Here is a 54,642-nt window from a genome sequence, read left to right as displayed (position 1 = left end):
TTCGGGAAATGCCAAATCTTTCGGGAAATGCCAAATCTTTCGGGAAATGCCAAATCTTTCGGGAAATGCCAAATCTTTCGGGAAATGCCAAATCTTCGGGAAATGCCAAATTTGACAAAAATCAATAGTTCTCTGATAAAATGCTTCCACAGCAAACTTTGATATCACAGCACAATGTCTTCAGAAACAAACTCAGCGGCTCAATCTACAACTGGTGCAGATGCGATCGATGTGGCGATCGCCTCAGGAATCGACTTTGACGGCACTCCGATTCCGAAAGCAAAATTAGACCTGTACGAGAAAGTAATGGGATTAGAAGCCGGGAGACAGCGCAGCGGGGTGTCAAACACCATGCGATCGCGCATTGTCCGCATCGGTGTCAAACATCTGTCTCAAGCAGAACTCGATCCAATGTTAATTGCTGCTGACTTCGCACCGCTAAAAGACAAAGAAGTTGCGTTTTATTACGGCGGCAAGTAAAAATCATTTACCCTTTTAGACAGATGAACAGCCCTCCCCGGATCGGTCAAACTTGGGACAAATCATAGCGGAGGGTAAGTTTATGAGCACTAATGGCAGCACAGTCATCAGCAACCTTGAATACGATTTGCTAACAGTTTTGCAAAACAAGTCGGAAGCTTTGAAAGCCTACGAAAGTTACATGAAAGACGCTCAGGAAACAGGTTCTCAACCTTGTATGGAACTGTTTCAAAAATTGCAGCAAGCTGACATGGAACACGCCCAGGAAATTCGGCAGCACCTGCAAGAGGTAATGCAGAAAGGCAAGATGTAAACCTGTTTATCGTGTCCGGTAAATTAGCCGAAATATTCGTAGGGACGGGTTTCACCAACAATCTGTAATTCAAATCCAGAAGATTGAGCAACCCGCCCCGAGCGACTTTTCGCTCTCAGCAATTCAACGGACATGATATAATTGACAACTCGCAAGTCGCGATGCCAATTCTTAAAATTTGAGGTACGGGTAGGGACTGAAACAAAGTCCTTATTCTTCAACCCGCAGGCGAGTGGGTTTCGTTTGACAAGAAGCAGTTTCAACCGCCGAATCTAATAATTTTAAATCTCCGGTTTCAAAGCACGTTCCATCAGCGATAAAACGGCTTGTTCGGAAGTAATTTCACCGTTCAGCAAGCGGTAAACTTGACGGGAAACGGGGACTTCAATGTCGCGCCGCTCCGCTAAATCAATCAATACATTAGCAGTATTAACTCCCTCAGCAGTGCTCTGCAATTCCTGCACCACTTGTTCCAAAGATTTACCTTGGGCCAATCCAAAACCAACCCGATAATTGCGCGACAAAGGACTGTTGCAAGTAGCGAGTAAATCTCCCAAACCCGACAAACCGTAAAAAGTTTCGGCGCGGGCTCCCAACCGAACTCCCACCCGAATCATTTCCGGCAAAGCGCGAGTCAGCAAAGCAGATTTAGCATTAGTTCCTAATTGTAAACCGTCGCAAACACCAGCGGCGATCGCAAAAACATTTTTTAAAGTTCCGCCTAACTCAGTCCCCAGCGGATCTTGATTGACATAAACCCGAAAAATATCGGAACTGTAAATATTTTGCACTTGCTTCGCCGCCGCTAAATCCAAACTCGCCGCTACCGTCGCAGCCGGCAATCCTTGCTGAATTTCTTCCGAAAGATTGGGGCCCGAAAGTACGACAATTGAATTGTCAGGAAAGGCATTTTGCCAAATTTGAGACGGAGTGCGCGTCGTGGCGGGGTCTAAACCTTTGGTGACAGTAACTATAATTGTACTGGGATTTGGATTTAAGGCAAGCAGGCGATCGACTGTTTCTCCCACTCCTTTCATCGAAACTGCCGAAACCACAACATCCACGTTAGTTATAACCGATTCTAGACTAAAAGAACTGCGGCGCGACCACAAATTAATGCGATCGCCTTTTTTAGCTGCAAGATTTGCCAGGGCCGAACCCCATGCACCTCCGCCTAATATTGTCAAGCTTGCCATAAAATTTAATTGTTATGAATGAAACCGCAGATGCACGCAAATCAACGCAGATAAATCATAGCAATTCATCCGCGTTAATCCGCGTGCATCTGCGGTTAAAAACTCTTCTGCTACAAACGCGGCCGCAATCCGTAATGACGGTAGCGCCAATAATCGCGTAAAATGCTCTCGTGATCGAAACACAATTGATCGGGAATCTGCCAAGATTCAAAAACTTGTAAATTTTTAGCATCATCCGCAGCTTGAGGTTCGCCCGTTGCCGCAGCCAAGAATACTATACTGATTGTATGTTGTCGCGCGTCGCGATTTGGATCGGAATAAACGTAAAATTGCTCGATTAATTCTACATTCAAACTCGTTTCTTCTAAAGCTTCGCGTTTGGCGGCCGTTTCTACCGATTCCCCGTAATCGACAAAGCCACCGGGAATCGCCCAGCCGTAGGGAATATGGAGACGTTCTATAAGTACGATCGGGCGCTGCGGGCGATCGACCAATTCAATGATAATATCAACTGTAGGTGCAGGATTTCTATAAGTCACGGATTTGGTAATTGGTAATTGGGCATGGGGCATTGGGCATGGGGCATCGGGAATGGGGAATTGGTCATTGGGCATTAAGGATTTTATATGTAACAAATAACCCTTCGACTACGCTCAGGGCCCGCAAATAATAAATAACACATAACAGTCAACAGTCAACCCTCAACAGTCAACAGTCAACAGTCAACAGTCAACAGTCAACAGTCAACTAACAAACATTATGCCTAAATGGCTCTTAAAAGTTTTAGGTATCGGTGCGGGTACAATCCTCCTGCTAGGTGCGACAGGATACTGGTACGTCTTTATTGCCGGAGCACCCCAATTAGACCCTCCGAAAATCATAGCCGATGCCGACTTAAAATTTGAACTCAAAACATATAAAAGTGCAGCTATGAATTCAGAGCGCACCTACGGCTTAATCTTACCTCCCGGGTACGCAAAAAATCCCAAACAGCGCTATCCAGTGATTTTTTTGCTGCACGGCGGGCACGGAGACGCGCGCGCTTATCAAGACAAAGCTGCTGTTACTTCTGTGCTCCACGATTTATATAAAAGCAAAAGATTGCCGCCGTCAATTGTAGTTACTCCTGACGGAAATGACAAGCGGGGGACGAGCCCTTTGTGGGACCCGCAGTATTTTGACGGGCCGAACGGTAAGGTGGGAAGTGCGATCGGCTCCGAGTTGGTTCAAATCGTAAAATCGCGCTACAGAACGCTGGAAGACCCCAAATTTTGGGCAATGGGAGGACAATCTTCGGGGGGGTGGGGAGCTTTTAATATCGGTTTGCGATATTTAAATAATTTTAATATTCTGTTCAGCCACAGCGGTTATTTTACCGATCGAAGCGGCAAAGCTAACAGTCCTAAATATTTAGTGCCGAAACTTTCTGCAAAAGACAGACAGCGCCTGCGGGCTTATTTGGATGCTGGGGAAGGAGACAAGGATTTTCTGACTTCTACGCAACAGTTTCACGAACAATTAAACAGTTTGGGTATTGCCAACGAGTTTAACAAATTTCCGGGAGGACACGGGATTGTGGGCCCGGATGTCGGCTGGAATTATTGGCACAAGCATTTAGCCGATTCTTTGAGTTATGTTGGAAAACAGTTTAAGATATCACTGGCCGCACAGAAAAATTAGAAAGGTGAACTGTGTTACCCCAAGAAACTAGGATTGGACTCTGGACTGCATCATTTTTAACTGGATTGGTTGGAGTTATTAACCTGCTGTCTGCTGTAACTCCCAGTTTACCCGATCGCCGAAATTGGTTGGAACCGTTTTTTCCTTTTACCGTGCGGGCGGGCGGGCATTTTTTTGCAGCAGTTATCGGATTTATGCTGCTAACTCTGGCAACTAATTTGTTGCGGCGCAAGCGGATTGCTTGGTTGCTGACGGTGGGATTGTTAATTGCTTCTATTGTAGTTCATTTAGTCAAGGGATTGGATGTTGAAGAAAGTTTGCTTTCTGGGGTGCTGCTGTCTCAATTGTTGGTGATGCGGAAAAGTTTTACCGCTAAATCCGATCGCCCTTCAACAGCTCAAGGAATCCGAGTTTTGCTGGGCGCTTTGCTGTTTACCCTCGCTTACGGGACGGCGGGTTTTTATATTTTAGACGGGCGCTTTGAAGTTAACGAACGAGCGGTTAATTTCGATTGGGACGATGCTTTGTTCCAGACTTTTGCCATGTTTTTTACGGCGGATGACGCGGGTTTGGTGCCAAAAACTCGGTTTGCTAACTTTTTCGCGAATTCGATTTATGCTGTGGGTACAGTAACGATTGGTTATGCACTTTTTATGCTGCTGCGGCCGGTGCTGCTGCGAGATTCGGCAAGTATTTCGGAACGGAATAAAGCTCAAGAAATTGTCGCAAAATACGGGCGGACAATGCTAGCGAGATTGGCGCTGCTTGAGGATAAATCTTATTATTTTAGTCCTTCGGGTAAAAGTACGATCGCCTACGTGCCCAAAGGTAGAGGCGCGATCGCCCTGGGAGACCCCATCGGGCCGGCGGTCGACCGCAAAGAGGCTATTCTGGGGTTTCAAGAGTTTTGCGATCGCAACGATTGGTATCCAGCATTTTATCAAACTTTGCCCGACGATCTAGAAATGTATTCTAATCTCGGTTTTCGAGTGGTGCAAATTGGCGAAGAAGCTATTGTTGACCTCAAAAGTTTTAGTCTCAAAGGCAAGGCCAATCAAAACTTGAGAACTGCTATCAACCGACTGACAAAAGCCGGCCATCAAGTCAAATTTTACGAACCTCCTTTAAGTTTGGAATTGATGCGGAAAATGAAATTCGTCAGCGACGAGTGGCTGCAAATGGTTCAGGGTGCAGAAAAACAGTTTTCTGTGGGTTGGTTTGACGAGGCATATTTGCAGAAAACTCGCGCCGCAGCCATCCACACTCCCGACGGTAAAATTAGTGCTTTTGCTAATATGATATCTGTGGGCGATAAAGCGGTTGGAGTTGATTTAATGCGGCGCCGCACTGAGGTGGAAAATGGCACGATGGAGTGTTTGTTTGCTTCGATGTTGCAGCACTGTCAAGAGTTGGGATATGCAGAATTTGATTTGGGTTTGTCGGCTTTGGCGGGAGTTGGAGAAGCTGAAAAATCCGGGCGGTTGGAAAAGGTTTTGATTTATCTTTCGGAACACTTGAGCAAGTTTTATAATTTTAAGGGATTGCACAGTTTTAAAGATAAGTTTGGGCCGCAGTGGGAACCGCGTTATTTGGTTTATCCGAGTTTGGGAAGTTTGCCGGATGTTGTGGTTGCTTTGATTCGGGCTGATTCGGGCGATCGGCTTTTGGATTATTTGCGCCCGGGAGGATAGGCGATTTTAGATTGAAGGTTTTAACGCAGCAATTACCAACAAATAGGAGCAATTTATGAATTTGACGCTGAATCTATCACCTCAATTGGAGCAGTACCTCTTACAGTCTGCTGAGCGGCGCGGTCTTTCTGTGGAGGAAGTGACCTTGCAAATACTGATGGGATGTATGCAGAGTCAGGAACAGGATTTGATCGCATCTGGTGCGGTGTGTGAAGTTTGGTCTCCCTATGATGCGTTTGATGCTGCACAGACGATGCTGGAAGTTTTAAAGCAATCGAAAGCTCAAGAGGATGAGTAATGTGGAACGATTTTCTTTTGTATCTGTTAATAATGCTTTAGGGGAAATTGGATTTCGTCCTATTTTGCCAATTACTTTAGTTTATCAGAATGCTTCTGTGGTAGCTTCTGGGCTACTGGATACGGGGGCGAGCGTGAATGTCTTACCCTATAACGCAGGTGTCCAACTTGGTTATGAATGGGAGCGGCAGACTACTGTTCTTAGTTTGACGGGAAATTTGGCACAGTATGAGGCGCGCGTTGTGGTTATGCAGGGACAGGTTGGGCAGTTTGAACCCGTGCAGCTTGTGTTTGCTTGGACTCGGGCCCAAAATGTACCGTTGATTTTGGGTCAGGTGAATTTCTTTATGGAGTTCGATGTTTGTTTTTATCGATCGCAGTTGGCGTTTGATGTTAGTCCTCGTTAACTGGTTCCGAGGCGAGCACGAAAGGAACCCATATCCTCTTGCTCTGCCTCGGCTGAATAATGGAGGCTCTTCCTCCGGATCTGTGTTACCAGGCTCTGCCTGGTAACGAGTAAAAACCTTCCTACTGACATCCGTTAATCCGTTACATCCGCTACTTGCATCCGCTGCCGAACTTCCGCTATGCCAAGCCCCGAAGCGGTACGCGCTGCTTCTGCAAAACCTCTGAGTACAGCTTTTCCAACTCAGTAATATTCTGACTGAGAGTGTACCGCTCGATCGCCCGCTGGCGCGCTTTTTGGCCCAGCAGCATTCCAAACTCAGGATGATCGCAAAACAGCGGCAGCAAAGTTTGCAACTGACTGCGCACCCGCTGAGTGTTCAAAACTATCCCCGCGCCTTCCTCCAAGGCCTCGCCGTCAGCACCCGCATCCGTTGCCAAACAAGCTAAACCGCAGGCCATCGCTTCCAGCAGCGACAGCGAAAGTCCCTCCACCAAAGAAGGCAAAATAAATACATCTGCACCGCGCAGAATTTCGATCCGGCGTTCTTCCTCGGCGACAAATCCGAGCCACACAATGCCGTCCTCGGCGCCGTAGGACAGTTGCAGCGACGCGGCGAGGGGCCCGTCGCCCACGATCGCCAACACGTTGCCAGGGCCAAAATTGCATTGTTTCCAGGCCTTGAGCAAAGCCTCGACATTTTTCTCCGGGGCAATGCGGCCTTGGTAGACAAAAAGTCGATCGGCCTTTAACTCTGATTTCAACCCCGAAGGCCCGGGCGAATACTTCTGGGCGTCTACGCCGTTGGGAATCACAGCCACCCGTTCTTCCGGCACTCCTAACTTCACCAAAATATCCCGCTGAATGTAAGAAAATACGATCGTCGAGTCGTAGTTAGCCAAAAACGGAGCGTACAGTTGATACATCAGGTGTTGGGTTCCCGATGTCAAATTCCGCAATTTGCGATCGAACGGCGGGTGAAAAGTCGCCACCAGAGGCAAATTCAATTCTTGACAAATTTCCGGCAACAAAAAATCTAGAGGCGAAAGCGTCAGGGAAGCGTGAACAACATCGGGTTTCAGCCGCCGCAGAGACTTCATCAACACTGTGCGGGATTTGAGAGTTGGAATCGTATAAATTTGCGATTTGTAGTGACAGGGTAAAGAAACTTCGTTGCAACTTGCGGGCGAAAGCGAATTGGTATACGAAGTTGGAGTAATTCCTTTTCCCCATGAACCATTTGCCATGCTCCACGCCGCATTGTTCCTGTCGAGTTGGCCCGCTTCTTGCGCAAAGTGCAGGAAACTGACCTGGTATTCCCGGTCTAACAGTGCGTTAGTGACTTCTCTGGAGTAAGTTACGTTACCGCAAAAAGGTGATTTTTTTCCTAGCCAAGCGATGTGCATTCGAGTAAATCAGAGTTTGTTATGTTTTAGATTCGATCGACTTTGCTATTAGTGCTACGGGAAATATACCAGGTTAAGACACCTCCTGCGATCGCCAATCCTGCCAAAGCCAAAAATACGGTTGGCAAACCCAGAAATGTTTCGGCTACTCCAGCCAAAGCCAAGGGTAAACTCAAAGCGATATTAGTGGCATTGTTTTGCAGCCCGAAGACTTTTCCCCGCATTTCTTCTGGGGTTTCTGCTTGAATTGTCGTCTGCATCGGCACTCCCACCAACGAGGCAAATAAACCCAACATGGTAATGAACAGCACCGAGATCCACAAATGCTGTGTAAATGCAGAAAGGCTCATCAGAGCAAGTGCCATGCCAACAGATCCGATTAAACTCAGTTGGGAGTGAGAAAATTTGTGGCCGAGATAGCCGACTGTCGTCGCCCCTGCAGCCATCCCGACGCCCACCGCTGCCAGCAAAAAGCCAAATTGTGACGCTTTCATACCGGGCAGGATTTCTGCCAGCCGCACCGCTAGAACTGCCAAGGCTGCAAAAATGGAAAATAGAATAATTAGTTGAATTAAAGCATTGCGGACTTTCGGCTGATCGTTGATGTAACGCAGGCCGTCTTTTAAATCCGCTAAGGGGTGCGGCGGTTCGTGTTCGGCATCGTTTTTTTCGCCTGTTTTCATCGACAGCAACAGCACTCCGGCGAAGGCGTAACTTCCGCCTACTACTAATTCTTTGCCGATGCCGAGTCCGCCGCCGAGGTTGGTAAAAAGGTTGTCGGCTAAAGCTAGTAAGGGTTCTCCGACTGCAAAGCCGATAATCACCGAACCCATCATGGTTGTGGTGTAGAGCGAGTTTGCCGATAGCAGGTGGCGGCGTTCCACTATTAAGGGAATCACGGACTGTTCTGCTGGCGCGAAAAATTGAGTTAGGGTCGAAACTAGGAATGTGATTAGCAGCAGCAAGCAGAATCCGAGCGGCAGTTGACCGAGTTCAAACCCGTCTGAGAGCCACAGCAGCAGGGGTAATGTTAAAACGAAGCCTCCGCGCAGCAGGTTTGTGGCTACGAGGACAGCTTTTTTCGACCAGCGATCGACATACACGCCTGCAGCAGCCCCAAATAATACCGCAGGAATGGTAAAGGCGATCATAATTGCCGATACCCACCTGCTGATGGTTTGATCTGGTGCTTGAAAGCGGCTGGCTACGAGGGCGATCGTCAGTACGAGATAAACTTTATCTGCTAGTTGCGAGAAAACTTGCCCGCTCCACAAGGCTAGAAAATTTCGGTTTTTCAGAACCGGCAGAAATCCTGTTTCTTTCTCGGGAGTTTCGGCAACGGTTTCCGCGAGTTCTGCTGCGGTTGCTGCTGTTGGCAGCGGGGGGATTGCTTCGGGTTGTTGGCTTTTGCCGTTGCTTGACTCTGTTTCTGGATTTGTGGGATATTTGTCCATTTCTGGGTCTTGGGCGTTGCTCCATTGTCGATCGGCAGAGGCGGGATAAGAGTTAAAATCTGGAAAATTTTCTCGTTCTTCCATCTTGTGGTTGGTCACAGCTAAAACAGATATTCTCAAATCAGTATCGGACAGTCGCATCATAGGATTAGGGGTGGATCGCCTGGGATGGTGGAGGTTGGGGGGATGGGAAGTTCAAATTGAGGTTTTAGCCCCTAAGTGTAATAACTCGTAACTTTATCTATTATCTAATGTTGCAAGAATCTTGGAAATTTACCTGAAATTGCCTACTGGTTCGGGTATCCCGCAGGCTGGGGTGCGATTTTAACTCAACATTTAAAACTTAAAACTCAAAACTCTCTAAGTAGGTGTCGATCGAGCTTCCCGAGCGAATCGTGCAACCTAAATGATACTGGGCATATTGCCGCAAAATATTTTCTACTGATACCCAAGCCGTGCGATCGGCAATCCCCTCTCCTAGTTCTGCGCTACCCAACTGTTGCAGCGCTGCTAATTCTTTAGCATTAATGTGGAAATTTGTCAAGTGTTTGCTGTCACTCGTTTGCCGGGAAGGGGAGGCGGATCTGTACAAGCTGCCGGTTTGTGAAGAGAGTTCTGCCTCTAGGTTAGCTAGCTCGGACAAGCTGAAGGTTCCCCCAGAGGGTATACTAAACCCGATTTGCCAGTCGGGATCTGTGAAATTTGGGACGATCGGTTGTCGGGTGGCGCAGCAGACTTGGACTTGGGGCGCGAGGCCGGCGATCGCTAGCAAGTGAAAAATACCCTGGGCCAGATGGGCGACTAGCACGGCGGCGGATTGGATTTCTGTGCGATCGGACAAACGCTCCAAACGGCTCAAGTGTTCGCCCAGCAAAAAGAAGAGTGCTTCTTGGGGTTCGTCGGAAAGGGCGCTGGCGATCGCCAATTCGGCCAGATATTGCGCGGCTGAGAGTTTTCCCAGGTTGCGGCTCAAACCCGGATAGGATTCGACGGTGTTGGCTTGGGTAATCTTGTCGAGCGATCGGCCTTTGGCGATTAGCAATTCGTTGACGACAAATAACTCGCTTCTCCCGCCAATGCTCGATCGCTGTTTGCGAACACCCGGTGCTACGGCTTTAATTAAGCCAAATTCCCGCGTCAAAACTGTCAGCAGGCGATCGGATTCGCCGATCGGTGCACTCTTAAGATTAATGCCAGTTGCTTTGTAAGTTCGATTCACTAGATTTTAGATTTTAGATTGACAATGGCAGTAGCAAAAACAGTCCACGACACAGAACTTTTATTCGATACTCGTTACCAGGAAGAGCGAAAGTAACGCAGATCCGGAGGCTCTGCCTCCTTAATGCTGTGCCGAGGCAGAGCCTCTAAATATGGGTTCCCAGGCAGAGAGAGCCTTGGAACCAGTTAATGACAACTGACAACTGCCAACTGTCAACTGCCAACTGTCAACTGTCAACTGTCAACTGACTAAATTATCTCGCTGGCGGATTAATTCCGGGCCGCGAGAAGTCCCCAAACGAGTTGCACCCGCCACGATTAAATCTAAAGCTTGTTCGTGAGTGCGAATTCCTCCAGCCGCTTTAATACCAACCCTTCCCTTAGTAAATTCCTTCAGCAAGCGCACATCTTCAACTGTCGCCCCACCGAAAAACCCGGTGTTAGTTTTGATGTAAGCCGCGCCCGCCTCCATGCAAAGCTCAGCCGCTAATTGTTTTTCCTCATCCGAAAGCATCGAGCATTCGATAATCGCTTTGATAGTTTGTCCGGTTTCTTCGCAAATTTCGGCTATTTCCCGGTGAAATTCGTCGTTTTTTCCAGCTTTCAACAATCCTAAGTTGACGCAGACATCTAACTCCACGGCTCCATTGTCTGCGGCTTCTAGAGCTTCGTAGAGTTTTACTGTTGATGTGGTTGCCCCGGTGGGAAAACCTATGACTGTCGAGACTTTGGGATTTTTGCCGTGCAGGAGACTTACCGCTTGTCTGACGTAGGCGGGATACACGCAAACTGTGGCAAACCGAAATCTTTCTGCTTGTTGGCAGCAGTTTTCTACTTGCTCGGGGGTGGCGCCCGGGTCGATCAGGGCGTGGTCGATAAACACGGCAATATCGATGTCTGGCTTTTTTGCAGCCATTGCTGTTTTTTCTCCGAAGTAACTACTTCTTCTTCATTATTATGTAGCGAATTTACCAATCTTTGACCCCGCCCAAAAACGGATACAAGTTTCCGACTCCTGTCGTGGAGGGCCAAAAATTTTAGACCCAACGACCGGCTTTTCGGGCAACGCTCCTGTTCAAGTTCTCACATTTATCTGCCGATGTAAATCTAAAATCTCAAACTTGTTCGCTCGCCCCCGTCGAAGAATCTCAAATCTAAAATCGACTGACTTTGCTCCGGGCTGGGGCGAGCACAAATACTCAATTTGCTGCTCTGACCAACTCTTGTGGCAATTGGTTCATCCATTATTAGCAAAAAAATTAAATTTTAGTATCGGTCTTTAGATACATTTTTGATCTTTCTTTAGGTATACTTTGTTAAAAGGAGTTGCGGTAGAGCCTGCGTCAGCTACGCGGTCGGGCAGAGCCTGGTAGCAGTCACTATTTTTACTCCCAGTAGTGCTTTAAAAACATAACAGCCAGTGCCAAGCATGAATCATTTAGAACTCGAACAAGAAATTGGGAAGATGGCTAGAGCGATGATGACCCGCAATAGCTTAATTGGTAAAGATTTGATTGCCGATCTCAGAGGGCGGCTGTCAACAGACAGTGTAGCTGCTTTGATGATTGTCAGTATTGAGCGCTTGATTTGGTCTGACTGTGAGTCGGTGATCTGGAGTTTGAGTTATTTGATTCCTGCTGACGTGATGGAAGAAATTCGCCGCATTACGGCGCTGGTTGTTTGCAAGCGCTTGATGGGCAAGGGTTTTGTGCTGGGAAAGGATTTTAGTATTGATGCTTCAGGCAGGTTGCTGTTGAGCGAGACTGCTCAAACAGCGGTTGTGGTTGCTTGAAGAAAGGCAAGCAGAAGTTGGAGCTATTCGCACGCGCGGGATTTGCAGTTTAACTTTGGGCGCCCCAGCACTCTTTGTGTAACTGCAAACCTAATTTCGGATGCGGTAATAGTTGCGCGATTCACCCAGAGCCTGAGATTCGCAGCAGATCCAACCAGCGATGAGTGCGGTTAGCTGAAAGAGTATTTTATGAGAGGAAAATACTTTGTTTCAACCGCCAATTGTTGAGGTTGTTACTGGCGGTTTGTACGGGCGATCGCCCTGTATCAAAATTTTCTGATTTTTAGTGAAATTACAGTTTAACTTTGGGAATTGTTTCATGTATAATCATCCCTAAGATAGATGCGAAGTATTATGAACTTAATTCAAAACTTGGAAGCGGCTTGGTATTACCATCTGGGTTCGCGCCACCTCGAAGCTAACGATAATGATGGTGCTCTGGCGAACTTTAACAGAGCTGTGAAGTTGCAATCGGATCATTATAAGGCTTGGTTCGGGCGAGGCATGGCTTTGGGGAACTTAGAACGCCACTTAGATGCGCTTTCAAGTTTTGATGCAGCCTTGGCGGTGCAGCCGGATGCGAGCTTTGGCTGGCACAACCGGGCTATTGCTTTAGGAAAGTTGGGCCGCTGGTGGGATGCTCTCAACAGTTTTGACAGGGCTCTGGAGTTCAACCCCTGTGCGGCGAGTATTTGGCACAACCGGGGGCTGACTCTGATCGATATGGGGCTTTACGATAAGGCGGTTCTGAGTTTCGATCGCTCTTTAAGTTTGCACCCGGAGGCTGCTTGGGCGTGGTACAACCGAGGCAATGCTCTGTTGGAACTCAAGCTTTACTATCAGGCGCTCAACAGTTTCGATCGGGCGATCGAGTTTAACCCAGATGACGCGAAGGCTTGGTACAATCGCGGTCTAGCTGCGAATTCCATGGGACTTTACAAACAAGCAGTAGCTAGTTTTAGCCGATCGCTCGCTCTGAAACCGGGCAGATCCGAAGCTGTGGGCGAGCGACGAGTGGCTTTGGGGAAATTAGTAGGTTTAAATCAGAGAAATGCCAAGTTCACTCCCACATATGAGTGTGCTTTTGAGGATTATTTGATTTGGTACAATCGGGGTGTGGAATTGGCGCGACAAGGCTGCTACTCGGAGGCGATTGCTTGCTACGAAACTGCCTTAGAAATCAATCCTGATTTTGCTAATGCTTTTTACAATCAAGCTTGCTGTTATGCGCTGCTGGGCTTTGCTGATTTGGCTCTTGACAATTTGCAGCGGGCTGTGGAGTTTATGCCTATTTTATACCGAGAACTAGCTTTAGCTGACTCGGATTTGAGCTGCATTTGGAAACAAGAACGTTTTGCAGCGCTGATTCAAGGTTGAGAAGTCATCAGTCATCAGTCATCAGTCATTAGTCATCAGTCATCAGTCATTAGTCATCAGTCATCAGTCATTAGTCATCAGTCATCAGTTATCAGGAAGAAGGAAGAAGGAAGAAGTCAAGCGTGAAGTCGGAAGAACGTCCTCATCATCTTAGTGGTTGCTATAGCCCGCCGTCAGGAGTTGTACAATTCCCTTAACGCTCCCGCGATCGCTAGGGCATTAATTTGTGAACATCTCTCTCTCCCTTTTTCTCTCTTTTCGATCTCCTCTGCGCCAAGAGTGCCAAGAGCGGTTCCTTCAAAAAAATTCTCAATCACCAATTAATATAGAATTGCTATATACGCAAAAAAAGCTCGCGTTTCGGGCGAGCTTTTGTGGCTGGGCTGCGTGAAATTTAGATGGCCCAAGAGAGTGTTTTTGCTATCTCGATCTATTGCACAGCAACTCTGATGGAGGACTTGACTGGCCTGTTGGCAACTATCAGCACCTTGTAGGTGCCGGACTCCGGGAGTTGAGCAAAAGTTTGACCTTCGCCTTGATCCAGGAGAACTCCCGACGGAGATTCGATCGCCACATCTAGATTTTTGTTGCTAGCTGTTACCGTAATTGTCTGTCCCTGTTTCCCCTGAAGTGTGAAAGGCTGAATTTGGTAGCCGGACATTTTGAGTTTGACTGTGGCTTCGTTTTCCCCGAATGCGATGGGAAGGGCGCGATCGGGCCTGTAAGTCCACTTGGCGTTAAAGTCGCGTTCGAGCACGAAGCTGCTAGTTTCGCCTTTCGGGGTAACTCGCACGCGGTAGATGCCCGATTCTGGCAACTGGCCGATCCACTGATTGTCGCTTTTTTCAATAACTCCCATATTCTGACCGTTGGGGCTGTACAGTTGGGCTGTCAGTTGTCCCGCCCACAGGGACATAGTGAGTTCTCGCCCTTTGACGCCTTCAAAAATATAGGTGGTGGGTTGGCTGATGGTTGCTCGAATTTCCGAGGTTGACATTCGCTCAATCGGTTCTAGCTTGGCAACTGGGGCCGAGGTAACTGACGTTGGCTCGATCGGTTCTAGCTGAGCAACTAGGGCAGAAGTAGCGGGTTTATTAACAGTTTCTGTAATTTCCGAGGCCGCCATCCGCTCGCTCGGTGCAATTTTTGGCGCTACAGGGCTGGCAAATACGGATTTTGCCGTCATCATCAGTAGCATTCCAGTCAGTAAAATTAGTTTTTTCATGTCGCACTTGGCAGGGGGTAATGAGTTGTATATGGTTACTTGTGTTTGCCTGTTTGCACCGGATTAACTATCGCGCGATCGGGCGATCGGCTACAGCAGCATCTAGGATACAGGTAAATATCCCGTACTTGCACAAAACTGCTGGTAGCAGATTGGCAGTGCGTCCGCTAAGTAGTAGCCTCAATTTGTCGGGATATTTCAATGATACTCCCTACGCATAATATCATCGAGAATTTGAGTAATTTGGTCAAGGAAAATTAAAGCTTTTTCCAAGGATTTTGCTAAAAAAATGCCCGCCACCAAAAAACGCGGTGTCTGGGCTCATCGCGATCGGCCTTGCTACGAGAAAACCGCCCTTCACGCGCCCCCTAGCGGACTCTACTTTTACCTGTTTTGGGCGATCGGCTTGTAGAGTGCTATAAAGCCGCGCACCTTACCCTATTGCTAGCTTTAACCTTAGTCCCGATCTTGTCAGGTTTGCAGTGACTGGTGCGAGTTAGGAGCTGCGATAACAACGAGTTAGGGAGTACCAAATCCGCGCCACCAGATGGGGTTTATTTCTACTACAAACCCGAGAGAATTTTTAGGTAAGCTTGTACCGTGTTGGACAAGCCCATGTCTAGCGCTTCTGCAATTAAAGCATGACCGATCGAGACTTCTAGTATATCAGGAATCGAGCAAAACTTAGCTAAGTTTTGCAAATTTAAATCGTGTCCGGCATTCACTCCCAAACCTACAGATTGAGCCGAGCGAGCTGCTAAAACATACTGTTGAAAAACAGATTCTACATTGCCTTCGCGAAAAGCAGTTGCATAGGGTTCCGTGTAAAGTTCTACTCGGTCTGCTCCCACTTCTTTTGCTAGGGGCATGAGAGCCGCATCTGCGTCCATAAACAGGCTGACTCTGATGCCGTTGTCTTTTAATTTTTCAATGATTGGTAACAGGCGAGATCGATTTTCGGGAATATTCCAACCGCTATCCGAGGTTAGCACGTCGGGAGCATCCGGCACTAAGGTACACTGAGCGGGTTTGACATCGCAAACTATATCCATAAATGGTGGCTGAAACGGATTTCCTTCGATGTTAAACTCGACAGTTAGCATTTTGGCTAATTCGTAAACATCGGAGGCTTTGATGTGCCTTTCGTCGGGGCGGGGATGGACTGTAACGCCGTGGGCTCCTGCCGCGATTACTGTTTTTGCGGCTTCGGTAACGCTGGGGATGCCGATGTTTCGAGAGTTTCTGAGGAGGGCGATTCTGTTGATGTTGACGCTGAGTTTGGTCATGGGATGTTAATCTTTAAGGTAGATGCTACTATATTAATCGCTTTCGGAACGAAATTTTTAGCGCATTACGGTACTGTGAGGGCATTCTTACACAAAATTGACATTATATTATGACAATTGTTCATTTTATAGCAATTGTTTAAATTTGCATATTCTCGTAGGAAACGGCATTTCCGTGTCCGTGATTTATGTAAAAAAAACGGCATTGCCGTGTCCATGTTTTCCGCAGGCAAATGGCAATGCACTGTCCGTGATTTCCGTAGGAAAACGGCATTGCCGGTCTGATGTCTGACGATTAGGATCTGATCCCCCCTAACCCCCCTTAAAAAGGGGGGGACAAGACCGATCGACAGTCAACCCTACTCGCCTTTTTAAGGGGTATTTAGGGGGAGCGGGCCTCGGATATAAGCGAGATTTCTCAGGTTTCACATTTAAATTGACACCACAGGCCATTGCAGTGTCCTACAGATAGCGCTTTTCATAATTGTTATTAGAGTCAAATTTAGCTGCTGCCAGCGGTAAGGTTTCTGCAAAAAAAGCCTCGGCTGTTTGCTGTTTTGCTGCCAAATCTTCCAGATTTGCAATGCAGAAAAGCGGTGCGGCGCGATCGACTATTGCGGGCGGAAAATCTCGAGTGAAATATTTGAGTTCAAAGTCGTATCTGTGGGGACGGTAAATCATGCCCAACAGTTCGACTAAGGGGAGAAGCGTCCAATCGTGATAGTTGCCGATCGCATCTACTAAATTCCCGCGATAAATCTCTTTTTTTACCAAAGGTTGCAGCAAATCAAAACGGATTTTAATTTCGTTGAATCTGGCTAGCATTTGGGAAAAATGCTTGTTTCGATCCAAATGAGCAGGTACAATTAGATTGGCTTTGTCAAAGGATCTCGGGACTTGTCCGTGTCTCTCTATTTCCAGAAAATCGTTGCGGCTGCTGCGCCGGAAAACGGCAAAATCAATTAGCAAGAAAGGCGGGGTTTCTTTGAGCCGCCAGAAGCACTGCGACTGACCGTGCCAAGCGGGTTCTGGAACTCGATATTTGAGTTCGATTTCGGAAATTTCGGCGAGGGCTTTTTCCACAATCTCAAAGGTTTCTTCCACGCAGTTATCTTCAACTACAACTGCAATATCGAGGTCTGACCATTCGTCGGTGTATCCGTGGGCTGCTGAACCTCCTTGCCACAAAGCGAGAACAAAATCTAAAGGTTGTAGGGTAGCAACAATCTTTTCGAGAATGATTTGTCTCATGGAATTAAGCTATACTCTTATTTGTGCAGGGCTTGCACAACTTTAACAAACATCGAGGGTTGAGATTGCTCGATGTTTTTGCTGTTGCAGTTTTTCAAATGTTAGCACATTTACAGATTGAGGTGGCGGGTGGCTGGAAGTGCAACCGCCAACAGCAGCAAGCGGTTAGCAGAAATAACTGCTAACCGCTTGCTATTAACTCTTAAAAATTTTATCCGATTTGGCTGAGGGTTGAGTCTTGAGGCCCGGCCATGAAGATAGAAGTTCTGACGTTAATTTTTGACGGATCTGTACTCATAATGACCCCGACAACATCACCGCAGGAACAGAGGATGGCAGTGTCGGTAATCCCGTCTTTGTTGACATCAACGGCAGCGAGACTCATGCTGTCCATCCCTAATGTGCCTTTAAGGTAAGCAATTTTGATGGTGTCGCCTTCGCTGGGTTTGAAGTCGAGAATGCGATCGGCCGCTTCTGCACCAGCCGTAAATGTATCGCCCCGCAAAATAAATTGATCTGCACCTTCTCCCCCCATTAAGAAGTCTGCCCCAGCATCGCCAATCAAGATATCATTGCCCGCACCTCCGATCGCCATATCACTGCCAGCACCGCCTCGGAGTACGTCATCTCCCGCTCCGCCCAGCAGGTAGTCGTCTCCTTGATTGCCCATAATTATATCATTGCCCTCACCGCCATCGATCAGGTCGTTTCCTTGTCCGCCCTGAAACATATCATCGCCGCGGCCACCAAACATTGTATCGTTACCAGCGTTGCCGTTGGCGATATCGTTACCCTGGGTTCCGACGATTTGATCGTTGCCTCCGAAAGCGCGAAGTCCTCCTAATTGTGGTGCATCTGAGGATTGAATTTCTATGAGATTATCGGCATTGTCTGCATCCACAAAGCGATTTTCTTTCGCTCCTAGAGCCGCACTACTCATCGTAGTAGATAAGCTTTTAAGTTGGTTGGCATCGCTAATCACATTTGCGTCGCCAAAGTCGCTAACATTAATAGTAATCGGGATATTTGTCAGGCTGTCAAAGTTGAGAGTATCGGTGATACTTGATTTGACTGAGTTACCCAGCAAAACATCGGGTATTTGGACGCTATCTCCCATTAGTTCGCGGGTCATCGTACTGTTAAAGTGCTTGCCAATGGCACTTAAATCTTCTGCGGCTGAGCCTACAGTTTGACCGTTAGGTGTTTGTAGAACGATGCCGGGGGCAACGGTGAGGTAATTCGCACTTGTTAAGTTGTCTGCACCAGCTTTGCTCTTGTCGATACTTTTCCGGAGATCGTTGGGAATCATATCCCCGATGTGAGAAGCTCTGAGTGTCCCGGAATTGGATTCTGTTTTGCCTGCCATTTAGTTTGTATATCTTTGAGATTAGGTTTGCTCATATAAGATAAACATAAAAAAGTTGATATTTCCCTTGGTTACGTAATTTCAATCAATGATGACTGCTTAAATAAGTTTTACGATCTGTCTTTTGACAGAGGTGATACAATCGGAAAAATTAAGTTTGACAGATTGTCTTTTGACAAAATAAACTAGAATGTTTATAATGCTGGGCTTTTTTCAAAGGCGGGATTAAGCAGAAACCGGGTTTGCAAACAAAACTTCTGCATTTGATTGTAGGTGTTCGGCATAAACCTAGTTTTTACTAATTATTAGAGCGCCGTCCGCACCGGATTTTTTACTGATTCTTGTTGGTGCGCGGAGTACAAAAGCTGCATAATATCTATGATATTTGCAACTAGCTAAAAATCTTTTTTTGGCGATCGCAAATTGGGAACCTATTCTCGGCGGGTGTTCGGCGTACCAAAGATGCAACGCCAGATGCCTGACATCCGATCGCAGCCGTATTCCGGCAAAATCGCCCGCGAGCAAAAATCAGTCTTAAATTCTCACTCATCAGAAACCGGCCCGCCCTCAGGTAATATGAGAAAGGATTAATTTTTAACAGCGCGGCATGGCTACTATTTGGGAACTCGACTTTTACAGCCGTCCAATCATAGACGAGCGAGGGAAAAAAAAATGGGAAGTGTTGATTTGCGAAAGCCCGCTGAAGGTAGGCGACAAGGCAGAATCTCTGTTTCGCTACTCGCAATTGTGCCCGAGTACAACCGTGAATTCCCTGTGGCTGGCTGGCGCAATTAAAGATGCGATCGCCTCTGCACCGAAACCACCCGAAAAAATCCGCTTTTTTCGCCGCCAAATGGCGAACATGATTACCAAAGCCTGCGAGGAGTTGGATATTCCCTCAGCGTGCAGCCGCCGCACCCTCGCCCTGGGCCTGTGGCTGGAAGAACGGATGCAAGACGTTTATCCCTCAGAACCGGGCTATCAACGGGTTGTGAACCCGAGCGTTCAATTTGTACCCGAAACGCCTGTGGCGCTGCCGGACGCTTTAATCGGCGAAAAATGGGCGTTTGTGAGTTTGCCGATCGCCGCTTTTGATGAAATGTCCGAGTGGGATATCGGATTTGGCGAAGCTTTCGGGCTGCCGATGACACGCCTCGCCCCTGAAACGCAAATTCCGGGACTGATTATCTACTCGTCGAGAGCAACGGCTTTGGCTGGTTGGATGTCGGGTTTAGAGTTGGCTTTTCTCAAATTTGAGAGCGGCCCGCCCCCTAGGCTGGTATTAGATACGGGAGCTAACGATCGCTGGATTTTAGCTAATCTTAGAGACGCAGCAACTGAGAAAGAAGCCGCATCATTTGAAGCGATGAAAAAGCAAGCAAAACAAGTACATTTCTTAGCAATTCAGTCGAATCCAGAATCGGAATCTTTCGCAGGCTTTTGGCTGCTGCACGAACTAACTATTTAGTCGATGCTTGGCAATAACTGATATAGCGTCGAGCGCCAAAAAATGGTAATTGGTAATTGGTAATTGGTAATTGGTAATCGGTAATTGGTAATTGGTAATTGGTAATTGATAATTGATAATTGCTTCCAATGACAACGGATAACTGCCAACTGCCAACTGTCAACTGTCAACTGTCAACTGTCAACTGTCAACCCTTCGACTTCGCTCAGCGCAAGCTGTCAACCCCTCGGCTTCGCTCGGGGCAAGCTGTCAACTGTCAACTGTCAACTACCACCGACAACAATGACCAATCACCAATCAGCAGAACAACTGCTAGAACTAGCCACCAAAGCAGGTGCCGAAGCTGCTGAGGTATTGGAATCGCAATCGCTCTCGCGGCCGGTCTTTTTTGAAGCAAACCGCCTCAAACAGCTAGAAACCGCCCAAGCAGAAGGCATTGCCCTGCGGCTGTGGCGGGACGGGCGGCCGGGTTTGGCGGTGGCCTACGGGCCCGTGGAACCGCAGATTTTGGTCGATCGCGCGATCGCGCTTTCGCAACTGGCCGAACCGGAAACCATCGAACTCGGCACCGGTGAAAAAGTTGTTTATCCCGATCGCGGAGTGTCAATCCCGGCCGAACAGCTAGTAAACTGGGGAAAAGAGGCGATCGCGATCGTCCGCGAAGCCTATCCCGAAAGCCTCTGCACCGCCGAACTCGACTGCGAAATCGAAAGCACCCGCTTGCTGAACACACTAGGCTTGGATTCTAGCCACACCGACACCACCCTCAGCGGTTATTTGTCAGCAGAATTAGTGCGGGGCGAAGATTTCCTCAACATTTGGGATGGCGAAACCGAACGCGGCAGCCTCGATTTAAACAACAGCGCCAAGCGGGTTTTGCAGCGGTTGGAATGGGCGAAAGAGAATGTAGCCCCCGCCACCGGGCGCGTGCCGGTACTGTTTACAGCCAAAGCAGCCGATTTGCTGTGGGGGACTGTTTGTGCGGCGTTAAACGGCAAACAGGTACTCGAAGGCGCTTCGCCTTGGAGCGATCGACTCGGCCAACAAGTGACATCGCCGCTTGTCACTCTCTCGCAGCAGCCGGATATCGGGCCCTATAGCTGTCCTTTTGATGACGAAGGTACTCCCACTCGGGCGATCGTCTTTATCAACAGCGGAGTATTGCAGCTATTTTATACCGATCGCACCACCGGTAGAGCCTTGGGAAGCGGCACCACCGGCAACGGATTTCGCCCGGGTTTGGGCAGCTATCCCACACCCAGTTTGTTTAATGTTCTCATTAAACCAGGTTCGCGATCGTTAATCGATTTAATTACTCAATTAGACGACGGAATAGTCATCGATCAAATGCTCGGCGGCAGTGCCGGAATTTCCGGCGACTTTTCGATTAACGTCGATCTCGGCTACCGAGTCAAAAAAGGTCAAATAGTCGGCAGAATCAAAGACACAATGGTAGCCGGCAACGTCTACAGCGTCCTCAAACAATTGGTAGAATTAGGAGGAGACTCCGAGTGGAACGGTTCTTGCCACACACCGTCTGTAATTGTAGAGGGATTGTCCGTCACCGGCAAAAACTAATCGGTAATTGGTAATCGGTAATTGGCAATCGGCAATCGGTAATAAATCTCTCTCCTGGTGCGTGAGATAGAGAAATATTTACATCCAAACTATGAGACTACTTGCTTTCACGCACCACCTCAACCATAACATAACATCCAGGCACCGTTAACGACATGAATGTTAATAGTTTTATTCCCAATTATCTATTTACCAGCTCAATTATCTGGTGCTACAATCAAAAAATAAAAAACAAAAATCTTTATGCCCTGAGACACTCGACAAGTTAACTACAAACCCAAATCAAAAATCGTTATGCGTATTTGTTTTATCGGCGACTCTTTTGTCAATGGTACGGGCGATCCCAAATATCTTGGTTGGACAGGACGAGTTTGCAGGGCCGCCAGCGGGCAAAGACAGGAGATTACCTACTATAATTTAGGAGTGCGGGGAGAAACCAGTACCGATATAAAAACTCGCTGGTTCAGCGAAATTTCTTGCCGCTTGCCCCACTACTGCGACGGCAGAATAGTCTTTTCCTTTGGCGTCAACGACACTTACTTAGAAAACGGAAAAACTCGCGTCGAAATTGAAAAATCAATTGAAAACATCCGCTATATTCTGAGTTCTGCTCAAGAAATAATGCCAGTTTTAATGATAGGGCCACCGCCAGTTATTGATGTCGATCGCACAATCAGAATAGCCTATTTATCAGAACAGTTTTCCCAAGTTTGCAGCGAGTTAAACGTGCCTTATTTAGATATTTGCACCGCGCTGGAAAAATCAGAAATTTGGATCGAAGAACTTACCGACAATGACGGTTCCCATCCCCGCGCCGCTGGCTATACTGAACTGGCTAAAATAGTTCACAATTGGGACGCTTGGAAAGCTTGGTTTAAAAATATCAATATATCAGATCGAGAGACAGTGACGCTGTTCAGAGCCGTCGGCAAAAAAGAAATGGAATTAATTAAAGAAAGCGATTTTCTGGCATTTCCGCCCCGGCTGTCGTTTCAGCCTATTTTTTATCCGGTACTCCACAAAGCCTACGCCATACAAATTGCGCGAGATTGGAATACCAAAGATGCAGCCTCTGGATATTTTGGCTATGTAACCAGGTTTCGAGTTTTGGCTGAATTCTTAAAAAAATATCCCGTGCAAACTGTCGGCAGTTCGATTCACCAAGAATATTGGATTCCGGCAGAAGAGTTGGCAGACTTTAATCGGAATATTATCGGAAAAATAGAAATTTTTGCTGAATATCAACCGTAAAATATGATAAACATGACTTACGCACGGGCAGTCATACCATTTTCGATTTTCGATTTTCGATTTTTGATTGGGGATGATTTACTGGATAAGGGTTTGATATCGTGTCCGATCGATTAACCGCAATAAAATTAGTCCGCAAAAGCGGACTTAAGTCCGCACGTGCGTTCCATTTTTGTTATGGTAATCAACCGGACATGATATGAAGCTTCCCTACAGTTGCATTATTTTGGGAAAAATGGTGTCAGAAACCGGGTTTTTTGCGAAAGACTGGTCGATCACTTTTAATCCCTGTAAAAACCCGGTTTCTATGCGTCGGAGTGCATAAGTCTCGATCGAATAGGAGGAATGACAGATGTTAGATTTTAATCAATTTGAAGTTGTGAGTTTTGACTGCTACGGCACTCTCATAGATTGGGAAAGCGGCATATTGCCAGTCTTGAAACAGTTGCTGTCTAACCGCGAAATCGATTTTAGCGATGACGGAACTTTAGAAATGTTTGCTGAGTTTGAATCGGAACTGGAAAAAGAGCATGGCGAGTATATCAAATATCGGGAAATTTTGCAAGAAGTTGTCAAAAAAATCGGTAAAAAATTTAGTTTTGAACCGACAGAAACAGCATCAGCAACAGAAATCAATTGTTTGGTTGAGTCGATCAAAAATTGGCAGCCCTTCCCCGATACAGTCGCAGCTTTGGCAGCGCTCAAGCAAAAATATAAATTAGCGGTAATTTCCAATATTGATGACGATTTGTTTGCGGGTACGGCGAAACATTTAAAAGTCGAATTCGATTGGGTGATTACTGCGGAACAAGTGCGATCGTACAAACCGTCAACTCGCAACTTTGAATTTGCGATCGAGAGAATGGGGATAGCACCTGAAAAACTCCTGCACGTTGCTCAAAGCCTGTATCACGACACTGTACCGGCCGCATCAATGGGAATTTCGACTGTTTGGGTAAATCGGAGGCAGGATCGAACAGGATTTGGGGCGACACCGCCCGCTAGCGCTCAGCCCGATTTAGAAGTGCCGGATTTGAAAACGTTGGTGGAGTCGATCGGGTAAATAACCGCAGATGCACGCAGATACTAGATTTTGCGTGCATTTGCGCTGAAAAATCCGCAGTCGCAGCTAGATAAAAGGCGAGCATTTCAGTTTTGCTTTAATGCGTGCGAGATCGCCAGCGCTCGCAAAGCGAAAAAAATGCTTTTTACAAAGCCGGAGATGCTCCCACCCACCCGACACGGCAGTGCCGTTTCCCTAAAGACGATCCGAAAGCTGAGGAATTTTATAATCTGGGTGGACAGAAGTACGACAAAGAAGATTATCGGGGTGCTATAGAGGCTTGCGATCGAGCAATTGGGATCGATCCTAATTATGCTGATGGTTACAACGATCGCGGTAATGCCCGATCGATCTTAGGAGACAACCAGGGTGCGATCGGCGATTACGACCAAGCGCTGAAAATCAACCCCAACTATAGCAGTCCTAAATCATTGTCAAGACTAGGATACAATTATATGGCCTACTTGATTGTGACCCTAAAAAAATGAATAACTTACAACGCTCACCAAAAAATATGGCCAAATAAATAGCTGAAGCATGAATCTTTAATTAAGAGCAATCTCTCTGCAAGAGAACTCAAACGAGTCCTAGCTTTCAGTTAACAGTTGACAGTTGACAGTTGACAGTTGATAGCACTTGACAATCATAAGGAAGAGGATTGGAGTAATAAATAGTCTTCTTTTAATTTCTCCCGAAAAAGCTTGGGGCTTTAAACCAATTCTTTCTAGTAAGGATGGCGATGGTCGGTAAACTTTACAATAAAATCAGTAAAATGTTAGGTGTAAGTTATTGTTTTTGTGGAGTTTGTAAAAATGCTTTTAAAACCCAAGGAATAGAAGGAATTAAACTAGGATATAAAGAGTCACAAGCATATTTGACCTACCCACAAAAAGCTGGAGTAATAGAGGGGTTTAAAAATAAAAAAATTTCTGGGGATTTAGATGAAATAGTTACTTATTTAGAGCGACCGTTTGGTGCGATATATAAATCCAAACAGAGCTACGATTAAATTTTTGAGCGACCTAATGTTAGTTGGAAAAAGGCTCCAAAAGTTAATCCCAAATTGGCTAAATAACTCGTAAATAAAAATCTGGAAGAAATTAACGATATTTTATCTAAAAACAATACGGGTAGAGAATCTGGGGAAACAGTAGTATTTTTTTAGATAAATGTCCTCTACTTAATGGCCATGTGAATGGCTACGTTTGGGGTCAATCAAAGCTGAGAAGTGAAGTCCCAATCACCAATGAAAAAGAGAGACAAACTTATTTTGGTGCGCTTAATTATCAAAGCCAAGAATTCCCTGTTCAAAGTTATCCATCTGGCCATGTCCCATCTACAGTTAAATTTATAAAAGACTTACAAAATAAATATAAAGAGCAGAGAATTATCTCGATCCGGGATGGAGCTACTTATCATACGCTTGCAGAATCGAGAGACTTTTTATCAGAAGTGAATCGCGAGCAAAAACCTGATAATTGGTCAATTACTTGTATTTTATTTGATCGACCACGCTCCCCAACAGAATCCCGTTGAAGATATTTGGTTACAAGCTAAATTTTTAATAATAAAGTATTGGTATTTATGTAGGTATTTTAAGACGATCAAATTCTTGTTTGAGTTTTTTACTAACGGGCATAAATTTGATTTTCCCAAAATCCATTAGTATACCTATACAGATAAAATCATTGAGGATTGCTATACCCAGGTATCTGTTGGCAATTTTGTCTTTAGTTCGCTCATAATTTTTTGGTGTCAAATATCTTGATTAGGACTTACGCAAGAACAACGTATTTCTGTCATTACAAGCGAAGCGAAGTAATCGCAACCGTTTATTTTTAGCCGATTTTGCTTAATTCCTGTTCATTATATAACACTCCTCGATCGAATGCCAACCTCTCTCTTTCTTCTCCAACTCTGCGCCCTCTGCGCCCTCTGCGGTTGATTCAAAAAAATCTCATCCCAGGTTGAAAAAAGAATGCAAATTTAGGGAAGCTCAAAACCCTTAAACAGTCAATCATCCCCTATCTAAAATCTAAAATCTAAAATCTAAAATCTAAAATGGTATCAATTTCCCCTTTTCCAAATCTTAATTTCCCCCAACCAACCCGCACTCACAATAGTCTTAGCATCAGCGCTAATTCCCACAGCAGTAACATAGCCGGAGTGTCCGCTCAAATTACCTCTCAATTCGCCCGATCGCACATCCCACAGTTTCACGCTCTTATCCCAACTCCCAGTAACCAGCATACTCCCATCCCGACTGATTGCCACAGACCAAACCCCGTCAGTATGCCCGCTCAAGCGCCGAATTAACTGCCCGTTTCCGGCATTCCACAACCCAACAGTGCCGTTGCTGTTGCCGGCGGCCAAAGTTTTGCCATCGGGAGTAAAAGCGAGGGACAAAACAGACAAGTTCTTGCCGCCAATCGTGCGAATTGCTTGACCTGTAGCTAAATTCCACAACCTAATGGAACCGTCTTTGCTGCCGCTAGCTAAAGTTTGGCTATCCGAACTAATTGCAACAGTATTCACCAGCCCGGAATGCCCGGTTAAAGTCCTCAGCAATTCCCCTGTTTTCGCATTCCAAACCTTAATCGTTTTATCCCAACTGCCGCTCGCAATAAACTGACCGTCGGGACTGACGGCAACGCTCGAAACAGCAGCGGAATGCCCGCTCAAAGTGCGTACAGCCGCGCCATTGTCTAAATTCCAAATTTTCACTGTTTTGTCGTCGCTGCCGCTCGCAAACACCTTTCCGTCGGCACTCGCAGCCAGGGCGTTTACGGCTTCCGCGTGTCCTTGCAGCGTAGTTTTTAATTGCCCGCCGGGAAAATTCCAAACTGAGATTGTGCCGTTGCTATTTCCTGTGGTAAAATAAGCGGAAGCTAGGACAAGGGAACTTACAACTTCCGAAGGCCCTTTGAGGGTATTTGTCGCAGCAAAGGCGATCGCACTTGCAGGCTTCCGGGGCGAATTATTAGCCGGACTTTGGGGAGTTCTCGCAGTGGGAACTTGGGGAAGTGCAGGCAGAGAAATAGTCGATCGCCATTTCATGAAAGTATTGATTTCTATCCCCGCCGCCACGATTTTATCCGAATTTTCCTCTAACCTGACAATGCCGTTAATTGCCACAACTCGGCCCGCGTCGTCGAGCACTGGCCCGCCGCTCATGCCTGCTCTCACTAAGTTATTGTATACCAAAGTATAACCGTTCCAGGGAGTCTGGCGGCCGGTAAGCTGACCTTCCGTGGCGATGAAAATCGGCTGTCTCAGAGAACCGCCGGATATCGGCCAGCCGGCCACATAAGCCTTGTTTCCCTTAGTTGCTGTGGAATTGGCTAATTGAGCGAGGCGGTAGCTTTGAGGGCTGCTGAAGGGCACGACGGCTAAGTCCATCCCCGGCACTCGCCGCACGAGGCTGTATGATACAGAGTGAGCTTGGCCGTCGGGAGTTACAACTTCGTAATCGCCTGGTTTATCGACAACGTGCCAGTTGGTGAGTATATAGTATGTGCTACCTTGTTTCTCTAAAATTACTCCCGAACCGCCTTTTGTTCCCTGGATGCGCACGGTGATTTGTTTGGCGACGGTTTTAACTGCGTCGGCGGTTAAGGCTAGGGCGATTTGAGGTGAGGTGAGTGGGATGAGGGCGATCGCAGCACTCAAAATAGCCGGAATTGTTCTGCTGTAGTTCATGATTGTGTCAATTTAACATACCCACATATCAACCGACGCAGAACTTTTCCGGTTTGTGGCGCGTTGACGGTTGAGAATGGAAGGGTGTTTGCGCGATCGAGCTTTCGACATCCGCGCAGGCTTCACATTTGACACAGCCATAAAGCGAGCAGAAAAATTTAGAATCTGGAACCGCAAATAGACTCAACAACAGCCACGGGTTTATCTCTATTCTTTTCTCGGCACATCAGGATTAGAGCCAAACGCGGCTCGGAATATTTCCTATTAGCCATCCAGCCGATGGGTGCGCCGACGATCGCGCCGACGGCTATACCGGTGATGAGGCTCCAAACAAGATGCTTGCGGGCGATCGGCTTTTGTTCCATAAAAATTCATCCTAAATCCTTACCCTTAGCAAAAATAGCAAAAATAAAACTTACTTTCTTCCTCCTATTTACTTATTTCCCAAGTAGTAAGCGATGATTAACTCTCATCTTTTTCACAGTCCGCTTAACGCCATCCCCAGCAGCAATAATCAAGTATTGAAACTTCACAAAACCGAGGGCAAGAAATACCTGGCATTTACAAACTGATACAAAAAGTTAACACAGGAAAATCTCCGAGAACAAATAGCCCAAGCCAAGCAAGCATGGAAAACCGCCGCAGCTACAGATTTGAAGGGGGACGAGCCCCGATCGATCGTGACAAGTAAAGCGTTGAAGCGGATTTACTAAGGAAAAATATAGCAGCGACGATCGCAGCTTAATTAAAAATAAGTAGGTAAGCGATCGCCCCCATACCTCGAACTGCCTTCTCAAAACCCAAAAAAGTAGCGATTACCTGCCTGTCTTTTTTTTAAGCGATCGGCTTAAACCCTTATGTAGTTAGAAGTTTAATGTAATTGTCACCACTTGAGAAATTTGTCCTCCATTTAAAGAATGAATTTTTGTAAAGATTTACAGAACATTTCTGAAGCTGTCCTGCAACAGGCGTAATGGTGCAAATCACTTAGAGCAACCAATTCAGAAAAAATATCAATGAATTTTTGTAAAGGTTTAGAGAAAATTTCTGAAGCTGTCCTGCAACAGGCGTAATGGTGCAAATCACTGAGAGCAACCAATTCAGAAAAAATATCAACTAACACAATCTTTCCCATTGGTTGCGAGAGGCTGGCTCCTACTCGGCGCTAGCTCATATTCAGGAAGCATCTGTTGACCAAATCTACCTTTAAAAAAGGAAAACATAGAATGTCAAGAGCGCTTGAAATCTTTAAAGATGGTCGCGTGTACGAAATGCAAGACGGCCAGCCAATTCAGGTTATAGAAACAGAAGGAAAAGTGCGATCGCTCATTGAAGCATTGCAATTTACTCAGGCTGAAACATTCACAATCGCACCTCCTGACGCAGTTCCCCCAGAGGTACCTGAACCTAAAGCAGCTCTCAGGAAGACCAACCAACAGGGACTGAAGCTGATTCAATCGTTTGAGGGGTTGTCTCTAGAAGCATATCAAGACCCTGTTGGCGTGTGGACTATTGGCTGGGGAGCTACCGAAGGCGTACAGCCAGGGATGAAGATTACCCTCGCCGAAGCAGAGCAGATGCTGCAAAATGAGCTTGAGAAATTTGAAGCAGCGGTGGCTGATGCTGTCGAAGTACAAATCAATGACAATCAGTTCTCAGCCTTAGTAAGTTTTAGTTACAACTTGGGTGCACGTTCTCTGTTTGAGTCAACACTTTTGCGGCTTTTAAATCAAGAAAAGTTTCAGGAAGCGGCCGATCAATTTCCGAGATGGGACAAAGCAGGCGGTCAATCATTACTGGGTTTGTCTCGCAGGAGGAAAGCAGAGCGAGCATTGTTCTTGAGTCAGCCTTGGGAAGAGTTTTTGCAATGGGAGCCAAGCCTGGTAATGCGGCTAGCCCAACCTGGAGAACCTCTCGTACAAGGAAATGATGTGCGACAAGTGCAACAAGCTTTAGTTAAAGCTGGGTTCAATATTCAGGTTGATGGAGTTTTTGGAGAAGAAACTGACACAGCAGTCAGAGAATTTCAGCACCAAAAAGGACTGACTGCGGATGGGATTGTTGGGTCTAAAACTCTTCAATCACTGGGATTAACAACTTAACCTGCTTGAGCGCTGCACCTTGAACTTTGATGCAAATTGACTAAGGCTGTACGGCTGGTTTTACCTAATTCTTTTGCCAAGCCCACGTCCAAAGAGCGCCAGCTCTCCAACAAAGCTTTTGCAACAGGCACTTCCTGGCTTGTTGCAACACAAAACAGATTCAATTGCACAACTTACTCAACAAATAAAAGACATATGAAGATCCAAGATTTCGTCAGCCAAAATCTCCGCTACGATACCAACGACATTGCAAAAGACAAAGAGTTAACCCTTGAACTCCAAAAGCTATTCATCGACCTAGGATTACTCAACGATCCACCAGAGGACACATTTGGCTTGTTGTCCACAGCAGCTCTCAAGAGATTTCAGCAACAGACTGGCTGTGACGAACCAGAATTTCTCGGGCCGCAAACCGCTGAAAAACTAATAGAAGCTGCAAAAGAGGGACGCAGAGGAGAAGGAGATGCGTCAATCCTGCTTGAGGTGATTGAGAACACCATCATCAAGAATAAACCACTGCAATCTCAGGTCCTCTCTGACAAACAGAAGCACAATCTCCCCGCCGGAACTAAACTCAATTTGGTCTTTTTTGAGGTGGAGCGCCAACATTTAAAAATTACCTTAAGCGAAGCATTCCATAACTCTGTGGTTTGGTATGTCTTTGGAGAACACGTCGAAGTTTTCGAGGGTAAAAATCAAGTTTACCCCCAACAAAATCCGGATGAAATCAAGTTGAATGTTCCCTATAAATCTCAGAATGACAATATCGACAACCCGACAGGCGCTTGCAATGTTACTTCACTTGCTATGTGCTTAGAATTCTTTAAAGTTCCTCGCCGTACAAGTGAGGGACAGTTTGAAGACGAGCTTTACCGATATGCCTTAGACCAGGGATTAGACAGGCACGCTCCTAACGATCTCGCTCAAATTGTACGAGACTACGGAGCGAAAGATACCTTCACCCAAGCCGCAACCATCGACGAGGTAAAAGACTGGTTAGGCAACGGAAAGCCGACAATAATACACGGCTACTTTACCCCATTCGGTCACATTATTGTAGTGGTTGGATACGACAGCACGGGCTTCATCGTTCACGATCCCTACGGCGAATGGTTTGCTGATGGCTACGATTTCAACGACCCAGAAGGAAACAATGAAAAGGGTAAGTTTCAGCATTACTCTTACAACTTAATTCGGGAAGCCTGCATTCCAGATGGAGACTTTTGGGTGCATTTTATTTCCCAATAGACTTGGGTGTATCTCAAGCAAAAGGTTGAGTTCAAACTGTTTGTTACTCGGATATCCGTCGCATCCCCGAATCGTTGCGGGGGACGAAAAATTAAGTTATTGTCCCCCATTTTTAATGGGGGCTAGGGGGAGATCGTTTAACTGAACCCTATTGGGATCTCAAGAGAGCGAGTTCTTATCCCGCTTGAGGAAAAAATAGAAATTGAAGCAAAATAATGACTGAAAAATCTGACAAAACACCGATTATTTACGCCTTATTAATTGGGATTGATTGGTATAAACCTAATCGGTTGTACAAAAATCTTAAAGGATGCGTGCGTGACATCGATCGCGCCGCAAGCTACCTCTTAAAGACACTGAAGATTCCATCCGAACGGATTTTTAAGCTGACTTCTGTGAATCCCGAAGTCGCTGAAACCATCGAAACCAAAGACCCGGAACCAACTTATGAAAATATTGTGGCGAAGTTTGATGCCATTACAGAAATAGCTCAGCCGGGAGAGCAGGTATACATTCACTATTCTGGCCATGGAGGACGGGCGGCGACAATTTATCCACAACTCAGAGGAGACGGGCAATTTGATGAAGCACTTGTCCCGATGGACATTGGCGAAGAGAACTCCCGCTATCTGCGGGATCTTGAATTCATAACACTCCTCAAACGGATGACAGACAAGGGATTAGTTGTCACAGTTGTGCTAGATAGCTGCCATTCTGGAGGGGAAACACGAGGTGAATACTCTGACATTCGAGGAGGGGATAGCGATGACAGTTCCCAGCGACGAACAGACAGCCTAGTGGCATCAGAGGAGGAATTGATCCGTAACTGGGACTTAACCCGGGGAACAGCTCGCAATGCGACTCCTGGGGATTGGTTCCCTCAGTTGAGCGAGTATGTTGTACTGGCTGCTTGTCGTCCTTCTGAATTGGCCTATGAGTATGCTTTTAATGGTACAGAGCGTCAGGGAGCGCTGACTTACTGGCTGTTAGATACTTTAGCTAACCGCAGTTGGGAACTGACTTATCAGTTACTTTACGATCGCATCTATGCCAAGGTGCAGGGCCAGTTTCAAAATCAAACTCCCATGCTTTTCGGTGAGGGAAATCGTCAAGTCTTTGGCTGCGATCGCACAGAGTATCATTACACTGTCCATGTGATTAAGCTAGATGCCGCCGAGAAGAGGGTGCTGTTGGACGCTGGAACAGCGCAGGGTATTGGCAAAGGCGCACAGTTTGCCATCTATCCATTGGGAACAACCGATTTCAATCAGAAGCAATTAGCAATTGTTGAAGTTACAGAAGACATCACTGTAGCAGATGCTTGGGCGGTCATTGAGCCTGATTCCTTGCCGGCAGGAACCAAGATTGAGGCTGGAGCTCCAGCAGTCATGTTGGCCGCCCCCATAGAGCTTGTCCGGCGAGTCCGTCTGTTTTTCAAACAAGAGGATACAGGAGATGGGAAACTGCCGCCAAATCAGGTGCTGCCTCCAGAGATACTAAAAATTCAGGGTGAAGCACTCGCGGCAATCAAGTCAGCTATTCCTAATGCAGGAAAAGGCTGGGTGGAGTTAGTTTCAGAAGGTCAAGCCGAACACTACCAAGTTGCTATCACTAAAGATGGCGAATACGAAATTTGCGACCCAAGTGGAGAGCCATTTGAAAATTTACGACCGCACCTGAAGGTAAACGATCTTAATGCTGCTGAAAAGGTAGTCAAACGCTTAATCCATCTCGCTAAGTATCAGGCTGCCGAAGGGCTTAAAAATACTTCAGCTTTAACCAACAAGCTGATCGTCCAGTTAGCAGACGAAAACAAAAATCCCTTGGCTGACCCGACAAAGCAAACCCTGAAGGAGGCAGAAAGAACATACTTGTATATCAAGAATGATTCTTCTCAAGAACTCAGCGTTGCCGTACTTGATTTCCAGTCAAATTGGGCGATCGATCGACTCGATATTTTTGGAGACGGTGCAGAGTTTGCCACATTCAGTCCCGGAGCCGAAGAGTTAATCCCCATAAAGTTCAGTCTTCCCAATGGATACAAAGAGGGTCAAGAAATTTTGAAGGTCTTTGCTGTTGCCAACAACTCGGCTAAGTTTAACTGGCTCAAATTACCGCCTCTCGACGCACCGATTGAACCTAAATCAGCAGCAGAAAAAGGAGAACAAGAAGAAGCAATAAGAAACAGCAGCAACCCACTCGATAAACTCATCGCAGCCATTAGCGCTGACGTTGACGAGGCACCTCCTGTGCGTGCAGCACAAGTTGACGATCCCAACCGAGGTTGGACGACAAAATCGGTGACATTGACCGTGACAACGTAAGCAGAATCAGGGGGCGATCGCCCCCCGATCCGGCATTTGTAAAACCCTTTTTAGTTTCAGAATGGGAGGCGTAAAATGAGCGAGTTTGAGTTCTTACAGCACGGTGTTGACTGCTTTAACCAAAAAAACTATGAGGAAGCGATCGAGGCATTCGATCGGGTGCTACAAATTAATCCCAACTTAGCTGAAGCTTATTATCTGCGAGGGCTTGCCCGCAGCCAACTGGGCGATACTCGGGGAGCCATTGGAGATTACGATCTAGCATTACAAATTAATCCCGAATGGGTGGATGTTTACAGGAGTCGAGCCTCCGCTCATACAGCCTTTGGAAATCAGCAAGGTGCTGTTGAGGACTACACTCAGGTGTTGCGGATTAATCCCTTAGAGATTGAAGCTTACATTAATCGGAGTCTTGCCCGAACTCGACTGGGAGATAACCGAGAAGCAATTGAGGACTGTACCAAAGCAATACGCCTCAATCCCAACTATGCTGAAGCTTACGTCAACCGAGGTCTGGCTCGCTCTAATCTCAGAAACCTTAAAGGCGCTCTTGAGGACTGGACACAAGCGCTGGCCATTGCTCCCGATGACGCTCAAGCTTACTCTAACCGATGCTTTGTTCGCGCAGAACTTGGAGAGCCTCAAGGCGCTTTGGAAGACTGCAACCGAGCTTTGCAGATTAATCCTGAGTTTGACCAAGCTTACACTAATCGGGGTTTTGTCCGATCGCAAGTTGGAGATTACCAAGGTGCCTTAGAAGACTGCCAACAGTCACTGCAACTTAATCCCAATGAGCCGGAAACCTATTACCATCGAGCCACTGCACGTTATTACTCAGGCAACCGTCAGGGCGCTATTGAGGATTCTCAAAAAGCGGCTGATTTATATGTACAACAAGGCAGGACAGATGATTACCATTACCAAGCTGCACTAGACAATATCAAACAGCTTGAACTCGGTGCTACCTTAATGCCTCCTACAGTGTCTGTTGCTGATGAAACTCAAGTTGTTGATGTCTCAATTAACTCTCGTCAAGCTGAGGCTGATTCTCTGTTGCGGCAAGGTCTTGAACAGAGCCAGACTAATCAGCTTGATGCTGCTTTGGCGTCCTATCGACAAGCTTTGACCATCTATCGAGAGGTAGAGGATACCTGGGGGGTAAATCTTGCCATCCTAGCTTTACAAAATTTAGGAAATATGTATCGCGATCGAGGTCAAGAACAATATGAGAATAGAGAATTTGAAGCATCTTTAAACTCTTATCAACAAGCCCTGAGCATTTATCGAATCAGTGGCGATCGTGCTGGAGAATGCAACGTTCTCTACAATTTGGGAATAGCTTATGATATTTTCAACAGATACGAAAAGGCGATTGAATATTTTCAGCAGAGTTTAGATCTAGCACGGGAAATTGGCGATCGTTCTTTTCAGGGGCGTATTCTTGGAAGTCTTGGTATCTCCCTAGGTAGAAGAGATAGCAAAACTAGCGATGATTCTCAAAAAATAATTGATTGCCATCAGGAAAGTTTGAGAATTGCCCTAGAAATTAGTGATTTGCGCGGTCAATCGTTAGCTTTAGAAAATATAGGAAATTTCTGGGCGCTGCAAGAAGACTACAACAGTGCAATTGATTACTATCAGCAGAGTTTAGCTAAAGCCCAGGAAATCGGCGACGCCTACGGAGAAATGTTTGCTGTGGGAAATATAGGGGCTGTTTATCTATATCAAGAAAATTACAACCAGGCTATTGAATACTTCCAGCAGGGGTTGAAGATTGCGAAGGAATACAAAGAATGGCAGTCAGAAGCCATCAATCTGGAAAGATTAGGATTGGCTTTTTTCAAAGCTAAAAATTTAAGAGAAGCAGAAAGTTACCTAAACCAGGCTATTGAAGTTTATGAAACAACCTGGGCAGGCAATGGCAACAACGATCGAGAAAAAACATCAATGTTGGATATGCAACTGATGGCTTATCTTGTTATGCAAGAAGTATTAATTGAGCAGCAAAGATTTGAAGATGCTTTAGAAATTTCAGACCGCGGTCGTGCTAGAGCAATTGCCGAGCTATTAGAAAGACAGTTATCTTCAAGCCAACCAAAGCTATCACCAAAATTTCATCTAACAATTGAAGGGATTAAAAATGTAGCAAAATCTCAGAAGTCCACCCTCGTAGAATACACAATTATTAATGATTATGATGGCACAACAGAAGCAAAACTGGGGCAGTCAAAACTGTTTATTTGGGTGATTAAACCCACAGGTGAGATCGATTTTCGATCGGTTGACCTCAAACCCTTGTTACAAGGACGTATTACCTCTTTGGAAAAACTGGTTAGCAATTATCGCGGCTCGATTGGTGCTAGGGGGCTGAACCGCAAGGCTGTAGTGGACAAGGAAGAAACAGTCCCTGCTGACCCGGTTGAGCGATCGCAGGAACTTTATCGGATTCTGATCGAAGATATCGCTGACCTTTTACCAACCAATGTGGATGAGCGCGTCATCTTTATTCCCCAAGGTTCACTATTCCTAGTTCCCTTCCCAGCTCTCAAAAATGAGTCAGGTAAGTATCTAATTGAGCAACACACTATCCTCACAGCTACTTCAATCAAAGTTCTGGAACTCACTCACGAACAGCAGGAACGAGTCCAAGCGGTAGGTATGGAAGATATGCTGGTAGTTGGCAATCCTACCATGCCGTCTATTTCATTTGAATTTGGGCAAAAACCTGAAAAGTTAGACTCTCTTCCTGGTGCTGAAAAGGAAGCTCTAGACATAGCTTCTCTATTGCACGCTCAGGCATTAATAGGCAACGCAGCTACTAAAGTTGCTGTGGTCAAACGAATGCCATCTTCACGGATTATTCACCTAGCAACCCACGGCTTGCTCGAAGACTTCAGGAAACAGGAGGTGCCTGGAGCGATCGTCCTAGCACCATCAGCAACAGATGACGGTTTGCTAACAGCAGCAGAAATTTTGGAATTCAAACTCAATGCTGAGTTAGTCGTTCTGAGTGCTTGTGACACCGGACAAGGAAGATTAACTGGGGATGGTGCGATCGGGCTGTCACGCTCCTTGATTGCGGCAGGCGTTCCCAGCGTGATTGTGTCCCTGTGGTCAGTACCAGATGCTTCCACCGCCTTGTTAATGGTGGAGTTTTATCAAAATCTCGATCGCAACTCAGACAAAGCTCAGGCGTTGCGGCAAGCGATGCTGACCATAATCAAAGAATATCCCAATCCAATCAACTGGGCTGCCTTTACCCTAATTGGTGAAGCGAACAGTGCTTTCAGCTTTGCAACTACAGGCAAGTTGGTGGGAGTATCTCAGTAACGAGAATATTGCTGAGTATCCTTTGCCTGCAAGGCTGATGAGTGAAAACCAGTCAATATAGCTTAACCAAGGCAGAGCTACAGAGCGGAAATCTCAATCATTCTTTAGAAAAGTGCGATCGGCCGTCAAACTGCTGCTCAGTATGTAGGATGCGGCATTTTCTGCTAAATCAAACAGTATTAGTAGGGTGCGTCAGCTAGAGTTTTTTCTGCATTAAATTGATAATTTAAAAACTGACGCACCTACAACTAATATTTGGCATCATTCCCAACAAACCGGTAGGGGCCCGTGAGCCAATAATCCCAAACAGTACAAACAGATTAAATAAACCCGCGCCCACCCACCAGCCAACCCTTTGCTGACAATATAAACCTGGAATAATGGCGAAATAGGAGGCAGCACCCTACAGAAACAATGTTTTGGCTATGGCAATTTTATGCCAAATCAAACAGCAAAAATTCCGCATCTTCCGCCGCTTCAATCGCCAACTCATCCTCGCCGCTAACCGCCGCACCGTCCCCTTTTTCTAAAGTCAAACCGTTGAGCGAAACAGCGCCGCGAGCAACTTGCACCCAAGCATGGCGATTTGGCTGCAAAACATGAGCAACCCGCGAGTTTTTATCCAAAACCGCCGCATACAAATCGACATCTTGATGCACTTTCACCGCACCATCTCTGGCATCTCGCGCCGCCACTAAGCGCAGTTTTCCGCGCCTTTCTGCTAGGGGAAACTCCCGCTGCTCGTAACTCGGCGGCAAGCCATTTGTATCTGGTAACAGCCAGATTTGCAGTAAATGAACAGGCTCTGTTTGCGAGTGATTGAACTCGCTGTGCTGGATGCCCGTACCTGCACTCATCCGCTGCACTTCACCGGGTTTTATCGCTGCACCGGTTCCCAAACTGTCTTTGTGTTCTAACGCTCCTTCCAGCACATAGGTAATGATTTCCATGTCGCTGTGCCCGTGAGTGCCGAAACCTTTTCCGGGGCTAATGACATCCTCGTTGATTACCCGCAACGAGCGAAAATTCATAAAATTGCGATCGTAATAATTGGCAAAGGAAAATGTGTGGTAACTGTCCAGCCAACCATGATTAGCGTGTCCTCTTGCTTCACTTTTTCTGACTGTAATCATTTTCTCAATCCTCCTTCGATTTGAGATTTTAGATTTGGGAATGACTTCGGGTGTTTCTTGGATGTTTCTACTTTAAACCGAGTCAAGCTATTATGGGAAGTACGCACTTAAAAGTGCGGTAGTTACCAAAAAGATACTATGCAAGTTAAAGAAGGAAGTATTGAGAGAGCAAATTGCCCGGTAGAAAGGACTTTAGAGGTGATTGGCGGGCGCTGGAAAGTCTTGATTCTGCGGGAGCTTTTTCAAGGAGTGAAGCGTTTTAACGAGCTGCAACGAGCTGTCAACGGCATTACTCAGAAGATGCTGACGCAGCAATTGCGGGAGATGGAGTCAGACGGGATTGTGCACCGGGAAATTTACCTGCAAGTTCCGCCGAAAGTTGAATATTCGCTCACGCCTTTGGGCGAAAGTCTCAAACCGATTATTGATACTATGCACGAATGGGGAATTAAGCATATTAACTATAGTTAAGTTTATTCTAGTCTAGCTAATTCCCAATTTGCGATCGCCGCCGATTATATCATAAAATAACCCTTATAAAGTTAGTAGTGAGGGCTTTAGTCCTCTTCCAACCAGAGAGGACTGAAGTCCGAACGATCGAACCTGTCAGGGCGATACTTTTTTCCGTCTTCCGACTGATGGCAATTTTTCCAGCTAGTCCAACAATAATAATATGAACAAAATAGAGCGTCTTGCCACCCTCAACCGCATCCGCAAACTCAGCCGCCTGATGGATACCGCCATTGGCATCCCCGGCACTAAATTTCGCATTGGTTTAGATCCGATTATCGGTTTAGTTCCGGGTGCTGGGGATATAGTAGATACCGCATTTTCTGCCTACCTAATTTACTTAGCAACTCAATTCAACATTCCCCAAAAAACCCTCGGGAAAATGATTTACAATATCGGTCTAGAAGCCGTTATCGGCTCAGTGCCTTTAGTCGGAGATATCTTTGATGCTTTTTATAAGTCAAACATGAGAAATCTGGCGCTTTTGGAAGAGCACCTCGAAGCAGAGGAACCGGAATTAGCCGCAGTTGCAGAACCTGTCCATGAATCGATTAAACTGTAGGGGCGGGTTTTACAAACAATAATTGCCAATAACAAACAATCTCTCAAACCCGCCCCCACCAAACGAAAAATCACAATGTACATTTTCCGCATTCGATGTAAATTTAATGTTGATGTGGGTTATCTGTTGTGGGGGGGCGGGTTTATCTAGATTGTTGGTACTCGTTAGATATTATTCGTAAAACCCGCCCCTACAAAATAATCACTGATGGCGTTTAACAGCTTCCACAAAAGCATTAACATCTTCTTCTCTAGTATTGAAAGCAGTTACCAGTCTGACAGTACATTTATCCCACCGATAAAACTGGAATCCTTCAGCTAAAACCGCTGCAACTACAGATTCGGGAAGCTGCATAAAAATTTCATTAGCTTCGACTGGATGACAAAAATTTACTTTTTTAATGCCAGACAACCCCTGCACCAAATTAGCTGCCATCTTATTGGCGTGAGTCGCATTTTTTAGCCACAAATCATCGGTAATGTACGCTTCCAACTGCGCCGACAAAAACCGCATCTTCGAGAACAGATGCCCGCTGCGTTTGCGGTAAAATGGGAAAGTCTTTGCTAATTCTTGATTAAAAAATACCACAGCTTCCGCAGCCATCGCGCCGTTTTTTGTCGCTCCAAACGAGAGTATATCGACACCTGCGCGCCAAGTGATATCGGCAGGAGTACAGCCCAAACTGGCAACAGCATTGGCAAAGCGAGCTCCATCCATGTGCAGGTGCAAATTGTGGCTGCGAACAACCTCCGAAATGTGCGCTATTTCCGCTGGATTGTAGACTGTGCCGGCTTCTGTGGCTTGTGTGATGCTGACGGCGGCGGGCTGTACGTGGTGGACGACTCCTGCACCAGCGCGATCGACTATTTCACCTAAAGTCTCTGCCTTTATTTTAGCATGATTTCCTGTTACTGTGACCAACTTTGCACCGCCCGTAAAAAACTCCGGCGCGCCGCATTCATCCAGATTAATATGAGATTGGGCGTGACAGTAAACAGCCCCGTAAGGAGGAGTCACAACCGCAAGGGCTAGAGCATTAGCAGCAGAACCGGTTGCTACAGGAAAAACAGTCACCGATGTCTCGAACAAATCCGAGAATTTAACTTGCAAACGCTGCGTATATTCATCATCTCCGTAAGACATCGCAGCACCGCAATTAGCCGCTGCAATCGCTGCCATAATTTCCGGCGAAACCCCGGTTGCATTGTCGCTACAAAAATTCATTTGAATAATCGGTAAACAGAATCTATAATATAACTCAACAGTCAAAACTCAACCGTCAAGCATTAAACCAAGAGGAACTATGGCAGAGTACCGCCAAATAGAATACCGCATCGGCAAAGACGGCAAAATTACCGAAACCGTCCTCAACGCCACCGGTTCGAGTTGCACCGAAACCACCGCCGGAGTTGAAAAAGCCCTGGGAAAAGTAGAATCTCAAGAGTTGCTGCCAGAATACTACGAAGGGGAAGAAAATTTGACCGCCGAACAAACGCAGACTTTAAAACAAGTTTAGAAAAATTAACAATGTTCTATCTCCTCGATGCAATAGTTGATGTAACAACAGTGCCTGCCTTCAGCATCGCGCTAGCTGTCGGGGGCATTTTTCTAATTGTAGTCTACGCTTATGCTGCATCGGAGGCCGGAGATGCGATCGACTTTAAGTACGATACAATTCTGCGGGAACGCATGAATCAGCTAAATATCGTCGATTGGCAAGACTTAGGCGAAAAAGCAGGCTTAAGTCGCTTCGGGGTGCGCTTAGTACGGCAGGGAGACGTGGGAAAACTCACAGTAGACCAACTGCGGCGGCTGGCAACTGTGCTAAATTTGAATTTCCAAGAATTCGATCGCACTCTTAGCGCGCTGCCCGTATCGGCTACAATCACAACTAATCCCAGCGAAATCGAAGAATTGAGACAGCAGTGTTTCCGGCTGCGCGACGAATTGCAGCAGCAAAAAACTCAACTAACTGCCGATTTTCGCCGCGCCACCTTTGAACAGTTGCAAACTTTGTTAACCAACTATCCCGCCGCCCGCAAAATGGCCGAAGCCAAGCCGAATATGCCAGCCAAAAATCTCTCGGCTTTGTTTACTCCCCTAGAAAATCTCTTGTCAAGTTGGGATTTTGAAACAATCGGTTCAGCTTGGGAACAAGTTGCTTACACTCCGCAGTTGCACCAGCCGGATGTTGAAGATATAACAGAAGGAGAGTTAGTTTACGTGAGATTTGTGGGCTATCGAGATGGAGAGCAAATTCTTGCTCCTGCTAAAGTTAGCCGCACCCTCCCACCGGGAATAACAAATTAAATTTAAAATCTAAAATTGACATGGTTGCAATCGCAATTGACTTCGGCACCAGCAACACGGTGGTCTGCATTCTCAACCCGGACACGCAAACACCCGAAACTTTGAGATTGGGCGAAATGTCCCGGATTTTCCAAACCAAGAAATCGAGCCCAGATGTCAGAGAAATACCTGTGGTGCCGACTTTGGTGTTTGTGAAAAAAGCGGGGGATTTGGTATTGGGAGAAAAAGTGCGATCGCAGCGTTTAGGACAGTCCCAGCCGGAGCGCTTTTTTAAAGCTTTTAAACGCGACTTGGCTGCCGATTTTCAGCCCCCTGCACGCAATATCGACGGTGAAACTTACACACCCGAATCAGTAGCCGAACAATTTATCAGAACTATATGGAAACAATTATATCGGCAAAATATACAACCAGACAAAGTAATTTTTACAGTCCCAGTCGGAGCATTTGAGCGATATCTAGATTGGTTTCGCGACTTAGCAGAATCTCTCGGAGTTGAGGAAGTTCAGCTAATAGATGAATCCACCGCCGCCGCCCTGGGATATGCAGTGAAACGCCCCGGTTCTGTAGTTTTAGTAGTGGATTTTGGCGGCGGGACTTTAGATTTAAGTTTAGTTCGCACTGCTGTAACCCCCCCCTTCCCCCCCCTTGGTAAGGGGGGGAGCGAGATTTCTCCTCCCCTTGGTAAGGGGGGGCTGGGGGGGGTGCGCGCCGAAGTGTTGGCAAAATCCGATGCTTATGTCGGCGGCGAAGATATTGACATCTGGATTGTTGAAGATTATTTGCGACAAATTGGTTCGTCGCGGGCAGAAGTCGGCGGCGTGGGCTGGCAAAATTTATTAGAAATAGCGGAAAAGTTAAAAATTCAACTTTCTCAAGTTAATGAGGCGAAAGAAAGTTGGTTTGACGATGAAAATTTTATGTCTTACGACTTGCAGCTAAACCGAGATAAACTTGAAGAAATTCTGGAATCTCGGCAGTTGTTAGAACAGTTGCGGGAAGCTTTAGATGAAGTGCTGAGCATTGCGCTGGGAAAAGGTATCGGCAAAGCAGATATCGAACAGGTTTTGCTGGTAGGAGGAACTTCTCTGATTCCGGCTGTGTCTAATTTAGTTGTTTCGTATTTCGGGCGGCAAAAAGTCAAAACTGACAAGCCTTTTGAAGCTGTGGCGCACGGTGCTTTGGCGCTGACACAATTGGCGAGTGTTGACGATTATTTGCGTCACAGCTACGCAATTCGCCTCTGGGAACCTTACGCTAAAGCTTATGCTTATTCGCCGATTTTTAGCAAGGAAATGAAGTATCCTTGTGAAAGTTCCGATGAGTTGACGCTGCAAGTGGCAATTGAAGGACAAAGGGAAATTCGGTTGGATATTGGGGAAGTTGCAGAGGTGTCGCAAGCGGAGGTTGTTTTTAACGAAAAAGGGCAAATGACGAGCAGTTTGCTCAACAAACACAGCGATTTTCGCTCTTTGGAAAGCCACCATCAGGAGGTTTGTGTGGCGCATTTGAATCCGCCTGGGGTGTTGGGGATCGATCGGGTTTCGGTGAGTTTTGAGGTGGACCAGAGGCGGGTTTTGTTGGCTACGGTGCGGGATTTGGTGACTGGTAAGGTTTTGGTGGAGAAAGGGGCGATCGCTAAACTGCAATAATGATACAATAGAATACAGAAGGCTTTCACAAATGGCATACAGCGATTTTACTACGATTTCCAAAGTGCGATCGGCTTTCAACCTCACCGTTGATGAAAAAACGGTGTTGTTTGCTGATGTAGAGGCGATCGCACCTAGCGACTATCTCAAAACCACTTTAACAGAATACATCCCCCTTGCCACCGCGATTAATACGGAAAAAGCGCGATCGGAATTAATTATTGCACCCATATTACTAGAAGTGCGGCGCATCTTAAACTTCCAAATCGGCTTTTTTTCCGGTACAGAATTTAACGCCGATGCCAAAAGCGGACTTAACGGCTATTGCGACTATATCCTCACCGCATCCAGCGACTTGTATGAAATTCGCACACCAGTTATCACTTTAGTAGAAGCGAAAAACGAAAACATTAAAAGCGGACTCGGACAGTGCATCGCCGAAATGCTGGGAGCCCAGCTATTTAACAAGCAGCACAATGATGAAATTGAGGCGATTTACGGCTGCGTTACTACTGGGAATGCTTGGAAATTTCTTAAATTAGTAAATCAAACAGTCTTTATCGATTTGACCGACTATTATATCAAGGAAGCTGACAAAATTCTCGGAATTATCGCAAAACCTTTACGCAAAAGTTAATTCAATCAAATTTATGCCGCCATGAAAAAGCAACAAAATAAATTCAGCCACCTGACGGCAATCGAAAGAATTTACTTGTCATTTCCGGCAAGATTTTTATTAGAGCAAAACTTGCTGCAAGGTAAAGTTTTAGATTTTGGGTGCGGCTTCGGGAGCGATGTTAAATTGTTGCAGCAAAAAGGCTTTGATATTGCAGGTTACGACTCTTATTATTTTCCAGAATTCCCCCAAAATAAATTTGATACTATAATTTGCTTTTATGTTTTGAATGTCTTGTTTCCCGAAGAACAAGCGAATGTGCTGATGGAAGTGTCGCACCTCTTGAAACCGGGAGGAAAAGCGTATTTTGCAGTGAGAAGGGATATCAAAAAAGAAGGCTTTCGAGAACACTACGTACACAAAAAACCTACATATCAGTGCATTGTCAAACTTCCGTTTAAGTCGTCTCTTTTAAATGAGTCTTGCGAAATATACGAATACGTGCATTACAACCATCAAAGAAATTCAACTAATAACTGCATATTTTGCAATCCGCACAAAAATCTAACTTTGCTAACTGAATCAGCAACAGCTTATGCAATGTTTGACGGTTATCCCGCCAGCAAAGGTCATGTTTTAATTATCCCGAAGCGTCACACAGCCAATTATTTTGAACTCCCGTTTAGGGAACAATCGGCTTGCTGGTTTATGGCTAATAAGGTGCAAGAGATGTTAATTAAAGAGTTTCAGCCTGATGGTTTTAATGTGGGTATCAATATTAATAAAGATGCGGGCCAAAGTCGCAGTCACGCTGCGATTCATGTTATCCCCCGCTACAAGGGCGATGCGGCTGGGAATAAAGGCGGAATTAGATGTGTTATTCCTCAAGTTAAAAATAAAACTTAGGAATTTGTGAAAGGATTTTTTTTAGCGCCGAGGCGCAGAGAAGGCAGAGAGAAATTGATAATTATTGTAAGGATGGTTATACAGGAATTACGCGCTGCGACTAAAGAAACCGGGTTTTTTATGGATTCTAGGGCTGGGACGAAGGATTTTTGTGTAAAAACCCGGTTTCTCGATACCCGTGGGTAATTTTTGTAAGGATTTTTATATTTGAGCAAAGGGCGAGCAAAATAGAGTTAAAATGTGTTTGCCAAGTCTCAAACTACACATTAGCAGCAATTTGGTGTTCTGTTTATGTCTAAGCGCAAAAAGCAAGAATGGCTCAAGGAAACTCTAGAGCTCAAAGAAGACCACAATTGGAAATCTAAGCCTGGAACTCGCATCTTTGTCGCAGGAAGAGGTGCAGTCCGCTTTGATGTGCCGCAAGATTGGCATTTTGAACCGGATACTAAGTCGTTCCGGTTTACGGATAAAAAGCCGCCGGATGATGATTGTTGTTTGGAGGTTTCGTTTAATTTGTTACCTCCTAACAATTGGGCTGATTTTCCGCTGGTGCCGCTATTGCAGAAGATTGTTGAAGATGATACCAGAAATCCGATCGATCCTGGGGATATTATCCAATTGAAGCGGCAAACTGCTCGGGTTGTTTGGACCGAATTTAAGTTTATCGACCCTCCCGAACAGCGGGAAGCTTATTCGAGAATCTGTATCGGATTGGGTTCTAATGTTCAGTGTTTGATTACTTTTGACTATTGGGTTGATGATGCTGAACGTTTGACTCCTGTCTGGGATACGGTGATGGACTCGCTGGTTTTGGGTTTGTTTATTAGTGACCCTCGAACGGGTTTTGCACGTCCAGATTAGGTTTGGGGAGATTTTCAGTAAGTAATTTTACTGAGTGTTGAATTGGTAAGCCATCGGCCAGTAAAGTTAGAACCTGGACTAAACTTTACAACCGCTTTGCCATGTAAATATCGGGCTTGCCAATTCCTTTGGCGTCGGGCATCACTCCCACGATCGCATTTTGCCATAAAAATCGGATTTTGCGATCGCTACTGGGAGCTTCTGCGCGAGTTGGTTATAATCGCTAGCTTGTGAGATTTTAGTCGATCGGTTCATGCTGAAAATGCTATAATTATTAACAAGTTGTGCTTAGGGAGACTACGGAAAATGCAGATCGCACCATTTGAAGAAAAAATGTGGGAGAGTTCGCCAACAAAAACTCGCACTAAAATATCCGATCATGAAATAAACCATAAGTACGAGTTAAGAGAGAATAGAATTCTTACTGAAATCAACCGTGAAAAACTTCCGAGCTTTGTCCAGGCATTAAGGAATCCTGGTTATATGGAAGTGCGACCATTTTACCAAAGAAGGGCGCGTTGGACTACCAAGATGCAATCCAAACTAATCGAATCATTTCTCATCAATATTCCTGTTCCATCAATAATCTTATACGAAAAAGATTACAATTCTTATGAGGTGATGGATGGTCAACAGAGAATTACTGCGATTCAGGATTTTTATGAAAACAAGCTTTCATTAACAGGGCTTGAACTTTGGTCTGAATTAAATGGACGTACCTACAATCAACTTCCTCAAAAAATTAGAGCTGGTATCGACCGTCGTTCTATATCATCTACGGTAATTATTGCAGAATCAACCTCAGATCCTGAAGAGGCTCTATTCTTAAAACAAAAAACATTCGAGCGCCTTAACACAGGAGGTGTAGATTTAAGTCAACAGGAAGTGCGAAACTGTTTGTATTATGGAAAGTTCAATGAACTGTTGCTAAAATTATCGCGCCATCCCATATTTGCAGAAGCTTGGGGAATTCCGACAGAGGATGACAGCGCCGAATTGGAAAAAAATACCCTTTATAAAAAAATGGAAGATGCTGAGTTAGTTCTGCGTTTTTTTGCTCTCAGAAATGTTGATAATTTCCAACGGGGAATGGAAGGATTCTTAGACTTGTACATGATGAGGAGTTTAAAATTTGACGAAGAAAATATCAAGGATCTGGAATATATTTTTCTGAAAACTATTACAATAGCTCGCCTGATTTACGGAGAGCATTTATTCAAGCCATTTGACGATAAAACTCAAACTTGGTCTAACAAAACTTATAAAGCATATTATGATGCAATCATGGTTGGTTTTAGCAGGTATTTGCAACATGAAAAAAGATTGATTGCTCTCAAAGACAGAATTATTGAAGAGACAAAGAACCTCTTTAACAAGCCGGAATCTCGTCTGCTGACAGGAGGTGGAAAAACCAAGGCAGAGATTCAGGAGCGAATCAGGATATTTGACGAAATGCTTTCGCAAGTTATTGGAGAGTAACTTGCGATGTTTGAGGAGCTTCTCAAGACAGTCTGTCTTAAAATTTCCACTGTCCGTTCGATGATAAAGATTAATGATCGACTTAGAAAAATCGTATTTCAAGACAGTTCAGATATAAAACAGTTGAAAGAAAATCCTGAGTTTGCCGCATTAATAGAAGTAATCTCTAGCAAACAAGAATGGCGAATTTACGATCGCTGTGCGGTAGTAACCCGATTGTATGCTATTTACGAGCGCTTCGTTGAGGATTTAATTTCGGATTGGCTGCGACTCATGCCGGATCTGGTTCCACGTTATTTAGACTTGGGAGAAAAAATCCAAAATACCCATCGAGAGGGTATAGGGCGTTTATTGATTGACATCAAAAAGAATAAGTTTCAACACCTTTCTGTTAAGCAAGTAGTTCAAGGATTATCCTGTGGAATTACTGATAGTGGGAAATACGAGCTACTTCCTGATGCTTTTTTATTGCACGAGCAAAATTTACGGAAGGAAGTGCTAGAAACAGTTTTGAAAAATGCTGGAATTGATGACGCATGGAAATGGGTAATTAACCACAAAGAAATTAAATATTTTGTAAAGGAAGTTCGCGGCAGTCAAAACACGGCCGAAGGACAACTCAAACAACTGGTTGACTATCGGAATGAAGCCGCACACGGCTCTACAGATAAGATTTTTCTGGGAACTCAAGAACTGTTGGAATTAAGTTATTTTGTGGAGTCTTTATGTAAATCTCTTGCCGATTTAGTTACCTACAATATAATTTTACTCCAGACTAAGCAAGAAGTAGTAAGGGAAATTGGAAAAATTACTGAGTGGTTCAAAAAGCCACAAGCGGGAGTAGCGAAAGTTAAGGATGTTACATTGACTGTAGGAGAAGGAGTTTTTCTGGTTTTAGTTAACGATGAATTGTCGTACTGCTACTCTGCTATAATTGATAGCATTCAGCTTGATTGTATTTCTCACGATCGCGTAGAAATAACTTCGGAATCAGAAGTAGGATTAAAGTTCGATCGCGATGCCAGAGTTGGTTTGATTATTTATGTGACTACATCCGATCGAGCTGACTGAATATTTCGTAGCTGCGAAGCCCGATCGCCAATTCCCGCAAAACACTAACACAAATACACTACAATTATCCCACGCTCCCGCATCAACCCACCTGCTAACCCCATGCTTTGCGATTACCTGGTACAAATCCTCACCGCCCGCGTCTACGATGTGGCCCAAGAAACACCCCTAGAAGTCGCCCCCAATCTATCAGCGCGGCTCAACAATAAACTGCTGCTGAAGCGAGAAGATATGCAGTCTGTCTTTTCCTTCAAACTGCGGGGCGCGTACAACAAAATGGCGCAACTGTCGCCGGATTTGCTAGCACAAGGTGTCATCGCAGCTTCCGCCGGCAACCACGCCCAAGGAGTCGCCCTCGCTGCGGGCCACCTGCGAACTCGCGCGATTATCGTCATGCCCGTAACAACGCCGCAGGTGAAGGTTAATGCGGTGATAGCGCGCGGTGGAGAGGTGGTTTTGCACGGGGATACTTACGATGATGCCTACGCCTTTGCGCGCCAATTAGAGGCAGAAAAAGGTTTGACTTTTATTCATCCTTTTGATGACCCGCACGTAATTGCGGGACAGGGTACGATCGGCATGGAAATTCTGCGGCAACATCAAAAACCCATTCACGCGATTTTTATCGCAATTGGCGGCGGTGGATTGATTTCGGGAATTGCAGCTTATATTAAGCGGTTGCGCCCGGAAATTAAGATTATTGGCGTCGAACCTGTCGATTCCGATGCGATGAATCAATCGCTGAAAGCGGGTAAACGGGTGCGTTTGTCGCAGGTGGGTTTATTTGCTGACGGCGTTGCGGTGCGGGAAGTTGGGGAGGAAACTTTTCGATTGTGTCAGGAGTATGTGGATGAGATTATTTTGGTGGATACGGATGATGTTTGCGCGGCGATTAAGGATGTTTTTGAGGATACGCGATCGATCTTAGAACCGGCCGGCGCATTGGCGATCGCAGGTGCGAAAGCTTACACCGAACGCGAACAAATCGCAGGAGAAACATTAATTGCTGTGGCTTGCGGCGCGAACATGAATTTCGATCGCCTGCGCTTCGTAGCAGAAAGGGCAGAGTTTGGCGAACGCCGCGAAGCGATTTTTGCAGTCACAATTCCCGAACAGCCGGGAAGTCTCCGCAAGTTTTGCGAATGTTTGGGCAAGCGCAACTTGACTGAATTTAGCTATCGAATTGCTGATGAAAAAGCCGCCCATATTTTTATCGGCGTGCAAATTCAAAACCGCGCTGATGCGGTTAAAATAGCGGCAAGTTTTGAAGATTGCGGCTTCAAAACTTTGGATTTAACTGATGATGAATTAACGAAATTGCACTTGCGGCACATGGTGGGCGGCCGTTCTCTTCTGGCAAATCACGAACTGTTTTACCGTTTTGAATTTCCCGAACGTCCGGGTGCGTTGATGAAGTTTGTGGGTTCCATGAGTCCTAACTGGAATATCAGCGTTTTTCACTATCGGAATAACGGGGCTGATTACGGGCGAATTGTGGTGGGGATACAGGTGCCGCCGGATGAGATGCAGGAGTGGCAGGCTTTTTTGGATACGCTGGGCTATCAGTATGGGGATGAGAGTCAGAATCCGGCGTATAAGTTGTTTTTGGCGTAGGTTTTTGGGATTAGTCCTGGACGCATTAAGCCCAAAGAAACCGGGTTTTTTACCCTGAGCTACGGGCTGCGACGAAGGATTTTCGTAAAAAAATTTGGTGTCACAATCTCTGCGATTGCTTAACTTCACTTCGTTTCGCTCGCAATGACTACTTATATATTTTCCCGCGCCATCTACTTATACCAATTTTAAAAAAGAATGCAACAGTATTCTTGTTCCCCCCGCAATACAGCGGGGGGGCTAGGGGGGGTCGAAGAGTGTTGCACGATTTTAGAAAAATGGTATTACACATCCATACCAAAGAAACCGGGTTTTTTACTGGATTCAAGGCTTTGATACATTATTTTCGTCCATCAAACCCGGTTTCCGATCGAATTCGTGCGATCGCAAATTAAATCTCCAATGCCCCAATCGAAAATTGTATAGCTTGGTGGCTAGCGCAATTCGACTTCTCGCTTGACTTCTGCTAAAACCCGATCGCCCCGCGTCAACCGATATTCGGCGCGCCACACTCCGGGAGTCAGAGGAGAATTTGTACTGCTTTTTTTGCCGATATAACCCAACCAAGTCCGGCTGGGGGCTGGAATTTCCTTGCTGGCGTTGGCGATGGTTGCGCCGCTGGGTGCAAATAATTTGTATTGTTCGCGATCGCCCTTGAGGACTCCGTAACTCTGCACCCAAAACAGTAAAACCGGGCTATTTACAGGTAATTTAGTCTCAGAAAATTGTCCCGCCCAGACAGTGTTCTCATCCGGTGGCTTGGGGGCAAAACCGGCGCGAATTAAACCTGTGGAAATATAGTCGATCGGCTTATCCCAAATTGGATTGCGGGCGGTGTTGCAGCCTAACTTCGCATCGGGCCCGACAAACGGATCTACGGGCTTACCTTGGTACCGAAAAGTGACGTGTACGTGGGGGAAAGAGGCCTCGCCAGAGTTTCCTACCATACCCAAAACTGTGCCTTTTTCTACCTGCATTCCCGGCTTCACAACCACGCTGTTTTGGCGGAGGTGGCAGTAGTACGATTCCCAGCCCCCACCGTGCTCGATCGCTATGGCGTTACCGCATCCAATGGCTGTGACGTTGGCTTTCTCTGTCTCGTTTTGCAAACGCCGATCGACTACACCATCTCGCACTCGCAAAACTTTGCCCGCAGCGGAGGCGATAACTGGGACTCCTTTTGCCATTGCTTTGGCGTCGGGAATGGCGAAATCTGTGCCGTCGTGGCCGTCGTAGGTTTGCCGCCCGCAGCCGAAATCGACGGCGCCCGGGCCTGGATCGCGATCGAAATAGTGCATTACAAAACAGTCTTTTCCTAGGGTACAGGCGAGCGGCTGACCGAATTTCGGGCTGTTGGGCTGTTGGGCGACTGCTGAGGAGACGAGGCGTTGGGCGATCGAGTTTGCTTCGGCGATCGGCGCATTAACTCCGGTGTTCTTAGCACAACTACAAATACTTGTCAACCCCACGGTCAACAAAATTGCAGAAATCTGTTTTTTTGATAGTAAAATCATTCGTCGGTGGGATGTAAAAGCTGAGGTGGGTAGTGAAAAATCAATTAATCATTCAAAATATAGTTGCTCAGGAATCTAGACGATCGCTCGGGCGTTTTCGTTTCCTAGATTTGTTTTCAGTTGACCTGTGACAGTTGACCTGTGACAGTTGACCTGTGAGGGCACTTGACAAAACAAGGAAGAGGATTGGAGTAATGAATCGTCTGATTTTAATTTCTCGCGAAAAAGCTTGGGGCTTTAAACCAATTCTTTCTGGTAACTAGAAGGAAGAAGGAAGAAGGAAAAAGAGATACACAGCAAGCCTTTTAGCGATCTGGATTTGACGCTTAATTAGGTGAATTTACTTATTATTCCCGGTTTTTGGTTTTAAATTCTTAATTAGTTAAAAAATGCTCTCTAAAATTCGATCGCTGATTTCTCTAATTCGGCTTGGCGGCCTGGTTGTTGCTGCTTTGGCGATGTGGGCCTTTGCCACCATTGCCCACGAGGTTTTGGACTCGGAAACTGACGCTTTCGATAAATCTATTTTACTATATCTCAGGAGCCTGCACGATCCGGTGCGCGATCGCATCATGCTCGCCTTGACATTTTTGGGGGAGCCAAATTTGCTGCTAATAGTGAGCGTGAGTTTGGGTATTATGTTGTGGGTGCGCCAACATCGCTCCGAAGCCGCAACGATTGCAATTACCGGCGCTGGGGCGATCGGTTTAAATATACTCTTAAAACAACTGTTTGCGCGCGATCGACCTCAACTTTGGGAGCGCGCGGTTGAGGTAAAATTTTACAGTTTCCCTAGCGGGCACGCGATGATTTCAATGGTTGTTTACGGTTTGCTAGGATATTTATTGGGTTCCCGTTTTCCCAAGCAGCGCTGGTGGATTTACAGCTTGACAGTTGTATTAATTGCTGCTATTGGTTTGAGCCGGCTTTATCTCGGAGTTCACTGGCCTACCGATGTTATTGCTGGTTATATTGCGGGTTTTGTGTGGCTGCTTGCTTGCATTTTCAGTTTGGAAGTATGGAAGCAGTTTCAGGATTCTCGTGCTGTTCCTGAAGAGAATTTTTTGTCGCCTGACTCCCATAATTTAACCGATAAATAACAAGAAACAAGGTTCGAGCGTTCGGAATGCAAGTCCTTCATGAATGCGGAAGGGAGTCCTCACTACAAACTATTAAGAACAATTTGCTTTTGGGTAAAACACATGGCAATTCCTTTTTCGTAGTAAGCCGCCTCGTTAATAAAAATTGGATATACCGTCGATTTACCTTCATACAAGACCGACTCGCCGTCAAAGGTCAAAAACATCGGATCGCCGGGATTCAGCGCTTCATAATCTCTGGATTGTAGCTGAGGATGAATCATTGCCTGAATTTCTCCCTTTTCGTTTCTGGGATAGTCGATCGCCCGAATGCTTTGATAAACAGTCAGGGGATTTGTTGCAACAGGCATTGTGCCTAGATTGTAGGCTTCTACGCAGTCTAAAATTGTGCCGACAACTTGCTCGGTTTGCTGAAACAAAGACGCATCTAACACGCCTTGCGCCACTGCACCAACTTCCAGCGTACCGCCTAACTCGGAAATCGATCGCAGCAAAGGACTATCTTGATGATTGGTTGTCGAAGCGAGTAGCTTGAGGTGGGGATACAAAGATGTTAAATAAGCTGCTAGTTGCAGGTTAAATGGATGCTGGCTGGCGAGAATAAATGTTAGCCCCATGTTGGATGTGGTGCTGTGCAGATCGATAATTAAATTTTGTTGCGGGGTGTTTTTTGAGCAAATAATCTGGTATATTGCTTTCGCCCGCTGGGCTTCGTAGCTGGAGAGGTGGGGATTTTCTAAATCTTGCTGGCGAAAGCAGCGGTTGAGGTCGATATCGACGTAGCGTGTCCCGATGGAGCAGGCTTGGGGATTGGCTAGCAGGGCGATTGTTTCAAAAGTCGATCGCCCAATTAACTCTGGCGCGCGATCGAATTTCTTCACCAGGTAAACTCCTGTGAGTTCGTTTCCGTGGGTTCCTCCCACTATGGCAACACGTTTAATTTGATTCATAAACAAACAAGTTTCTATGCCAAGCGTACCATCATTTGTCATCTCTTGGTAAAACAGACCTCAGAAACCGGGTTTCTCTCTGTATTTATCGTCCCCCAACCAAAAACTCGTAGAAACCCGGTTTCTCGCCCCATGCGAAAATCTCAGAAACCGGTTTTCTCTCTGTATTTCTCCTCACCCAATCAAAAACTCATAGAAACCCGGTTTCTCGCCGCGATGCGTAAACCTCAGAAACCGGGTTTCTCTCTATATTTCTCGTCACCCAACCAAGAACTCATAGAAACCCGGTTTCTCGCCCCATCCCTAGTTTTTTGGCTTGTGCCTACGCTCTTCCATATAATGAGTATAATAGTATATAGCTAAAAGAGGAATCTTAGATATGAAATTTAATGACTATTTTGACTTTTTGGCACCGGATGATATTCGCATCAAAGGACATCGGATCGGGATTGAGACGGTACTATATGAATATCTGTATCGGGGACGCACCGCCGAAGAAATTCAGCAATTATACCCTTCTCTAACTTTGGCAGAAGTTTATGCGACTATTTTGTATTATTTGCTGAACAAAGAATCAGTAAGTCGATATTTACAAGATTGGTTAGAGTGGTCGCATCAGCAGCGAAAGATGCAAGCAGCAAATCCCCATCCTGCTGCGGAAAGATTGCGAAGATTGAAAGCCGAACGGGAAAAGCAATCTGTTATACAGGGTGCTTGAGGAATGGCGCTTAAATATTTGATGGATGAGAATGTTACACCGATTTATGCCACACAGCTTCGCCGGAAACGCCCCGATTTAGTAGTTTGGTCAGTGGGCGATATTGGTACGCCTCCGAAAAGTACGCTCGATCCAGATATTTTGGTTTGGTGTGAAGATCATAATTTTATTTTAGTGACGAACAACCGCAAGTCAATGCCAGTCCATCTAACGGATCATATGGCTGAAGGTAGGCATATTCCAGGGATTTTCATTTTGAACTCAGATTTAACTATTGGGCAAAATATTGAGGAATTAATTTTGATTGCTGATGGTTCGTTCGATGATGAATACCAAGACCAGATTGTTCATCTCCCATTGACATAAACAGGATTTATGCAGTGGTCAAAAACCCGGTTTCTCGCCCCATGCGAAAATCTCAGAAACCGGGTTTGTCTGGATATTTCTCGTCACCCAACCAAAAACTCGTAGAAACCCGGTTTCTCGCCCCAGGCGTAAATAACTGATATATGTCATTGCGAGCGTCCCCGCGAAGCAATCGCCAAGACTAAGATTGCTTCGTTCCTCTCTTCGGACACTTCTGGGGTTTCTCGCCTCGATGCGGTTTCTCGCCTCCACAATCGCGCCTAATCTTTCCCGGAACGCCCAAAGCTCTGTCAGAATAGAAACAAGATGGCGGGGAAACACACGGGGAAATAAAGGTCATGATGCCAGAGCAAGCACTGCGGCGAATTCACCGGGCCGCCAAGGAAAAATTGACCCAACTGAATTTGTCGGGGTTGGGGTTGGAGGAATTGCCGCCGGAGATTGGCAAGTGCACGCATTTGACAGTGCTTAACCTCAGAAACAATCAGATAGAAGAAATTCCCGAAGTTCTCGGCCAACTGTCGGATTTGACATGGCTTGACCTCAGTAACAATCAGATAGAAGAAATTCCCGAAGTTCTCGGCCAACTGGCGAATTTGACAGAGCTTGACCTCAGTAACAATCAGATAGCACAAATTCCCGAAGTTCTCGGCCAACTGTCGGATTTGACATGGCTTGACCTCAGTAACAATCAGATAGCAGAAATTCCCGAAGTTCTCGGCCAACTGTCGGATTTGACATGGCTTGACCTCAGTAACAATCAGATAGCAGAAATTCCC

Annotated in this window: 54 protein-coding genes; 36 read left to right on the top strand and 18 right to left on the bottom strand. The window is 46.0% G+C overall.

Going from position 1 to position 54,642, the window contains the following annotated elements; all coding sequences use genetic code 11:
- Nucleotides 1-174: 174 nt before the first annotated feature.
- Nucleotides 175-480 (top strand): small RNA NsiR4-regulated ssr1528 family protein, encoded by a 306-nt coding sequence (locus QUB63_RS20955; protein WP_332947233.1) that lies wholly within the window; start codon nucleotides 175-177, stop codon nucleotides 478-480.
- Nucleotides 481-562: 82 nt separating this feature from the next.
- Nucleotides 563-793, top strand: a complete 231-nt coding sequence (locus QUB63_RS20950) for a hypothetical protein (RefSeq protein WP_332947232.1) — start codon at nucleotides 563-565, stop codon at nucleotides 791-793.
- A 281-nt stretch (nucleotides 794-1,074) separates the two neighbouring features.
- Here the strand turns inward: QUB63_RS20950 and QUB63_RS20945 are convergent, their stop codons facing one another.
- Together QUB63_RS20945 and QUB63_RS20940 are read right to left on the bottom strand one after the other, a co-directional pair.
- On the bottom strand, nucleotides 1,075-1,989 hold the full coding sequence (locus QUB63_RS20945; protein ID WP_332947231.1) for an NAD(P)H-dependent glycerol-3-phosphate dehydrogenase: 915 nt from the start codon (nucleotides 1,987-1,989) through the stop codon (nucleotides 1,075-1,077).
- A gap of 110 nt (nucleotides 1,990-2,099) precedes the next feature.
- A complete protein-coding gene (locus QUB63_RS20940) occupies nucleotides 2,100-2,528 on the bottom strand; it encodes an NUDIX hydrolase (RefSeq protein ID WP_332947338.1) in 429 nt (142 codons plus the stop codon).
- 220 nt (nucleotides 2,529-2,748) lie between these two features.
- Here QUB63_RS20940 and QUB63_RS20935 point away from each other — a divergent pair, with 220 nt between their 5' ends.
- The 4 genes from QUB63_RS20935 to QUB63_RS20920 are packed head-to-tail and all read left to right on the top strand — an operon-like array spanning nucleotide 2,749 to nucleotide 6,064.
- On the top strand, nucleotides 2,749-3,669 hold the full coding sequence (locus QUB63_RS20935; protein ID WP_332947230.1) for an alpha/beta hydrolase: 921 nt from the start codon (nucleotides 2,749-2,751) through the stop codon (nucleotides 3,667-3,669).
- Between the two features lie 11 nt (nucleotides 3,670-3,680).
- Nucleotides 3,681-5,360: a phosphatidylglycerol lysyltransferase domain-containing protein gene (locus QUB63_RS20930; RefSeq protein WP_332947229.1), complete on the top strand. Its 1,680-nt coding sequence runs from the start codon at nucleotides 3,681-3,683 to the stop codon at nucleotides 5,358-5,360.
- 55 nt (nucleotides 5,361-5,415) lie between these two features.
- On the top strand, nucleotides 5,416-5,658 hold the full coding sequence (locus QUB63_RS20925) for a hypothetical protein (RefSeq protein WP_332947228.1): 243 nt from the start codon (nucleotides 5,416-5,418) through the stop codon (nucleotides 5,656-5,658).
- On the top strand, nucleotides 5,651-6,064 hold the full coding sequence (locus QUB63_RS20920) for an aspartyl protease family protein (protein ID WP_332947227.1): 414 nt from the start codon (nucleotides 5,651-5,653) through the stop codon (nucleotides 6,062-6,064). The genes QUB63_RS20925 and QUB63_RS20920 overlap by 8 nt, the downstream gene beginning before the upstream one ends.
- A 178-nt stretch (nucleotides 6,065-6,242) precedes the next feature.
- Here QUB63_RS20920 and QUB63_RS20915 read toward each other — a convergent pair whose 3' ends face one another.
- The 4 genes from QUB63_RS20915 to deoC form a co-directional block, all read right to left on the bottom strand.
- Nucleotides 6,243-7,469, bottom strand: a complete 1,227-nt coding sequence (locus QUB63_RS20915) for a glycosyltransferase family 4 protein (RefSeq protein ID WP_332947226.1) — start codon at nucleotides 7,467-7,469, stop codon at nucleotides 6,243-6,245.
- Nucleotides 7,470-7,495: 26 nt separating this feature from the next.
- A complete protein-coding gene (locus tag QUB63_RS20910; protein ID WP_332947225.1) occupies nucleotides 7,496-9,067 on the bottom strand; it encodes an MFS transporter in 1,572 nt (523 codons plus the stop codon).
- Between the two features lie 199 nt (nucleotides 9,068-9,266).
- The gene (recO, locus tag QUB63_RS20905) at nucleotides 9,267-10,142 is read right to left on the bottom strand and encodes a DNA repair protein RecO (RefSeq protein ID WP_332947224.1); all 876 of its coding nucleotides are present in this window, start codon (nucleotides 10,140-10,142) and stop codon (nucleotides 9,267-9,269) included.
- A gap of 240 nt (nucleotides 10,143-10,382) precedes the next feature.
- Nucleotides 10,383-11,057: a deoxyribose-phosphate aldolase gene (gene deoC, locus QUB63_RS20900; protein ID WP_332947223.1), complete on the bottom strand. Its 675-nt coding sequence runs from the start codon at nucleotides 11,055-11,057 to the stop codon at nucleotides 10,383-10,385.
- A gap of 513 nt (nucleotides 11,058-11,570) precedes the next feature.
- On the opposite strand from deoC, the gene QUB63_RS20895 reads away from it, so the two are divergent.
- Both QUB63_RS20895 and QUB63_RS20890 read left to right on the top strand, forming a co-directional pair.
- Nucleotides 11,571-11,933 carry a hypothetical protein gene (locus tag QUB63_RS20895; RefSeq protein ID WP_293185172.1) on the top strand — a complete coding sequence of 121 codons (363 nt, stop codon included), beginning with the start codon at nucleotides 11,571-11,573 and terminating at the stop codon, nucleotides 11,931-11,933.
- Between the two features lie 354 nt (nucleotides 11,934-12,287).
- On the top strand, nucleotides 12,288-13,310 hold the full coding sequence (locus QUB63_RS20890; RefSeq protein ID WP_332947222.1) for a tetratricopeptide repeat protein: 1,023 nt from the start codon (nucleotides 12,288-12,290) through the stop codon (nucleotides 13,308-13,310).
- Between the two features lie 430 nt (nucleotides 13,311-13,740).
- On the opposite strand, the gene QUB63_RS20885 is transcribed toward QUB63_RS20890, so the two are convergent.
- Nucleotides 13,741-14,535, bottom strand: coding sequence for a hypothetical protein (locus QUB63_RS20885; protein WP_332947221.1), 795 nt, complete (start codon nucleotides 14,533-14,535; stop codon nucleotides 13,741-13,743).
- A 20-nt stretch (nucleotides 14,536-14,555) separates the two neighbouring features.
- On the opposite strand from QUB63_RS20885, the gene QUB63_RS20880 reads away from it, so the two are divergent.
- The gene (locus QUB63_RS20880) at nucleotides 14,556-14,756 is read left to right on the top strand and encodes a hypothetical protein (protein ID WP_332947220.1); all 201 of its coding nucleotides are present in this window, start codon (nucleotides 14,556-14,558) and stop codon (nucleotides 14,754-14,756) included.
- Nucleotides 14,757-14,824: 68 nt separating this feature from the next.
- On the top strand, nucleotides 14,825-14,947 hold the full coding sequence (locus QUB63_RS20875) for a hypothetical protein (RefSeq protein ID WP_332947219.1): 123 nt from the start codon (nucleotides 14,825-14,827) through the stop codon (nucleotides 14,945-14,947).
- Nucleotides 14,948-15,098: 151 nt separating this feature from the next.
- Here the strand turns inward: QUB63_RS20875 and QUB63_RS20870 are convergent, their stop codons facing one another.
- The 4 genes from QUB63_RS20870 to QUB63_RS20855 all read right to left on the bottom strand — a co-directional run bounded on the left by QUB63_RS20870 (nucleotide 15,099) and on the right by QUB63_RS20855 (nucleotide 18,963).
- Nucleotides 15,099-15,821: a pyridoxine 5'-phosphate synthase gene (locus tag QUB63_RS20870; protein ID WP_332947218.1), complete on the bottom strand. Its 723-nt coding sequence runs from the start codon at nucleotides 15,819-15,821 to the stop codon at nucleotides 15,099-15,101.
- 462 nt (nucleotides 15,822-16,283) lie between these two features.
- Nucleotides 16,284-17,072, bottom strand: coding sequence for a nucleotidyltransferase domain-containing protein (locus QUB63_RS20865; RefSeq protein ID WP_332947217.1), 789 nt, complete (start codon nucleotides 17,070-17,072; stop codon nucleotides 16,284-16,286).
- Between the two features lie 211 nt (nucleotides 17,073-17,283).
- Nucleotides 17,284-18,438, bottom strand: coding sequence for a calcium-binding protein (locus QUB63_RS20860; RefSeq protein WP_332947215.1), 1,155 nt, complete (start codon nucleotides 18,436-18,438; stop codon nucleotides 17,284-17,286).
- Between the two features lie 288 nt (nucleotides 18,439-18,726).
- The gene (locus QUB63_RS20855) at nucleotides 18,727-18,963 is read right to left on the bottom strand and encodes a hypothetical protein (RefSeq protein ID WP_332947214.1); all 237 of its coding nucleotides are present in this window, start codon (nucleotides 18,961-18,963) and stop codon (nucleotides 18,727-18,729) included.
- Between the two features lie 82 nt (nucleotides 18,964-19,045).
- Between QUB63_RS20855 and QUB63_RS20850 the strand changes: the two genes are divergently transcribed.
- The 7 genes from QUB63_RS20850 (at nucleotide 19,046) to QUB63_RS20820 (ending at nucleotide 25,334) form a co-directional block, all read left to right on the top strand.
- Complete coding sequence (locus QUB63_RS20850) at nucleotides 19,046-19,906, top strand: Tab2/Atab2 family RNA-binding protein (protein WP_332947213.1); 861 nt, start codon at nucleotides 19,046-19,048, stop codon at nucleotides 19,904-19,906.
- Nucleotides 19,907-20,188: 282 nt separating this feature from the next.
- Nucleotides 20,189-21,484: a TldD/PmbA family protein gene (locus QUB63_RS20845; RefSeq protein WP_332947212.1), complete on the top strand. Its 1,296-nt coding sequence runs from the start codon at nucleotides 20,189-20,191 to the stop codon at nucleotides 21,482-21,484.
- A gap of 294 nt (nucleotides 21,485-21,778) precedes the next feature.
- Complete coding sequence (locus QUB63_RS20840) at nucleotides 21,779-22,735, top strand: GDSL-type esterase/lipase family protein (RefSeq protein WP_332947211.1); 957 nt, start codon at nucleotides 21,779-21,781, stop codon at nucleotides 22,733-22,735.
- A gap of 352 nt (nucleotides 22,736-23,087) precedes the next feature.
- A complete protein-coding gene (locus QUB63_RS20835) occupies nucleotides 23,088-23,798 on the top strand; it encodes a haloacid dehalogenase type II (protein WP_332947210.1) in 711 nt (236 codons plus the stop codon).
- Nucleotides 23,799-23,902: 104 nt separating this feature from the next.
- On the top strand, nucleotides 23,903-24,286 hold the full coding sequence (locus tag QUB63_RS20830) for a tetratricopeptide repeat protein (RefSeq protein WP_332947209.1): 384 nt from the start codon (nucleotides 23,903-23,905) through the stop codon (nucleotides 24,284-24,286).
- A 251-nt stretch (nucleotides 24,287-24,537) separates the two neighbouring features.
- Nucleotides 24,538-24,807 carry a hypothetical protein gene (locus QUB63_RS20825; protein WP_332947208.1) on the top strand — a complete coding sequence of 90 codons (270 nt, stop codon included), beginning with the start codon at nucleotides 24,538-24,540 and terminating at the stop codon, nucleotides 24,805-24,807.
- Nucleotides 24,808-24,935: 128 nt separating this feature from the next.
- Nucleotides 24,936-25,334: a transposase gene (locus QUB63_RS20820; RefSeq protein WP_332947337.1), complete on the top strand. Its 399-nt coding sequence runs from the start codon at nucleotides 24,936-24,938 to the stop codon at nucleotides 25,332-25,334.
- Nucleotides 25,335-25,865: 531 nt separating this feature from the next.
- Here the strand turns inward: QUB63_RS20820 and QUB63_RS20815 are convergent.
- Nucleotides 25,866-27,497 (bottom strand): trypsin-like peptidase domain-containing protein, encoded by a 1,632-nt coding sequence (locus tag QUB63_RS20815; protein WP_332947207.1) that lies wholly within the window; start codon nucleotides 27,495-27,497, stop codon nucleotides 25,866-25,868.
- Nucleotides 27,498-27,655: 158 nt separating this feature from the next.
- Nucleotides 27,656-27,862, bottom strand: a complete 207-nt coding sequence (locus QUB63_RS20810) for a hypothetical protein (RefSeq protein WP_332947206.1) — start codon at nucleotides 27,860-27,862, stop codon at nucleotides 27,656-27,658.
- An 861-nt stretch (nucleotides 27,863-28,723) separates the two neighbouring features.
- Here QUB63_RS20810 and QUB63_RS20805 point away from each other — a divergent pair.
- The gene (locus QUB63_RS20805; RefSeq protein ID WP_332947204.1) at nucleotides 28,724-29,599 is read left to right on the top strand and encodes a glycoside hydrolase family protein; all 876 of its coding nucleotides are present in this window, start codon (nucleotides 28,724-28,726) and stop codon (nucleotides 29,597-29,599) included.
- On the opposite strand, the gene QUB63_RS20800 is transcribed toward QUB63_RS20805, so the two are convergent.
- Nucleotides 29,596-29,730: a hypothetical protein gene (locus tag QUB63_RS20800; protein WP_332947203.1), complete on the bottom strand. Its 135-nt coding sequence runs from the start codon at nucleotides 29,728-29,730 to the stop codon at nucleotides 29,596-29,598. The genes QUB63_RS20805 and QUB63_RS20800 overlap by 4 nt on opposite strands.
- A 64-nt stretch (nucleotides 29,731-29,794) precedes the next feature.
- Between QUB63_RS20800 and QUB63_RS20795 the strand changes: the two genes are divergently transcribed.
- From QUB63_RS20795 to QUB63_RS20785, 3 genes are all read left to right on the top strand, one after another.
- Nucleotides 29,795-30,847 carry a C39 family peptidase gene (locus QUB63_RS20795; protein WP_332947202.1) on the top strand — a complete coding sequence of 351 codons (1,053 nt, stop codon included), beginning with the start codon at nucleotides 29,795-29,797 and terminating at the stop codon, nucleotides 30,845-30,847.
- A gap of 215 nt (nucleotides 30,848-31,062) precedes the next feature.
- Nucleotides 31,063-33,171 carry a caspase family protein gene (locus QUB63_RS20790; RefSeq protein WP_332947201.1) on the top strand — a complete coding sequence of 703 codons (2,109 nt, stop codon included), beginning with the start codon at nucleotides 31,063-31,065 and terminating at the stop codon, nucleotides 33,169-33,171.
- A gap of 75 nt (nucleotides 33,172-33,246) precedes the next feature.
- The gene (locus tag QUB63_RS20785) at nucleotides 33,247-36,501 is read left to right on the top strand and encodes a DUF2225 domain-containing protein (RefSeq protein WP_332947200.1); all 3,255 of its coding nucleotides are present in this window, start codon (nucleotides 33,247-33,249) and stop codon (nucleotides 36,499-36,501) included.
- 434 nt (nucleotides 36,502-36,935) lie between these two features.
- Here the strand turns inward: QUB63_RS20785 and QUB63_RS20780 are convergent, their stop codons facing one another.
- Complete coding sequence (locus tag QUB63_RS20780) at nucleotides 36,936-37,634, bottom strand: pirin family protein (RefSeq protein WP_332947199.1); 699 nt, start codon at nucleotides 37,632-37,634, stop codon at nucleotides 36,936-36,938.
- 138 nt (nucleotides 37,635-37,772) lie between these two features.
- On the opposite strand from QUB63_RS20780, the gene QUB63_RS20775 reads away from it, so the two are divergent.
- Both QUB63_RS20775 and QUB63_RS20770 read left to right on the top strand, forming a co-directional pair.
- Entirely contained in the window at nucleotides 37,773-38,105 is a 333-nt protein-coding gene (locus QUB63_RS20775) for a winged helix-turn-helix transcriptional regulator (protein WP_332947198.1), read from the top strand.
- A 202-nt stretch (nucleotides 38,106-38,307) separates the two neighbouring features.
- Nucleotides 38,308-38,706: a DUF4112 domain-containing protein gene (locus tag QUB63_RS20770; RefSeq protein WP_332947197.1), complete on the top strand. Its 399-nt coding sequence runs from the start codon at nucleotides 38,308-38,310 to the stop codon at nucleotides 38,704-38,706.
- A 201-nt stretch (nucleotides 38,707-38,907) separates the two neighbouring features.
- Here the strand turns inward: QUB63_RS20770 and QUB63_RS20765 are convergent, their stop codons facing one another.
- Nucleotides 38,908-39,930 (bottom strand): threonine aldolase family protein, encoded by a 1,023-nt coding sequence (locus tag QUB63_RS20765; RefSeq protein ID WP_332947196.1) that lies wholly within the window; start codon nucleotides 39,928-39,930, stop codon nucleotides 38,908-38,910.
- Between the two features lie 79 nt (nucleotides 39,931-40,009).
- Here QUB63_RS20765 and QUB63_RS20760 point away from each other — a divergent pair, with 79 nt between their 5' ends.
- The 9 genes from QUB63_RS20760 to ilvA all read left to right on the top strand — a co-directional run bounded on the left by QUB63_RS20760 (nucleotide 40,010) and on the right by ilvA (nucleotide 49,215).
- A complete protein-coding gene (locus QUB63_RS20760) occupies nucleotides 40,010-40,222 on the top strand; it encodes a DUF2997 domain-containing protein (RefSeq protein WP_332947195.1) in 213 nt (70 codons plus the stop codon).
- An 11-nt stretch (nucleotides 40,223-40,233) separates the two neighbouring features.
- A complete protein-coding gene (locus QUB63_RS20755) occupies nucleotides 40,234-41,016 on the top strand; it encodes a nucleotide exchange factor GrpE (protein WP_332947194.1) in 783 nt (260 codons plus the stop codon).
- 20 nt (nucleotides 41,017-41,036) lie between these two features.
- Complete coding sequence (locus QUB63_RS20750; protein ID WP_332947193.1) at nucleotides 41,037-42,668, top strand: Hsp70 family protein; 1,632 nt, start codon at nucleotides 41,037-41,039, stop codon at nucleotides 42,666-42,668.
- A gap of 31 nt (nucleotides 42,669-42,699) precedes the next feature.
- A complete protein-coding gene (locus tag QUB63_RS20745; protein WP_332947192.1) occupies nucleotides 42,700-43,305 on the top strand; it encodes a hypothetical protein in 606 nt (201 codons plus the stop codon).
- Between the two features lie 21 nt (nucleotides 43,306-43,326).
- Nucleotides 43,327-44,190 carry an HIT domain-containing protein gene (locus QUB63_RS20740; protein WP_332947191.1) on the top strand — a complete coding sequence of 288 codons (864 nt, stop codon included), beginning with the start codon at nucleotides 43,327-43,329 and terminating at the stop codon, nucleotides 44,188-44,190.
- Nucleotides 44,191-44,481: 291 nt separating this feature from the next.
- A complete protein-coding gene (locus QUB63_RS20735) occupies nucleotides 44,482-45,051 on the top strand; it encodes a hypothetical protein (protein WP_332947189.1) in 570 nt (189 codons plus the stop codon).
- A gap of 306 nt (nucleotides 45,052-45,357) precedes the next feature.
- Nucleotides 45,358-46,530 (top strand): DUF262 domain-containing protein, encoded by a 1,173-nt coding sequence (locus tag QUB63_RS20730; RefSeq protein WP_332947188.1) that lies wholly within the window; start codon nucleotides 45,358-45,360, stop codon nucleotides 46,528-46,530.
- Between the two features lie 6 nt (nucleotides 46,531-46,536).
- Nucleotides 46,537-47,601 (top strand): MAE_28990/MAE_18760 family HEPN-like nuclease, encoded by a 1,065-nt coding sequence (locus tag QUB63_RS20725; RefSeq protein WP_442922319.1) that lies wholly within the window; start codon nucleotides 46,537-46,539, stop codon nucleotides 47,599-47,601.
- Between the two features lie 81 nt (nucleotides 47,602-47,682).
- Nucleotides 47,683-49,215, top strand: coding sequence for a threonine ammonia-lyase, biosynthetic (ilvA, locus tag QUB63_RS20720; RefSeq protein WP_332947336.1), 1,533 nt, complete (start codon nucleotides 47,683-47,685; stop codon nucleotides 49,213-49,215).
- A gap of 434 nt (nucleotides 49,216-49,649) precedes the next feature.
- On the opposite strand, the gene QUB63_RS20715 is transcribed toward ilvA, so the two are convergent.
- Nucleotides 49,650-50,729: a M23 family metallopeptidase gene (locus tag QUB63_RS20715; RefSeq protein ID WP_332947186.1), complete on the bottom strand. Its 1,080-nt coding sequence runs from the start codon at nucleotides 50,727-50,729 to the stop codon at nucleotides 49,650-49,652.
- 389 nt (nucleotides 50,730-51,118) lie between these two features.
- Between QUB63_RS20715 and QUB63_RS20710 the strand changes: the two genes are divergently transcribed.
- Nucleotides 51,119-51,829 (top strand): phosphatase PAP2 family protein, encoded by a 711-nt coding sequence (locus QUB63_RS20710; RefSeq protein ID WP_332947185.1) that lies wholly within the window; start codon nucleotides 51,119-51,121, stop codon nucleotides 51,827-51,829.
- 62 nt (nucleotides 51,830-51,891) lie between these two features.
- On the opposite strand, the gene QUB63_RS20705 is transcribed toward QUB63_RS20710, so the two are convergent.
- Nucleotides 51,892-52,779 carry an aspartoacylase gene (locus QUB63_RS20705; RefSeq protein ID WP_332947184.1) on the bottom strand — a complete coding sequence of 296 codons (888 nt, stop codon included), beginning with the start codon at nucleotides 52,777-52,779 and terminating at the stop codon, nucleotides 51,892-51,894.
- Nucleotides 52,780-53,158: 379 nt separating this feature from the next.
- On the opposite strand from QUB63_RS20705, the gene QUB63_RS20700 reads away from it, so the two are divergent.
- From QUB63_RS20700 to QUB63_RS20690, 3 genes are all read left to right on the top strand, one after another.
- Nucleotides 53,159-53,497, top strand: coding sequence for a DUF433 domain-containing protein (locus tag QUB63_RS20700; RefSeq protein WP_332947183.1), 339 nt, complete (start codon nucleotides 53,159-53,161; stop codon nucleotides 53,495-53,497).
- 3 nt (nucleotides 53,498-53,500) lie between these two features.
- Complete coding sequence (locus tag QUB63_RS20695; RefSeq protein ID WP_332947182.1) at nucleotides 53,501-53,863, top strand: DUF5615 family PIN-like protein; 363 nt, start codon at nucleotides 53,501-53,503, stop codon at nucleotides 53,861-53,863.
- Nucleotides 53,864-54,201: 338 nt separating this feature from the next.
- Nucleotides 54,202-54,642: leucine-rich repeat domain-containing protein (locus QUB63_RS20690; protein ID WP_332947181.1), on the top strand; the 441-nt coding region annotated here is incomplete at its 3' end.

Origin of the sequence: Microcoleus sp. ARI1-B5 (assembly GCF_036705795.1) — a bacterium.
Classification (GTDB): Bacteria; Cyanobacteriota; Cyanobacteriia; order Cyanobacteriales; family Microcoleaceae; genus Microcoleus.
Note: the sequence above shows the minus strand (reverse complement) of the source record. Positions and strands in the feature narration are given on the sequence as shown.

Excerpts from the sequence above, each read along its gene's own strand:
- QUB63_RS20885 (WP_332947221.1), bottom strand. The coding sequence starts at position 14,535 with ATGAAAAAACTAATTTTACTGACTGGAATGCTACTGATGATGACGGCA.
- QUB63_RS20850 (WP_332947213.1), top strand. The coding sequence starts at position 19,046 with ATGGCTACTATTTGGGAACTCGACTTTTACAGCCGTCCAATCATAGAC.
- QUB63_RS20750 (WP_332947193.1), top strand. The coding sequence starts at position 41,037 with ATGGTTGCAATCGCAATTGACTTCGGCACCAGCAACACGGTGGTCTGC.
- QUB63_RS20950 (WP_332947232.1), top strand. The coding sequence starts at position 563 with ATGAGCACTAATGGCAGCACAGTCATCAGCAACCTTGAATACGATTTG.
- QUB63_RS20935 (WP_332947230.1), top strand. The coding sequence starts at position 2,749 with ATGCCTAAATGGCTCTTAAAAGTTTTAGGTATCGGTGCGGGTACAATC.
- QUB63_RS20765 (WP_332947196.1), bottom strand. The coding sequence starts at position 39,930 with ATGAATTTTTGTAGCGACAATGCAACCGGGGTTTCGCCGGAAATTATG.
- QUB63_RS20865 (WP_332947217.1), bottom strand. The coding sequence starts at position 17,072 with ATGAGACAAATCATTCTCGAAAAGATTGTTGCTACCCTACAACCTTTA.
- QUB63_RS20910 (WP_332947225.1), bottom strand. The coding sequence starts at position 9,067 with ATGATGCGACTGTCCGATACTGATTTGAGAATATCTGTTTTAGCTGTG.
- QUB63_RS20890 (WP_332947222.1), top strand. The coding sequence starts at position 12,288 with ATGAACTTAATTCAAAACTTGGAAGCGGCTTGGTATTACCATCTGGGT.
- QUB63_RS20780 (WP_332947199.1), bottom strand. The coding sequence starts at position 37,634 with ATGATTACAGTCAGAAAAAGTGAAGCAAGAGGACACGCTAATCATGGT.
- QUB63_RS20840 (WP_332947211.1), top strand. The coding sequence starts at position 21,779 with ATGCGTATTTGTTTTATCGGCGACTCTTTTGTCAATGGTACGGGCGAT.
- QUB63_RS20795 (WP_332947202.1), top strand. The coding sequence starts at position 29,795 with ATGAAGATCCAAGATTTCGTCAGCCAAAATCTCCGCTACGATACCAAC.
- QUB63_RS20875 (WP_332947219.1), top strand. The coding sequence starts at position 14,825 with ATGCCCGCCACCAAAAAACGCGGTGTCTGGGCTCATCGCGATCGGCCT.
- QUB63_RS20715 (WP_332947186.1), bottom strand. The coding sequence starts at position 50,729 with ATGATTTTACTATCAAAAAAACAGATTTCTGCAATTTTGTTGACCGTG.
- QUB63_RS20725 (WP_442922319.1), top strand. The coding sequence starts at position 46,537 with ATGTTTGAGGAGCTTCTCAAGACAGTCTGTCTTAAAATTTCCACTGTC.
- QUB63_RS20730 (WP_332947188.1), top strand. The coding sequence starts at position 45,358 with ATGCAGATCGCACCATTTGAAGAAAAAATGTGGGAGAGTTCGCCAACA.
- QUB63_RS20700 (WP_332947183.1), top strand. The coding sequence starts at position 53,159 with ATGAAATTTAATGACTATTTTGACTTTTTGGCACCGGATGATATTCGC.
- QUB63_RS20835 (WP_332947210.1), top strand. The coding sequence starts at position 23,088 with ATGTTAGATTTTAATCAATTTGAAGTTGTGAGTTTTGACTGCTACGGC.
- QUB63_RS20925 (WP_332947228.1), top strand. The coding sequence starts at position 5,416 with ATGAATTTGACGCTGAATCTATCACCTCAATTGGAGCAGTACCTCTTA.
- QUB63_RS20915 (WP_332947226.1), bottom strand. The coding sequence starts at position 7,469 with ATGCACATCGCTTGGCTAGGAAAAAAATCACCTTTTTGCGGTAACGTA.
- QUB63_RS20860 (WP_332947215.1), bottom strand. The coding sequence starts at position 18,438 with ATGGCAGGCAAAACAGAATCCAATTCCGGGACACTCAGAGCTTCTCAC.
- QUB63_RS20810 (WP_332947206.1), bottom strand. The coding sequence starts at position 27,862 with ATGGAACAAAAGCCGATCGCCCGCAAGCATCTTGTTTGGAGCCTCATC.
- QUB63_RS20785 (WP_332947200.1), top strand. The coding sequence starts at position 33,247 with ATGAGCGAGTTTGAGTTCTTACAGCACGGTGTTGACTGCTTTAACCAA.
- QUB63_RS20755 (WP_332947194.1), top strand. The coding sequence starts at position 40,234 with ATGTTCTATCTCCTCGATGCAATAGTTGATGTAACAACAGTGCCTGCC.
- QUB63_RS20695 (WP_332947182.1), top strand. The coding sequence starts at position 53,501 with ATGGCGCTTAAATATTTGATGGATGAGAATGTTACACCGATTTATGCC.
- QUB63_RS20825 (WP_332947208.1), top strand. The coding sequence starts at position 24,538 with ATGGTCGGTAAACTTTACAATAAAATCAGTAAAATGTTAGGTGTAAGT.
- QUB63_RS20705 (WP_332947184.1), bottom strand. The coding sequence starts at position 52,779 with ATGAATCAAATTAAACGTGTTGCCATAGTGGGAGGAACCCACGGAAAC.
- QUB63_RS20815 (WP_332947207.1), bottom strand. The coding sequence starts at position 27,497 with ATGAACTACAGCAGAACAATTCCGGCTATTTTGAGTGCTGCGATCGCC.
- QUB63_RS20770 (WP_332947197.1), top strand. The coding sequence starts at position 38,308 with ATGAACAAAATAGAGCGTCTTGCCACCCTCAACCGCATCCGCAAACTC.
- QUB63_RS20955 (WP_332947233.1), top strand. The coding sequence starts at position 175 with ATGTCTTCAGAAACAAACTCAGCGGCTCAATCTACAACTGGTGCAGAT.
- deoC (WP_332947223.1), bottom strand. The coding sequence starts at position 11,057 with ATGGCTGCAAAAAAGCCAGACATCGATATTGCCGTGTTTATCGACCAC.
- QUB63_RS20895 (WP_293185172.1), top strand. The coding sequence starts at position 11,571 with ATGAATCATTTAGAACTCGAACAAGAAATTGGGAAGATGGCTAGAGCG.
- QUB63_RS20845 (WP_332947212.1), top strand. The coding sequence starts at position 20,189 with ATGACCAATCACCAATCAGCAGAACAACTGCTAGAACTAGCCACCAAA.
- QUB63_RS20945 (WP_332947231.1), bottom strand. The coding sequence starts at position 1,989 with ATGGCAAGCTTGACAATATTAGGCGGAGGTGCATGGGGTTCGGCCCTG.
- QUB63_RS20920 (WP_332947227.1), top strand. The coding sequence starts at position 5,651 with ATGAGTAATGTGGAACGATTTTCTTTTGTATCTGTTAATAATGCTTTA.
- QUB63_RS20740 (WP_332947191.1), top strand. The coding sequence starts at position 43,327 with ATGAAAAAGCAACAAAATAAATTCAGCCACCTGACGGCAATCGAAAGA.
- QUB63_RS20870 (WP_332947218.1), bottom strand. The coding sequence starts at position 15,821 with ATGACCAAACTCAGCGTCAACATCAACAGAATCGCCCTCCTCAGAAAC.
- QUB63_RS20775 (WP_332947198.1), top strand. The coding sequence starts at position 37,773 with ATGCAAGTTAAAGAAGGAAGTATTGAGAGAGCAAATTGCCCGGTAGAA.
- QUB63_RS20880 (WP_332947220.1), top strand. The coding sequence starts at position 14,556 with ATGAGTTGTATATGGTTACTTGTGTTTGCCTGTTTGCACCGGATTAAC.
- QUB63_RS20735 (WP_332947189.1), top strand. The coding sequence starts at position 44,482 with ATGTCTAAGCGCAAAAAGCAAGAATGGCTCAAGGAAACTCTAGAGCTC.
- QUB63_RS20805 (WP_332947204.1), top strand. The coding sequence starts at position 28,724 with ATGTCAAGAGCGCTTGAAATCTTTAAAGATGGTCGCGTGTACGAAATG.
- QUB63_RS20710 (WP_332947185.1), top strand. The coding sequence starts at position 51,119 with ATGCTCTCTAAAATTCGATCGCTGATTTCTCTAATTCGGCTTGGCGGC.
- QUB63_RS20760 (WP_332947195.1), top strand. The coding sequence starts at position 40,010 with ATGGCAGAGTACCGCCAAATAGAATACCGCATCGGCAAAGACGGCAAA.
- QUB63_RS20790 (WP_332947201.1), top strand. The coding sequence starts at position 31,063 with ATGACTGAAAAATCTGACAAAACACCGATTATTTACGCCTTATTAATT.
- QUB63_RS20745 (WP_332947192.1), top strand. The coding sequence starts at position 42,700 with ATGGCATACAGCGATTTTACTACGATTTCCAAAGTGCGATCGGCTTTC.